Annotated in this window: 46 protein-coding genes (1 of these 46 cut by a window edge); 7 read left to right on the top strand and 39 right to left on the bottom strand. The window is 59.0% G+C overall.

Annotated features, from left to right (window positions below; translation table 11 throughout):
• Positions 1-165 precede the first annotated feature (165 nt).
• The 3 genes from FFS45_RS23190 (at position 166) to FFS45_RS23180 (ending at position 4,229) form a co-directional block, all read left to right on the top strand.
• The gene (locus FFS45_RS23190; protein WP_137956963.1) at positions 166-1,152 is read left to right on the top strand and encodes a hypothetical protein; all 987 of its coding nucleotides are present in this window, start codon (positions 166-168) and stop codon (positions 1,150-1,152) included.
• Positions 1,153-1,155: 3 nt separating this feature from the next.
• The gene (locus tag FFS45_RS23185; RefSeq protein WP_137956962.1) at positions 1,156-2,562 is read left to right on the top strand and encodes an MBOAT family O-acyltransferase; all 1,407 of its coding nucleotides are present in this window, start codon (positions 1,156-1,158) and stop codon (positions 2,560-2,562) included.
• A gap of 167 nt (positions 2,563-2,729) precedes the next feature.
• A complete protein-coding gene (locus FFS45_RS23180; protein WP_137956961.1) occupies positions 2,730-4,229 on the top strand; it encodes a glycosyltransferase family 39 protein in 1,500 nt (499 codons plus the stop codon).
• Positions 4,230-4,592: 363 nt separating this feature from the next.
• On the opposite strand, the gene FFS45_RS23175 is transcribed toward FFS45_RS23180, so the two are convergent.
• From FFS45_RS23175 to FFS45_RS23100, 16 genes are all read right to left on the bottom strand, one after another.
• Positions 4,593-6,869 carry a YfhO family protein gene (locus FFS45_RS23175; RefSeq protein ID WP_137956960.1) on the bottom strand — a complete coding sequence of 759 codons (2,277 nt, stop codon included), beginning with the start codon at positions 6,867-6,869 and terminating at the stop codon, positions 4,593-4,595.
• Between the two features lie 18 nt (positions 6,870-6,887).
• Positions 6,888-7,268, bottom strand: a complete 381-nt coding sequence (locus FFS45_RS23170; RefSeq protein WP_137956959.1) for a GtrA family protein — start codon at positions 7,266-7,268, stop codon at positions 6,888-6,890.
• Positions 7,265-7,948 carry a class I SAM-dependent methyltransferase gene (locus FFS45_RS23165; RefSeq protein WP_137956958.1) on the bottom strand — a complete coding sequence of 228 codons (684 nt, stop codon included), beginning with the start codon at positions 7,946-7,948 and terminating at the stop codon, positions 7,265-7,267. Before FFS45_RS23165 ends, FFS45_RS23170 begins: the two co-directional genes overlap by 4 nt.
• On the bottom strand, positions 7,932-8,885 hold the full coding sequence (locus FFS45_RS23160) for a glycosyltransferase family 2 protein (RefSeq protein ID WP_137956957.1): 954 nt from the start codon (positions 8,883-8,885) through the stop codon (positions 7,932-7,934). Before FFS45_RS23160 ends, FFS45_RS23165 begins: the two co-directional genes overlap by 17 nt.
• Positions 8,872-9,741, bottom strand: coding sequence for an NAD(P)-dependent oxidoreductase (locus FFS45_RS23155; RefSeq protein ID WP_137956956.1), 870 nt, complete (start codon positions 9,739-9,741; stop codon positions 8,872-8,874). The genes FFS45_RS23160 and FFS45_RS23155 overlap by 14 nt, the downstream gene beginning before the upstream one ends.
• Entirely contained in the window at positions 9,741-10,454 is a 714-nt protein-coding gene (locus FFS45_RS23150; protein ID WP_212745754.1) for a sugar phosphate nucleotidyltransferase, read from the bottom strand. The genes FFS45_RS23155 and FFS45_RS23150 overlap by 1 nt, the downstream gene beginning before the upstream one ends.
• An 8-nt stretch (positions 10,455-10,462) precedes the next feature.
• A complete protein-coding gene (locus FFS45_RS23145) occupies positions 10,463-11,461 on the bottom strand; it encodes an NAD-dependent 4,6-dehydratase LegB (RefSeq protein ID WP_137956955.1) in 999 nt (332 codons plus the stop codon).
• Between the two features lie 153 nt (positions 11,462-11,614).
• Positions 11,615-13,117: a mannose-1-phosphate guanylyltransferase/mannose-6-phosphate isomerase gene (locus FFS45_RS23140; protein ID WP_137956954.1), complete on the bottom strand. Its 1,503-nt coding sequence runs from the start codon at positions 13,115-13,117 to the stop codon at positions 11,615-11,617.
• A 142-nt stretch (positions 13,118-13,259) separates the two neighbouring features.
• The gene (locus FFS45_RS23135) at positions 13,260-16,607 is read right to left on the bottom strand and encodes a methyltransferase domain-containing protein (protein ID WP_137956953.1); all 3,348 of its coding nucleotides are present in this window, start codon (positions 16,605-16,607) and stop codon (positions 13,260-13,262) included.
• On the bottom strand, positions 16,604-17,986 hold the full coding sequence (locus tag FFS45_RS23130; RefSeq protein WP_137956952.1) for an ABC transporter ATP-binding protein: 1,383 nt from the start codon (positions 17,984-17,986) through the stop codon (positions 16,604-16,606). The genes FFS45_RS23135 and FFS45_RS23130 overlap by 4 nt, the downstream gene beginning before the upstream one ends.
• Entirely contained in the window at positions 17,976-18,800 is an 825-nt protein-coding gene (locus FFS45_RS23125) for an ABC transporter permease (RefSeq protein WP_137956951.1), read from the bottom strand. The genes FFS45_RS23130 and FFS45_RS23125 overlap by 11 nt, the downstream gene beginning before the upstream one ends.
• A 30-nt stretch (positions 18,801-18,830) precedes the next feature.
• On the bottom strand, positions 18,831-19,724 hold the full coding sequence (gene rfbD, locus FFS45_RS23120) for a dTDP-4-dehydrorhamnose reductase (RefSeq protein ID WP_137956950.1): 894 nt from the start codon (positions 19,722-19,724) through the stop codon (positions 18,831-18,833).
• On the bottom strand, positions 19,721-20,272 hold the full coding sequence (gene rfbC, locus FFS45_RS23115) for a dTDP-4-dehydrorhamnose 3,5-epimerase (RefSeq protein ID WP_137956949.1): 552 nt from the start codon (positions 20,270-20,272) through the stop codon (positions 19,721-19,723). Before rfbC ends, rfbD begins: the two co-directional genes overlap by 4 nt.
• Entirely contained in the window at positions 20,257-21,150 is an 894-nt protein-coding gene (gene rfbA, locus FFS45_RS23110; RefSeq protein ID WP_137956948.1) for a glucose-1-phosphate thymidylyltransferase RfbA, read from the bottom strand. The genes rfbC and rfbA overlap by 16 nt, the downstream gene beginning before the upstream one ends.
• 10 nt (positions 21,151-21,160) lie before the next feature.
• Positions 21,161-22,222, bottom strand: a complete 1,062-nt coding sequence (gene rfbB, locus FFS45_RS23105) for a dTDP-glucose 4,6-dehydratase (protein WP_137956947.1) — start codon at positions 22,220-22,222, stop codon at positions 21,161-21,163.
• A gap of 277 nt (positions 22,223-22,499) precedes the next feature.
• Positions 22,500-23,429, bottom strand: coding sequence for a GDP-mannose 4,6-dehydratase (locus tag FFS45_RS23100; RefSeq protein WP_137956946.1), 930 nt, complete (start codon positions 23,427-23,429; stop codon positions 22,500-22,502).
• A 108-nt stretch (positions 23,430-23,537) separates the two neighbouring features.
• On the opposite strand from FFS45_RS23100, the gene FFS45_RS23095 reads away from it, so the two are divergent.
• Complete coding sequence (locus FFS45_RS23095) at positions 23,538-24,392, top strand: symmetrical bis(5'-nucleosyl)-tetraphosphatase (RefSeq protein WP_137956945.1); 855 nt, start codon at positions 23,538-23,540, stop codon at positions 24,390-24,392.
• Between the two features lie 19 nt (positions 24,393-24,411).
• Here the strand turns inward: FFS45_RS23095 and FFS45_RS23090 are convergent, their stop codons facing one another.
• The 8 genes from FFS45_RS23090 to FFS45_RS23055 all read right to left on the bottom strand — a co-directional run bounded on the left by FFS45_RS23090 (position 24,412) and on the right by FFS45_RS23055 (position 31,383).
• Positions 24,412-25,293 (bottom strand): lysophospholipid acyltransferase family protein, encoded by an 882-nt coding sequence (locus FFS45_RS23090; protein ID WP_137956944.1) that lies wholly within the window; start codon positions 25,291-25,293, stop codon positions 24,412-24,414.
• A 78-nt stretch (positions 25,294-25,371) separates the two neighbouring features.
• Complete coding sequence (locus FFS45_RS23085) at positions 25,372-26,649, bottom strand: dihydroorotase (protein ID WP_137956943.1); 1,278 nt, start codon at positions 26,647-26,649, stop codon at positions 25,372-25,374.
• Between the two features lie 27 nt (positions 26,650-26,676).
• On the bottom strand, positions 26,677-27,717 hold the full coding sequence (locus FFS45_RS23080; protein ID WP_137956942.1) for an aspartate carbamoyltransferase catalytic subunit: 1,041 nt from the start codon (positions 27,715-27,717) through the stop codon (positions 26,677-26,679).
• Positions 27,718-27,881: 164 nt separating this feature from the next.
• Positions 27,882-28,424, bottom strand: a complete 543-nt coding sequence (gene pyrR, locus FFS45_RS23075; protein ID WP_137956941.1) for a bifunctional pyr operon transcriptional regulator/uracil phosphoribosyltransferase PyrR — start codon at positions 28,422-28,424, stop codon at positions 27,882-27,884.
• Positions 28,411-28,851, bottom strand: coding sequence for a Holliday junction resolvase RuvX (ruvX, locus tag FFS45_RS23070; protein ID WP_137956940.1), 441 nt, complete (start codon positions 28,849-28,851; stop codon positions 28,411-28,413). The genes pyrR and ruvX overlap by 14 nt, the downstream gene beginning before the upstream one ends.
• A complete protein-coding gene (locus FFS45_RS23065; RefSeq protein WP_137956939.1) occupies positions 28,848-29,426 on the bottom strand; it encodes a YqgE/AlgH family protein in 579 nt (192 codons plus the stop codon). Before FFS45_RS23065 ends, ruvX begins: the two co-directional genes overlap by 4 nt.
• A gap of 201 nt (positions 29,427-29,627) precedes the next feature.
• On the bottom strand, positions 29,628-31,025 hold the full coding sequence (locus FFS45_RS23060; protein ID WP_137956938.1) for a hypothetical protein: 1,398 nt from the start codon (positions 31,023-31,025) through the stop codon (positions 29,628-29,630).
• A gap of 187 nt (positions 31,026-31,212) precedes the next feature.
• Positions 31,213-31,383 (bottom strand): rubredoxin, encoded by a 171-nt coding sequence (locus FFS45_RS23055; RefSeq protein WP_008342674.1) that lies wholly within the window; start codon positions 31,381-31,383, stop codon positions 31,213-31,215.
• Between the two features lie 294 nt (positions 31,384-31,677).
• On the opposite strand from FFS45_RS23055, the gene FFS45_RS23050 reads away from it, so the two are divergent.
• A complete protein-coding gene (locus tag FFS45_RS23050; protein ID WP_137956937.1) occupies positions 31,678-32,538 on the top strand; it encodes a hydroxymethylpyrimidine/phosphomethylpyrimidine kinase in 861 nt (286 codons plus the stop codon).
• Between the two features lie 664 nt (positions 32,539-33,202).
• Positions 33,203-33,769 carry an adenylyl-sulfate kinase gene (gene cysC, locus FFS45_RS23045; protein ID WP_283204771.1) on the top strand — a complete coding sequence of 189 codons (567 nt, stop codon included), beginning with the start codon at positions 33,203-33,205 and terminating at the stop codon, positions 33,767-33,769.
• A gap of 198 nt (positions 33,770-33,967) precedes the next feature.
• Here the strand turns inward: cysC and groL are convergent, their stop codons facing one another.
• From groL to FFS45_RS22990, 11 genes are all read right to left on the bottom strand, one after another.
• On the bottom strand, positions 33,968-35,608 hold the full coding sequence (gene groL, locus FFS45_RS23040) for a chaperonin GroEL (protein ID WP_137956935.1): 1,641 nt from the start codon (positions 35,606-35,608) through the stop codon (positions 33,968-33,970).
• Positions 35,609-35,662: 54 nt separating this feature from the next.
• Positions 35,663-35,953 carry a co-chaperone GroES gene (gene groES, locus FFS45_RS23035; RefSeq protein WP_025496518.1) on the bottom strand — a complete coding sequence of 97 codons (291 nt, stop codon included), beginning with the start codon at positions 35,951-35,953 and terminating at the stop codon, positions 35,663-35,665.
• A gap of 375 nt (positions 35,954-36,328) precedes the next feature.
• Complete coding sequence (locus FFS45_RS23030) at positions 36,329-36,682, bottom strand: RidA family protein (protein WP_137956934.1); 354 nt, start codon at positions 36,680-36,682, stop codon at positions 36,329-36,331.
• A gap of 30 nt (positions 36,683-36,712) precedes the next feature.
• Complete coding sequence (locus FFS45_RS23025) at positions 36,713-37,873, bottom strand: FAD-binding oxidoreductase (RefSeq protein WP_137956933.1); 1,161 nt, start codon at positions 37,871-37,873, stop codon at positions 36,713-36,715.
• On the bottom strand, positions 37,870-39,321 hold the full coding sequence (locus FFS45_RS23020) for an NAD(P)/FAD-dependent oxidoreductase (protein WP_137956932.1): 1,452 nt from the start codon (positions 39,319-39,321) through the stop codon (positions 37,870-37,872). Before FFS45_RS23020 ends, FFS45_RS23025 begins: the two co-directional genes overlap by 4 nt.
• The gene (locus FFS45_RS23015) at positions 39,311-39,670 is read right to left on the bottom strand and encodes a (2Fe-2S)-binding protein (protein WP_137956931.1); all 360 of its coding nucleotides are present in this window, start codon (positions 39,668-39,670) and stop codon (positions 39,311-39,313) included. The genes FFS45_RS23020 and FFS45_RS23015 overlap by 11 nt, the downstream gene beginning before the upstream one ends.
• Entirely contained in the window at positions 39,660-40,787 is a 1,128-nt protein-coding gene (locus FFS45_RS23010) for an FAD-dependent oxidoreductase (RefSeq protein WP_137956969.1), read from the bottom strand. The genes FFS45_RS23015 and FFS45_RS23010 overlap by 11 nt, the downstream gene beginning before the upstream one ends.
• Positions 40,788-40,795: 8 nt before the next feature.
• The gene (locus tag FFS45_RS23005; RefSeq protein WP_137956930.1) at positions 40,796-41,590 is read right to left on the bottom strand and encodes an ABC transporter permease; all 795 of its coding nucleotides are present in this window, start codon (positions 41,588-41,590) and stop codon (positions 40,796-40,798) included.
• 4 nt (positions 41,591-41,594) lie between these two features.
• Positions 41,595-42,524, bottom strand: coding sequence for an ABC transporter permease (locus tag FFS45_RS23000; RefSeq protein WP_137956929.1), 930 nt, complete (start codon positions 42,522-42,524; stop codon positions 41,595-41,597).
• A complete protein-coding gene (locus FFS45_RS22995) occupies positions 42,517-43,587 on the bottom strand; it encodes an ABC transporter ATP-binding protein (RefSeq protein WP_137956928.1) in 1,071 nt (356 codons plus the stop codon). Before FFS45_RS22995 ends, FFS45_RS23000 begins: the two co-directional genes overlap by 8 nt.
• 11 nt (positions 43,588-43,598) lie before the next feature.
• A complete protein-coding gene (locus FFS45_RS22990) occupies positions 43,599-44,639 on the bottom strand; it encodes an ABC transporter substrate-binding protein (protein ID WP_137956927.1) in 1,041 nt (346 codons plus the stop codon).
• 191 nt (positions 44,640-44,830) lie between these two features.
• On the opposite strand from FFS45_RS22990, the gene FFS45_RS22985 reads away from it, so the two are divergent.
• Positions 44,831-45,736: a LysR substrate-binding domain-containing protein gene (locus tag FFS45_RS22985; RefSeq protein WP_137956926.1), complete on the top strand. Its 906-nt coding sequence runs from the start codon at positions 44,831-44,833 to the stop codon at positions 45,734-45,736.
• A gap of 21 nt (positions 45,737-45,757) precedes the next feature.
• On the opposite strand, the gene FFS45_RS22980 is transcribed toward FFS45_RS22985, so the two are convergent.
• The 4 genes from FFS45_RS22980 to FFS45_RS22965 form a co-directional block, all read right to left on the bottom strand.
• Positions 45,758-47,095 (bottom strand): FAD-binding oxidoreductase, encoded by a 1,338-nt coding sequence (locus FFS45_RS22980; protein ID WP_137956925.1) that lies wholly within the window; start codon positions 47,093-47,095, stop codon positions 45,758-45,760.
• A 26-nt stretch (positions 47,096-47,121) separates the two neighbouring features.
• The gene (locus FFS45_RS22975; protein ID WP_249362897.1) at positions 47,122-47,928 is read right to left on the bottom strand and encodes an amino acid ABC transporter permease; all 807 of its coding nucleotides are present in this window, start codon (positions 47,926-47,928) and stop codon (positions 47,122-47,124) included.
• Positions 47,929-47,997: 69 nt separating this feature from the next.
• On the bottom strand, positions 47,998-48,816 hold the full coding sequence (locus FFS45_RS22970) for a transporter substrate-binding domain-containing protein (protein ID WP_171029723.1): 819 nt from the start codon (positions 48,814-48,816) through the stop codon (positions 47,998-48,000).
• A gap of 45 nt (positions 48,817-48,861) precedes the next feature.
• On the bottom strand, positions 48,862-49,878 hold the 3' portion of the coding sequence (locus FFS45_RS22965; protein WP_137956924.1) for an FAD-binding oxidoreductase. 306 nt of this gene lie beyond the right edge of the window; the window shows 1,017 of its 1,323 coding nt (coding positions 307-1,323); the start codon falls outside the window, past its right edge; the stop codon is at positions 48,862-48,864.

The following is a 49,878-nucleotide window of genomic DNA, read 5'->3' as shown; positions in this document are numbered from 1 at the left end:
GAAACTCCCAGAATCTTTATCAGATCGATATTCGTTCTGGGAGTTCTATTACCCGCCAACTAACCGCATCGCCAGGCTAGGCAGCGCCTTACGAACTTCTGCAAGGCAGACTCAATAATTTTCAAAGTTACTAATTATTACTACTGGGTCAAACCTGATTCGACAATGGGCTTGATAGTACAAACCCGCGATTCAGTTCTACATCAGCTGGTTGCCGGTAAAAAGAATATCATCGTGATGGGAGATTCCAGAGTCAGCGAAGGTTTCTCTGCAGCAGTTGCGAATAAAGTCAGCAATCGGACCGACATTAATTTTATTGAAGCGGGGATTCCCGGTACGTCTCCGCGCGTATGGTATTACTTCCTGAAAAACGTAGATCCAGATAGAAAACTATTTTCTGGCGTTGTACTTATGGTACACGATTACGATGATTACCACAACGATACGGATTTTTCGAATTTTTCTCTGGATTTGAAATATCTTCTTCCCATTACCGATTTTCGTGACACGTTTACAATCGCGAACAGCTTCTCTGGCTTTCACAACAAAATCGATGCGCTCGGTACGCTCATGACGCCAATCGTCACCGCGAGTGACGATTTATATGATTTTTTCGCCTCACCCGATAAACGCATATCCGACGCCCAAAGCTGGCATGAACACTTCTATCAATGGTCGTATAGCTATGCTGGCTCAACGTCGGCGGTACCGACTCTCGACGCAGCTCATTTTTACAATTTTGATTTCACGACTCAGAAATGGAATTCCGGCGAAATCTCTCAAATGCAACGCTATATCAGCTTCATGCTCGGCGAGATAAATCCAGTTGACCCTGAGCTCACAGCGCAATACCGTAATCAATGGTACGGCGGCATCGCCGCAGCTTATAGCGCCGCTAAAGTGCCCGTCATGATTTTTCAGATCCCGCGGGGACCATATGAGCAATATGATCAACGAACCTTTCGTACGGACGGTTCGCTTAGAGATCTGCAGGCGGCAGGAAGGCTCACCCTGTTGGATCAGCGGGCTTTTGAGCTGATAGAAAAGCCGGAAAATTTCCACGATGCCTTACATGTGAACCAACGCGGCCGGGAACTGCTCAGTGCAGCCGTCGCATCGGCAGTTACAACGCAAATTTCTTCAGGTAAGTGATTTATGCAGTTCAACTCATTTGAATACTGGATATTTTTCGCGATCGTATGCTGCGTGCTCGTTGCGAGTAAGCCGAACACTCGCCGCATCGCGATAGTTATATCCAGCTACGTGTTTTATTCATGCTGGGATCCGCGTTTTTCGATACTACTTGCAGCCTCTACCGTCGCAAACTATGCACTTGGCATATGCATTGAAGACGCTGCCGAACATAAACGCAAAGCATTCGTCAGCCTGGCGGTTGTGCTAAACCTCGTGGTGCTCGGATTCTTCAAGTATTTCAATTTTTTCGTTGGCTCATTCGCTGAAGCGCTACATCTGAGCGATCAGTCACTTAGTCTGCATATCATTCTCCCGGTCGGGATTAGCTTTTTCACCTTCGAAGGCATAGCTTACTGCGTTGACATATACCGCAAGGACATTCGAGCCGTTCGCAGCCTCACCGATTTCTCACTTTTCATTTCTTTCTTCCCCCACTTAGTTGCGGGGCCGATTATTCGACCTGAAAATTTTTTCCCACAGGTAGGGAAAAATTTCAGACCAACGATCGAGGATATCAGTTGGTCTGCATGTCAGATAATCAAAGGACTTATCAAGAAGATAATATTTGCAGATTTCTTTGCGGTAGTGGCCAATGATTATTTCAATGACCCGGCTACCAGCGCCGTAGCGCCAGCGATCGGAATTATCGCCTTTGCAATGCAGATTTATTTCGACTTCGCTGGTTATACAGACATAGCCCGCGGGTGCGCGGCGCTTCTCGGGTTCAAATTTCCCTCGAACTTTGAGCGTCCGTACCTGGCCACCAACATCGCTGATTTCTGGCGCCGTTGGCACATCTCGCTGTCTTCGTGGTTACGCGACTATCTGTACATCTCCCTTGGGGGGAATCGAGTTGGGCCATCCCGTACTTATCTAAACCTGATGATCGTTATGGGACTCGGTGGCCTTTGGCACGGCGCGAGCTGGAACTTCATGGTTTGGGGCTTGGCACACGGTGCTATGCTCTGCGTTCATCGTTGCTGGGGCCACCGAATCAAACCGCATATCGCTGTTGCACCCGCGATTCGCCCTGCGACGACACTGCTCGGTGGCATGTTGACCTTCGTTTGCGTCGCTATCGCGTGGATACCGTTTAGATCTGTCGACTTCGCCACGACTTCAGTCGTATTGAAGCAGTTGTTTTCGATAAAAGTGTTGAGTATTGCGGGATCGAACCAACACTATTGGCTGCTACTCGCGGTCAGTGCATTGTGGTGCATCGCCGATGGCAACCGGAGAATCCAACGCTGGCTGACCGAAAGCTTGCCGTATCCACTCATCGGGGTTCCGGTAGGCTTGGCACTTGTGTCCATGGAGCTGTTTGGACAATTCGATTTACACGTACCGTTTATCTACTTTAAGTTTTAACTGGTAGCGCTAACCTTAGCGATGCGCGTCCTTTGCCGGTCGGTGACTATCAAGGTGGATCACTCTCGTAGGCCGCGGCCGGGGCGCTCGTCTGCGATGGGTCCTTGGCGGGTTGCCTACCGGTTAGAATCTTGCCTTTCGCGAATCCATGTGGTCACGAGACTCCGATGAAACTTACAAAAAACGACGTAATAGGCATCTTCCTGCTGATGCTGATCTTTTGGCTAGGCGTGCTGCGCCAGGTCGAGCTGCCGGGACTCTATATGGATGCGGTAAACCCCGACTACCTGGCCGCGCAAACCCTAAATCCAGGTCTACAGAATCCAGCATGGGTAATACCTACCGCGGTGTTTCCGATCTTGGGCAGCCTGTATCACGGCGTCCAGAATTACTACGTTGACCTAATCACGTTTCGTCTCCTTGGAGTCAGCGTGACATCGGTGCGCATCTCACAGGCCCTGTTTGGAGCAGCGACCGTCGCGTTGCTATATCTGATTACGGTGCTCGCTACGCGTAACCGAATCGCTGCATTCATTGGTGCGGCTTTACTGGCGACGGACATCGCCTTTATTGCTTCCTTCCGAACGCAGTTCTACATAATCCTGGGTGGAGAAATGTGGCTTTTCGCCAGTCTCGCTGCTCTTTGGTACGGTAGCCGTATTGGCTTTTTTCTCTCAGGAATGTTTCTCGGACTAGCCACTTACGGATACTTCGTTCTTGGTTTCTTTGGCCCCGCGATGTTGATCCTGATGCTCAGCCGCCCCGACCGCAAACCTGCCGTGTGGATTTTAGGTTGCTTTGTAGGTGTACTCCCTTACGTCGCGGGCTATGCGTCGCTCGAAAGTGCTCTTGGCGGATTCCCCCAAGCTATCGAATGGCTACGTCATGCTACGCAAGATCTCGCTCCGCTATCGTCGAAGCTCTCGGCATGGGCAAGTCTCAAGTACACCTTAAGCGCCGCGTATCTCGCAATCACTAACGCCGGAAATGAATTCATGATCTTCGGACAAAGTGTCGGCGGCATATGGGGGACTATTAAAGCCGGGGGGTTCATCGCGGTATTTCTTGTGGCAATTGCACTGCTCAAACGCGAACGTCGCTTTCTGGTTTTTTTGCTGCCAATTTCATACCTCATCTTTGGAATCATTTTGGGCAGTCGTCTCTGGGCGCACCATTTCAGCGTGCTAGTCCCAGTCGCCTATTTATTGCTGGCTATGACACTCGCTGAAGTGATCAAGAGCCGATCGTCGATTTGGATTGCAACAGCGTGCGCTCTCGTCTTTTTCGCGGGGAATCTTCACCAGGGCGATAATTTTTACCGCAAACTCCGGTTGACTGGGGGCACCAATTTGACGACTGCAGCCACAACCACACTTGCAAATGACGCTCTGAGCGAGCCAAAGACGTTATATGTTTTCCCAGATTGGGGATTTTTCATGCCGTTCGTACTTTTGACCGAGAACCGCATACCTTATGTTCTCGAAACAGGGCAGATCGATAAATCGAAATGCCAATGTGACCGTGTACGGGTAGCCTTCTGGAAGGCTTCTGACGCGTCAAAGTACAACGCTGCTTTGACAGAGAAGGGGCTTCACGACGTTGAAACGAAGACATACAACCGAATTGATGGCGCGCCTGCTTTTTACGTCACGACCGGGGTCTACTAGAAGTCGGATGCGTGCCGGTGCGCGAAACTCTCGCGCGGCGGTGACGAGCGCAGGTTCGAAGCGGGGTACGCGGCCAGAGCACGAAGTTAGGCGGTGGAGGCCGCATCAACGCCTTCACATCGAAACTACGGCTTCCGATCCGGCTCATCCTCAAGTTGCGACAAAATCCGCCTTCCTGCGCCGCAGGGCCTCGCTTGAACCAACGTCGATCGACCTACAGTTGGAAGTGACGAGCTACCTTTAGCGGTAGCTCCTCCCTGATGAATGCCCTCTTGTCACTCCAATGAGCTGAAACGTAGAAGCGACTTTTTGAGGCAGCCGAACCTCATAGCCTCCATCAAATTCGTTAATAAAAATTCTTCGTTACGGTCGGCCGACACGCCGCCTACCAAAATAAAAAATGTAAATACAGGCAGTTAAAACTCCAACTAGCATCAACAACAATATCTTTTTGAAATAATCTGGAACGTATTTAAACTCAACAAAATGCGCACCGCCCGGCAAAGCCACTCCCAACTGGTTACCATTAACCTCGAAAACTTTCACGCGCTCGCCGTCCAGATACGCTGCCCACGACTTATCAAAAAACTCATTCAATACCAATACACTTTGCGCTGGACATGACGTTTCAAAGCGATCATAGGTGACGGTTCTCTCCTTCTCAACCAGATCACAATCTTGTCCCGTTACACCTCTCTGCGGCAGGGTCACTAGTGAATCATTTCCCAGAAACAAAACTCCACCCTCCGGATTAATGTTCGTAGTTTCCTTTTTAAATTGATCAATGGATTTAAAATACCCATCGATTGAAGTTTTCAAATAACCATGCGGCGACACAGCTTCTGCCTCATATATCGCGTAGCGGCCGACATCTTCAATACGCCTATACCCTCTCACAGCATCAGGGTTGCAAACATCGCAGATCATAAATTTCGCACCAAGCACAAAAAAATAATTATCCGCGCTTGGCCCTTGATAATACATCTCGCTGAACTGACGATATGGTGCAGGGTTAACGTATGCATTTAACGTTCGAATTCCCCGGTACGAGGCAAGCATGGAAGCCTGTTGTTTATCAATTTCTCCTTCAAATATCACCCTGTAATTCCGACCAGGATCCAATGCCGCGACGCGCGACAAGGCTCGATCGAGTTCGGAGGCATTCGTAATGAGATATTGACTTTCCTTCGGGACACTGAAAGGTATCCAATGTACTTCCATGGTCTGTAGTATCAAGGCGGTCACCGCCCAACTGCATGCCACAAACAACGCCCGAGATTCGGTCGGTGAAATATGAATGAGCAATGTCAAGGAAACCAACGCGCAGGTCAATAAAATAGTTAAAGCGGTCGGTACTCGCGCAATGATTTCCTGTCTACCGATTATTGCGGCGACAATTGCAATACCGATCAGAATTACAAATGGCGCAATCAAGACTTTAAGTCTTGATTTATCGATACGCAAGCAGATACGTGAGCGCAATTCATCGAGGCCTACAGAGGCTAAAGCAGCAACCGCAAACTGAAACAGAAACAGGAAGCGGCTCGGTTCACGTATCTTATTTAATATGGGCAAATAGTAATTAATGTACCCCAGCCCTAAATTAGTACCTGCTGCCGATAAAAATGAGTAGACAGCAGTAAACGCCATTACCTGCACAAACCACGATCGAGGTCGCCACGCCACAGCGACAGCCGCGAGCGAGAAAGGAATCAGGCCGACGAATTGCTGGCCCACTTTGAGACCTTCCATTTTAAACAAGGCACCACCAAGTTGTGTAACGGTCAGCTGATCCTCTGTAAACGCATTAAATGGGATGGGGGAGTTCCCGATCACCGCAGGGAAATTCCCAATCCATCTAATCATGTCATTCAAATTCAAAATCACCGGTGTAAGTACCGGTGAGACGATCAACAGGCTCAAGACTCCAATAATCACCACTCCGGCGGCTCGGCGCGTGATCTCGCGTATTCCTTGCCCGTTTATCCTATCACTCACAACCTTAACGACGAAAAATACCGCGGTCAAAAATAACGCATGTATCAAAGGCTGCGCCGGCGAAGCGAAAACAAGCATCACCATACCGCCGATAGCCATTAGCGGATATCGTCGCTGCTGTTTGCCGTTCAAAATTCCAACAAGGCCAGTGAGGTATAGTGGCAGCCAGGCATAGGGCGCAACGATGTTTATCCAGTAGGCGTAGATGAAACTGTTCGCACTAAAGGCAAATAGCGCAGCGCCGAGGACAGCCGATAAGCGAGATACCCCGACTTCGCGCAGTAAAATACACATGTTGATCTCTGCGATCAAGATGTGCATCAAAACGATCCAATGCATTGAATACATCGTATCGAATGGCGTTCGAAATAACGGGAGCCACGTGAAATAGAACGGGTAGAACGCCGACAGTTGAGGAAGATCGTAAAACGGAAGTCCACCGAGAAAGGTATCTGTTCTAAGCGGCCAAACTCCGTGACGCACAGCCGTCGACATCGTGGACAGGAGCGGTCCGAGAAAGTCTTCGTTATCCCTATAAAGTCCGAATGAACGATCGTGAGAAAATGCGTGTCTTAAAAACAGACCGAACACGGCTATCAAGGTCACCGCTAACAATAAATTCCGACGAAATATTTTTATCATTTTCCCCTCGTGCCTCGATCAGCTTGAAATCGGCGCTTTAAATACATAGTATTTATTCATAAAAAACGAAACGCCGACATATAAAACGCCCGCTAAAATTTGGCTCAACCCTTTATTGAAATTCACAATGTGAATTAGAAAAACCAAAAATGCGAAATTAGCGCTGTAGGCGATCGAAAAAACGACAAGGAATTTAAAAATCTCACCTGTGCGTTTTTTATTACTCTCAAACGTAAATTTTCGGTTTAAGACATACGACCCAGCAAGAGCAATCGCATAACCAAGAACGTTACTTATTTCAGGCGAAAATTTTATTGCATACATGAAAAAGAAAATTATGCAATAACCAAATCCCGTATTAAACAATCCAACCAAAAGGAAACGAACAAATTGCTTCATGTGTTATGCCTGGCTCGCACCCAATATTGCCCGCCAAGCGGTAACCAACCGAGTTTTGTTTCCAGGCCAGCCAGCATCGAAAAACGAGGCGGCACGAAGAGACAATATTCCGAGCGGCTAACCAGCAAATTCGCGGCGCGCAGAGTGTTTTTAAGCTCAGCCGGGTTCAACAGCACGGCATCTTCGTCATAAGGGCATGTATCGACGATTCGACGCGTCACCGGGTTATAAGGGTTGTGCTCGAAAACGAAAATATCTCCGGCTTGCGTCAGCCGATCTCGCAAAGTGCTCGCAGCCGATATCCGCTGATCGACGGGAATATGATGGAATACCCCAGCAACAAAAATGAGATCGAATTTTCCCATAGGAGTCGTGGCATCTTCCTCACAGATAAATTCAACGCCCGGATTTTCGCGCTCCGCCACATCAAGACTAGCTCTCGATATGTCTGATCCAACCACGGTCGCCTGATCGAAGGCTTGCTGCAGAAATGGAATGTTGCGACCAATTCCGCAGCCAAATTCGAGGACGCGTTTTACCGGAGTTTTGACCGCTTTCCGAACCAAATCAATCTTATAACGCGCAAAATATTCATCATTCGATGAGAAAAATTGCGTTTTCTCACCGAGCAATTCGTTATAGTTATCGGTATACTTATCAAAATCAACGCGCTTCGTCATGATAAATCTCCTCCTCTATTATATAACGAGGACGACGCTTGACTTCCTGATATATCCCACCGATATATGAACCAAGCACACCTATAACGATCAATTGCACACCGCTAAACAAAAGCAATAAAACCGCGATAGTGGTCCAGCCACTAGGTATGGAACGATCAATGAAATAACTTACTATGGCATATATTGAAAACAAAAACGCCAGGCAAGCAAATCCTACCCCCACAAATATCCCAATCTGTAAAGGCTTAGTGCTGAAAGATAAAATGCCGTCCGCGGCCAGCCGGATCATCCTGGACAATGAATATTTCGATTTCCCGGCAAACCTCGGTTCCGCAATATATTCGATTCCAACCTGATTGAATCCCATCCATGGAATAATGCCTCGAAGGAAGAGATTTTGCTCGCCAAAACCGTTAACCAAAACACTGGCTACTCGTTTCGATATGAGACGAAAATCCGCAGCATTTGCCGTTATCGGTACATTCGAAATCTTCGAAAGCAATTTATAAAATGTCTTACCCACGGCCTCCCTGATCAATCCCGCGCCCCCATTCTCCTGGCGCGTGGTATACACCACGTCAAAGCCTCGCTGGTATACAGAAAGCATTCTCGGGATCAACTCCGGTGGATGTTGCAAATCGCTATCCATCATGATGATCGCGTCAGCATCGAGTGATTTCTCGATACCCGCGAGCAGTGACATCTGATGGCCAAAGCGGGACGACAACGCGATCAGTTTGGATTTGGAATCACGCCGAACGATTTCCCGCAACACAGCTAGAGAGTTATCCGTGCAACGATCCAGAACAAACACGATCGTTGCCTCTATATTGGGTAGCGAGTCCAGGACAGCGCGAGTTCGGTCGTGAAAATGGCCTATAACCTCTTCCTCGTTGAATACAGGGGTAACGACAGAGATCTTAAGCTTTTCCACGCGCCCTCCAAGTTTCTAAAAGCATTGCAGTTCGCGCCACATTCGCGTAAATGACCGGGACATCATATCCGGTTCGATTTGATAACGCAGGAGCTTCGCGGACGATCTGCATATCGAGCCCATGCTCGGCCAGATTGCGCTCCAGTAACTCCCGCATCGTGAGTGGTCTACCACTTGCAACGTGATAGACGCACCCGGCTTCGCCGTGGGCCATGACCGCGGCGATTTGCTCCGCAGCATCGTCCAGCCTCAAATAGTCTCGTGTCGCGGATAAGGGACCCACGTCGATGGTAGATCGCCGACCCTGCACCACTTCCTCAATTTGCCGATATACGCGCCCGACAAATAGTCGTTCAGACAAGCCTCGGCCTTCGAGATTGAAAATCCGGGCGACGACAACGTCAACGCCTCGAGCCGCGTAAACGGTCGCCAGTTGCGTTTGCCACGCTTTGGTCAAGCCGTACACGGATACGGGATTTAACGCTCTCGTTTCTGAAACCGGGTTGTCAGAGGGCTCTACGGCGCCGTATTCGGCTGCCGACCCGGCCAAAATTACACGTGCCTTGGAATTCGAACGTTCTACCGCGTCGAGCAAATGTCGCGTGCTATCCACATTGACGGCATAGGCATCCGAAAACTCATTCCCGAAGGTAGCGGCGAGATGTATGACGACGTCTGGAGCAGTCCTCTCTAGTGTTGCGGAAAGTTGTGGAGTATCGCAAACGTTTAGTTGCACAGAAGACCCATCTCCCGATCGAGTACTAACGATCACTCGATAGTCACCGATCGCCTCCAGATATCCCGTCACGCTCCGCGCAAGCGCTCCATTTCCTCCTGTAACCAGGACGGTTTTCATCAAGAGATGCCCAGTTTCTCTGACAATTCAACGAAGTTTTCGTCCGCGTATTGATAATCGTCTGGCCGGCCGATGTCCAACCAATATCCCGAAAACGGACAGATGTCGATGCGACGAGAATTTTTAATTCCGTCAAGCATGAGATTATCAAAACCGTATACCGCTCCGCGTGGTAGCTCATTGATGACGGAGCGATTTATGCAATAAATTCCCATACTTACATCAACATCGATGATTGGCTTTTCTTCGAATCCGGTTAGCTGACGTGCCTCGTTATACCTGAGCACACCAAAATCGATCTTAACCTCGCGTTTGTACGCCGAAACTGAAATCTGACTTCCCGAATTAACATGTTGCTCAAAAAATTTCCGATAATCGAGATTGCAAAGAATATCTCCATTCATCACAAGGAAATTTTCGGGCAAATCATCAATGAGAGTTAACGGACCAATCGTACTTAGCTCGCCCTCCTCCAGTGAGTAGTCAATCTTCAAACCGAATCTCGATCCATCACCAAAGTAAGAAACAATAAGATGCGAGAGATGATTAACTGCCAGAGTAATATGAGTAACCCCGACCTTCGCCAGTTGCATGATAATAATTTCGAGAATGGAATATTTTCCACCCAACGGGACGAGAGGCTTTGGGATCAACGTTGTATACGGTCGAAGTCTGGTACCTTTACCGCCAGCAAGTATGATTGCGCGCATCATCGCCTCTGTCAGATATTGTATTGATTTGGTTTATAGCGCGACAAATTCCGCTCGTCCCGAAACCATTCAATCGTATCCCTCAGCCCCGCATATAAATCGAAGCGAGGACGCCATGACGTCAAATTCTTAATTAGAGTATTGTCACCAATCAACCGAAATACCTCAGACGCCTCTGGCCTAAGACGTTGCTCGTCAGTAAGAAGAGTTGCGGAAGGATTCAACTCTGAAATCAGGAAGGATGCAACATCACCGATCGAGTGTTCGATTCCGGTTGCGATATTAATTTCCTGCCCCACCGCTTCATCGGCTGAAGCCAACTCGATAAAGCCAGCTACCGTGTCAGCGACGTAGTTGAAATCGCGGGTGGGAGTGAGGCTCCCAACACGAAGCTGCGTCTGTCCCGCTAGCAGTTGCGTGATGAGGGTAGGTATCACCGCACGCGCCGACTGCCGAGGACCGTAGGTATTGAAGGGGCGCACAATCACCACGGGGGTATTGAATGAGCGATAAAACGATTCCGCTAGCCGGTCCGCGCCAATTTTCGTAGCGCTATAGGGGGACTGGCCTTGGAAGGGATGTTTTTCATCGATCGGCGCATATTGGGCAGTGCCGTAGACCTCCGATGTTGAAGTCACGATGACGCGCTGTGTACCAAGCTCGCGGGCGGCCTGCAGTACGTTCAATGTACCCTTGATGTTCGTGTCTACATACGAGTCCGGGGAATGGTATGAAAATGGGATAGCGATCAGTGCCGCCAGGTGAAAGACCACGTCACACCCAGTCATTGAAACGCGGACACCGTTCGGGTCACGAATGTCTCCCGAGAAAATTTCGACCTTTTCCAGTACTTCCTTCGGCAAAGTGTCCAACCAACCCAAGCTGTTGAAGGAATTGTAGAAAACGAAAGCTCGCACCCGGCATCCTCGCATCACGAGCGCCTCTACCAGGTGGCTGCCAATAAAGCCGTCAGCCCCTGTTACCAACACCGAAGCGTTTTGAATGTTCATCCTGATTGCACCGAGTTCTAAATAGTGAGGTGCGATCCCACGATACGCAGATACAGGGATCGACTGACAGACGAAGAGACTTAGGAGCCGAAAACAGCACGCAGGCACGCCGTGCGGTCAAGCTTACTAGCTTCCTATGTTCAAGGCGTGAAATTAACCGGTGACAGTGTCGCCCACCGCCGACGCATTCAACCGACCATAAACATCCTCGAAACGCACGATATCGTCTTCACCAAGATACTCGCCGCATTGGACTTCGATCAAGATCAGATCAACAACACCTGGGTTGGTCAGACGGTGCTTCCGTCCAGCAGGAATATACGTCGACTCGTTCGGCTGCAACTGCATCACTTGATCGTCACAAACAACATCCGCGCAACCCTGAACGACGATCCAATGCTCGCTGCGATGATGATGCATCTGTAGCGACAGCGACGCCCCTGGCTTCACGAAGATCCGCTTCATCTTGAAGCGTTCACCTTCTTCAAGAACCGTATAGGTACCCCACGGGCGATGCACCGTGCGATGAAGGACGCAACTCTCGTGTCCGTCGCGCTTCAGTTGTGCGACGATCTGCTTCACATCCTCCGCCCGCTCACGACTCGCAACAAGCAAGGCATCGGGCGTATCGACAATCACCAGATCGCGCACTCCAATTGCGCCGATGACTCGTCCTTGCCCGCGGATATAGCAGTCGTTCACCTCGTACAAAGCGGCAGCGCCTTCAACCCGATTGCCCTGGGCATCCGGCGGCGTCAATTCACTGACGGCCTTCCATGACCCGATATCGCTCCACCCAAGATCACAAGCCACCACCGACACGTTCTTCGAACGCTCCATGACCGCGTAGTCAATAGATACGTTCTCAACACGTTTAAATGACTCAATCCCCAACTCGACAACATAGCTGCCATTGGAGACACTGCGCGTGCCCTCGCCCACCGCGTTCGCGACGCAATCGGACATTCCCGGCACCCAGTTGTTCAGCTCTTCCAGCATCGTATCTGGCCGAAAACAGAACATCCCCGCATTCCAAAGATGGCGACCTCCGTCCAGGAAGCGCTTCGCCACGTCAAGGACGGGTTTTTCAACGAACTGCTTGACCGGTACGAGAGCCGTTGGCGCAGAAACACACTCATCTACTTCGATGTATCCATACCCTGTTTCTGGCCGCGTCGGCTGAATACCAAACACCACGATGCCTTTCGCAGATGCGGCCTGCGCAGCAAGCGTCGCCGCGGTCACGAAGGTATCCAATTTCTCAACCAACTGATCTGCTGGCATGACCAAAAGAACCGCGTCAGAGCCATGACGCTCGCGCGCTACGAGCGTAGCAGCTGTGATCGCCGCCGCAGTATTGCGGGGCACGGGTTCAAGCACGAATCCGAGCTCAACGCCGTCGACCTTCACTTCCGCGCAATCGTCCTTGACAAGAAAATAGGTGTCTCGATTCGTGACGATCATGACCTCGTCGACGCCCGGTAACGCACATGCGCGCAGATAGGCTTTTTGCAGCAGGCTTTGCCCATCCGAAAGCCGCATGAACGGCTTCGGAAATGCCTCGCGGGAGACGGGCCACAGCCTAGTGCCCGACCCACCGCAAATAATCACGGGAACCAGCTTCGTTACAGCGCCTGCGGACTCGATAACTTTCATGCTTCACCTCGCAATGGGGCAGCGTTCAACAGATGAGCGCACGAGATCGAAACCTGGCTGCCCGCTAAAAATTTGGGAGATGTTCGGCCTAACGCTGCAAAGCCAGTACACATCTCCTCGAATTTGGAAAGTCTAAACATTATCAGTACGCGTCCACAGGCGTGCCGGTATCAATATCCTGTGCCAAAGCACTTCGCATTGCTTCACGCGAGAAATGTGCTGCGACATATCCTCGACCGTCATGCGCGGCCTTGTGCCAGCGATCATCGTCGCGCATCAAAGCAACCACATCTTCCGCGAGTTGCTGTGCATCGTCCGTGACAGGAACAATCTCTTCCAAACCGGGAAGACCCTGCGCGCCAACCGGAGTGGTGACAAGCGGGACACCGAAATGCAGCGCTTCGACCACCTTGTTCTTCACCCCCGCGCCAAAACGCAATGGCACGATCACGACTCGCGCGAGATCGTATAACTCGGCGAGGCGCTCATCACTCACCCACCCGGTGACAGTCACGTTAGGCCCGGCGAGCGCCTTAACCTCGTCCGTCGGGTTTGAACCTACCAGCGTCAGGTGGACCTTCGGAAGTTCGACCAGTATGAGCGGCAGAATCGACGTCACAAGCCAGGTGGCTGCGTCGACGTTTGGTGGATGACCAAAGCCCGCGACAAATACGATATTGCTGCGCTCAAACAGTGCAATCTCCCCACTCGGATTCGGCCGTGCGTCGAAGAAATACCCGGGCAAGGTCCGCGCCGTCACACTCGGATCAAGCTGCTTTACCGTCTCAGTCTCAGTGGGTGACGGATAGTAAACGACGTCGACCTCTTTCCATATCTTCATCTCACGTACACGCTCTGCGTCGGACTGACGCTGTACCTTTTGATCGCCCGTAATCGCAAACTCACGTTGCAGGCGCTCGAAATGGATGTCATGCCCGTAATAGAGCAACTTTGCCCGAGGGGCGTGCTTGCGCAGCGGCGCGACTAAAGATTCACTTATGTGTGGCCGATTCAGGAACGCATAATCCAGCGAGCTGGCATTTTCCTTCGTCCATTCGTCGAACCCACCCACGAACTCCGCCCCGTAGAAAACCTCGACGCCCATTGCCTGCAAGGGCTTGACGTAGACTGGGTCGTACCAAAGATTCTCGGGCCAAAATTTGACGCTTAAGCCCATTTCCGTCAAAACGCGGATAACACACATCACTGATCGGGATCCAGCATCACGGTCCGGCTGCGGAACATAGTGATCCACGATGAGAATTGATTTTTTGCGGGCGCTTCGATCCCGTGCCACCGTTACGTGGGTGCCGTTCTCGAAGTGCTCCGTGTCCAGCACTTCGCGCCAGCGCTCACGCAGCTTCTGCTGGTTCACGACCTGGTATGCCTTAATACCGGTTCCGGTGTCAGTGCCGTGAGAAATACCCTCGTAGTGGATGATGACGGATTCGGGTTGGTAATAGACTTTCTTACCCGTCGTCCGCACTTTGAACGCGAGGTCCGCATCTTCGCAATAGGCTGGAACATAGTGCTCGTCGAAGCCACCCAACTCGGTGAACAGATCACGTCGAATCAGAAGAGAAGCGCCCGAGCAATAGTCCACTTCCTTGACGTAGTTGTAAGCGCTCTTGGACGGATCATCGAGTCGCCCGAAGTTCCACGCGGAGCCGTCCTTCCAGAAAATCCCGCCGGCCTCTTGAAGACGGCCGTCCGGATACACGAGCTTCGAACCGACCATGCCGCAATCCGCCCGGGTTTCGAACAGATCCACCATGGAGTCGATCCACCCCGGTGTGACTTCCGTATCGTTATTCAGAAAGTAAACAAACTCGCCTTGCGCATGTGAAGCCGCGTAATTGCACGACCGAACGAAACCGAGATTCTGAGGGTTCAGCACGAAGCGGATACCTGGAATCTGTTGCATCCGCAAGATGTCCGCATCGCCGGATGCATCCTCTGCGACGATGATCTCAATTGTCGCGACAGGCTGGTGCTCCGCAATCGAACGCACGCAAGCCAAGGTATGCGGGAGATTGCCGTAGGTAGGAATGATCACCGAAACACGCGGTGAGTCGACCTGCGTGAACTGCAAGCTGGAAAGCACGCTATCGATGTCGGCTGGCGCAATGGGACCTTTGCCCAGCACGCTGGGCACCGGTTGCCCCTGGCGTTTCCAAGCCTCGTAGTACACAACGCCCTCGAATAGCGGGCCCGCGACACGGAAGATCACATCCGCTGCCTTGGCCTTTTGGCGGGGAGTCAGCGGGAGAGCTTGATATACCGTACGAGCCCATTTTCTTGCATAGGGTCGCAGCGGTTGCAGCATTGGCGCAAACTCGCCTCGGGCAGCACGCCTCAATCCTCGGATCGGTCGCGTGACCTTCCACGAGGTGGAAGCGTACAGTTCATTAAGCTTCGCTTGCAGCTGGCCGACGCGCACTTGCAGCTCGTCACGCTCATTCCGCATTTTCTCGAATCCCACACCAGAAGCCAGCGACTCAAACGCTTCCCGAGCTTGCTGCGCGTCTCGTCTAGCAAGATCCGCTTCGAGCGTAGCTTCCTCAGCTTTTCGCTTTGCAGCCTCCAGGCCCTCCAGACCGCCGGCGGCGAGATACTGCGCTACCTGAGCATCAAGCTCCAACGCCCACTTCGTGCGATCATCGAATTCGGCTTGCAGCCGGTAAATCTCTTTGTCTCTCGCCGCAATTTCATCAACCTGGCGGTTTGCCCATTCGATTATCTCGCCTTGCCTCGCATATAGATCACTTCCCTCTTCGAAAAACACAGACGCCTGAAGTTTCGAAGGCACGGATCCGCTGTCCTTCGAGCAAACAGCCAGGAAGTACATGATCGAGTCGAGCTTCGGGGTGCGGGCATCCACCACGTCATCGCTGAGCGTGTGAGCCGAATAAGACGTATCGCGTTGATCTTCAGGAACGATGATCGAACTCGTCGCCAACCGTTGGCCGAAGTAGGCAACCTTGGCAAAGTGGCGCTTTACGAGGGCATCGAGTTCTTCGAAATACAGCTCTTTAACGTGAAACTCATTCTGATAATTTCGATCGTCGGAATATACCTTCTTATTCGGCGAAGACAGAAGAAGAAATCCACCCGGTCGAAGCACACGATGAATTTCCGAGAGCATCTCCTCCTGCTCCAACAAATGCTCGATCGTTTCAAAAGAGACAACTGCATCGAAGGAAGCATCTGGCAAGGGAAGGTCGCTGGCGCTGCCATTCAAAAAAGCAAGATTTCCGACAGTCGAATACTGCTCAGTCGCATGTGCAACCGCATCTGACGAAATATCGACGCCCGTGACAGTCTTCGCTGTTCTCGCGATGATCGCTGAACCGTAGCCCTCGCCACACGCCACATCGAGAACGTCTAGCCCCGCGAGGCTCTGCGACGCCCAAGCATAGCGATGCCAGTGCTCATAGCGGATGTCGCCCGCCTCGGTCGGAATGTACCGCTCGCCGGTAAACTCGATCATGCCACTGACCTCTCTTTTTCAACGCTAATACGCAACATAGGAATACCAATCAGGCCATGGCGCATCGTGCTGTCCACGGCGCGGAATTGCAACGCATCGTGTAGCCAATGCTGTTGTGTATGATCGAGTTGGGTCCCGGATGCGACCGCAGTGTCAATTGAATACGCGCCAACAGGCATAACGGGCATGCGAAACTGGAACGAAGCGCGAAACTGATCTTCCGCCGCACCCTCGATCAAATCCTCATAACTCAGGTGGGTGTTGTCGCCGAACAGGCGCTGTCCGAGACGATCCTTCACATAGAAACCGAAAATCAACCCCGAAAGCTGGGCATGAACGTCGACCCTGATTTCGAGCGTGACCAGTTCCCCGCCCTGCAGAATTTGTGTCGGGTTTCCGTCTTCGTCAAGTAACGCAACGTGAACGATCGACGCACCTCCAGCGCCGAACGCGCTCTTATCCGCGTCCGGATCGAATTCAAATACTTGAGTTACATTGCGTCCCTTCAATTCCTCAAGCCTGACATCCACGACATCCAGCGCCTCCATTTTGGCGCGCGCCCGCGCTTTCTTGACTGCGCTCACCGAGACGCCCTGTGCCTTCCGGTCGAGCACGTGTTGCTCTGCGAGATAGGCCTCGACTACTTCCTTTGCCGAACCGTCCATACGGACAGAACCATGGTCAAGCCAGACCGCGCGTGAGCATAAACTCGTGACCGCCCCGACGTCGTGACTGACGAACAGGAGTGTCCCGTTCTTCTGGAACTCCCGCAGGAATCGCATGCATTTCTGCGTAAATCGCACGTCGCCAACGGACAGCGCCTCGTCCACGACGAGCACATCGGCGTCGACGTGCGCAGCGATCGCAAATGCGAGGCGGACATACATACCGCTCGAGTACGTCTTCACCGGTTGCGAAACAAAATCACCGATCTCCGCGAACTCAATAATCGACTCATACCGCTCCTTCAACTGCTTCTCGCTCAACCCGTACAGCATACCGCTCAGGTAAACGTTCTCTTCGCCCGTGAACTCCGGGTTAAAACCCGCACCGAGCTCGAGCAGCGCGGCTACCCGGCCATTGCGCTGGACCTGCCCCTGTGTCGGAAACAAGGTGCCGCAAACCAGTTGCAGGAACGTCGACTTACCTGAACCGTTCTGGCCAATGATTGCAACGGTCTCGCCGCGGGCAATGGTCAGGTCAACGTTCTTCAGCGCCCAAAACTCGCGAAAGTACTCCTTGGGCTGTCGACCGGTCATTCGCGCGAGGCGCGGCAGGATCATCTGCTTCAGGCGGTCCTGTGGGGCACTGTAAATTTCATAACGCTTGCCGAGACCACGTACCTCGACAGCGGTTTCCTTCACGCTATCAGAGCACATCAGCAAATCCCTTTCGCGTTTTTTGAAACCACAACAATCCGAGCGATGCGATCACGTAGGCAACCACGGCATATATCGCCCACCCCATCCAATCGACCTGCCCGCCCCAGATTGCGACGGTGCGAATCTGATCAATGACGAACGTCAACGGATTCAGCATGATGACGGAACGCAAACGCGGCGGCACAGAAGTCAACGGGTAAAAGACCGGCGCCATGAACATCAGTAGCGACGACACGATACCCATCACCTGCCCCAGATCCCGCATGAATACCCCGAACGACGCGAGAAACCACACTAATCCAGCGATCAGCACTACGAAAGGCAAAAGGATCACGGGAACGAAAATCACCGTCCACGGAATATGTCCCTGCCAAAACAGGATGGCGACAAGAAGGATTACCGAAGCGACCAGCATGTGAAACAAGGCCGTCCCGATCGCGATCCAAGGTAAAGTCTGAAGGGGAAAGACAACTTTTTTGACGTAATTCGGGTTACCGACAACGAGCATCGGCGCGCGCGTCAAACACTCCGAAATGAGGTTGTGCGCAAGAATGCCAACGAACATCACAACAGCGAATTCAATATGGTCGTCAGATGCCGCGCGCCATCTGGACTTAAACACAAACCCAAACACAAACGTGTAAATGCTCAACATCAACAGCGGCGTAATGAACGACCAGAAGAGCCCGAGAAACGAACCCTTATAGCGGCCAGCGACCTCGCGCTTGACGAATTGCACAATCAGATGCCAATTCTCAGTGAGCGAGTACACGACTGCCAGCGGATGCAGCAGCCGATTTGGTGTTTCCATACCTGTTCCTGTTTGCAATGCGGGACGCGCTTACTGCCCCAGAAGATCGTCCAGCGCCAACGCGAGCCCTTCGCGCCAGTCGAGGCGACCGAGCCGGAAGCGTCGGTCGAACTTATCGTTATCGAGAATGGAATACTGTGGGCGGCGTGCCGGCGTCGGATAGGCATCCGAGGTAATCGGCTCGATCGTGGCCGCCTTGATGTCCAGTTTTCCGGACGCACGCGCAGCCTCGATAATTGCGCTGGCAAAGCCGTGCCACGTGGTCTGGCCCGCTGCGGTCATGTGAAACAGGCCGGACTCGAATTCGCCGGCGGCGCGCTCGCGCTGCGCCTGGGCGACAACGTGCGCCGTCAGGTCGGCAATCATGCGCGCGGAAGTCGGCGCTCCAGTCTGATCCGCCACCACTCGCAGGCTGTCACGCTCGCCCGCTACCCGTAGCATGGTGCGCAGGAAGTTTCGGCCTCGTGGGCCGTAGACCCACGTGGTGCGCAGGGTCAGCCAGTCTCCATCCACCGCTTCGATCGCGCGCTCGCCTTCCAGCTTGCTGGCGCCATACGCATTCAGCGGCGCCACCGGATCGGTCTCCACGTATGGCGTACGCGACGAGCCATCGAACACGTAGTCAGTCGAATAGTGAAGCATCAGCGCGTTCTGCTCACGCGCAGCCTCGGCGAGCACGCCGACCGCTTCAGCGTTGACCCGGTGAGCCAACGCCGTCTCCGTTTCTGCGTTATCAACCGCGGTATAGGCCGCAGCATTGACAATCACATGCGGCCGCACGGACGCAACCAGCCTGGCGAGCGTCTCGGGCTTCGCCAGATCGGCTTCCTGGCGGTCGAACGCAACCACGTCGCCGAGCGGCGCCAGGGCGCGTCGCAACTCCCACCCCACCTGTCCGTTGCGGCCCGTCAGCAAAATCCTCATGCGAACACCTCGGCTTCGCTCAGCACGCGTCCTGCTGCATCCTTCGCGGCAACCTGCGGCTCGCCGTCAAGCGGCCACTCAATCCCCAGCGCCGGGTCGTTCCACAGCAGGCTGCGCTCGAATTCCGGGTACCAATAGTCGGTGGTCTTATACAGAAACTCGGCGCTCTCGGAGGTGACGCAAAAACCGTGCGCGAAGCCCGGTGGCACCCACAGTTGCCGCTTGTTGTCCGCCGACAGCGACACACCGACCCACTTGCCGAAAGTCGGCGAGCTGCGCCGGATATCCACCACCACGTCGAAGACTTCGCCGGACACGACACGCACCAGCTTTCCTTGCGGGTGCTGAATCTGGTAATGCAGGCCGCGCAGCACGCCCTTCACCGAACGTGAATGGTTGTCCTGAACGAATTCGGCGTTCACACCCGTCTCGCGGGCGAATTCGCGTGCATTGAAGCTTTCGTAGAAGAAGCCTCGTGCATCGCCGAACACTTTAGGCTCGATGATCTTGACGTCCGGCAGCGCCGTCGCAATTACATTGATGGCCATGCCAAGGGGTCCGAAAGTAGATTTTGGAGGTAGCGCCCGTAGGCATTCTTCGACAGCGGTGCGGCCAGCTTTTCGAGTTGTTCGGCACTGATCCAGCGGCGCCGGAACGCAATCTCTTCGGGGCAAGCCACCACGAGGCCCTGGCGCTTTTGCAGCGTGGCAATGAAAGTCGCCGCGTCGATCAGCGAATCGTGCGTGCCGGTATCGAGCCAGGCGTAGCCACGCCCCATGATCTCGACATTCAGTTGCCCGGCGCCCAGGTAACGCGAATTGACGTCGGTGATTTCGAGTTCGCCGCGCGGCGAAGGCTTGATGTCAGCGGCGATATCGCAGACCTGCTTGTCGTAGAAGTACAGCCCCGTCACTGCGTAGTTGGAGCGCGGCTTGGCCGGCTTCTCTTCGATCGATAGCGCACGGAACTGCTTGTCGAACTCCACCACGCCGTAGCGCTCGGGATCGTGCACGTGATAAGCGAAGACGGTGGCGCCGTCTTCCTGCTGATTGGCACGCTCGAGCTGCTTGGCGAGATCGTGGCCATAGAAAATGTTGTCGCCGAGAATCAGCGCCGACGGATCGTTGCCGACGAATTCACGGCCAATCAGAAAGGCCTGGGCAAGCCCATCCGGCGACGGCTGCACCGCATACTGGATGTTCATGCCCCACTGGCTGCCGTCGCCGAGCATCGTCTCGAAGCGCGGCGTGTCTTGCGGCGTGGAGATAATCAGCACATCGCGAATCCCCGCCACCATCAGCGTGGACAGCGGGTAATAGATCATCGGCTTGTCGTACACCGGCAGCAGTTGCTTCGAGACGACGTGCGTGATCGGATACAGGCGTGTGCCCGAGCCGCCAGCGAGAATAATGCCTTTGCGCGCCATGACGTTACCTTTACGCGCGCTGCGCGTAGTTGGTCTCAACCCACTTGCGGTATTCGCCCGAAGCCACTTCGTCGACCCACTCCTGATTGTCGAGATACCAGCGAACCGTCTTTGCCATGCCGGTTTCGAAGGTTTCGGCCGGCTTCCAGCCCAGTTCGCGTTCCAGCTTGCGAGCATCGATTGCGTAACGGCGGTCGTGACCGGGACGGTCTGTCACATACGTGATCTGCTCGCGATACGAGCCGGTGGCCTTCGGACGCTGCTCATCGAGCAGATCGCACAGCGTGTGCACGACCTCGAGGTTCTTCTTCTCGTTCCAGCCGCCGACGTTGTACGTTTCGCCGGGTACGCCACGCTCAAGCACTTCGCGGATCGCGCTGCAGTGGTCGCCCACGTACAACCAGTCGCGCACATTCTGGCCGTCGCCATAGACCGGCAGCGGCTTGCCGGCCAGCGCGTTGGCGATGATCAGCGGAATCAGCTTTTCGGGAAACTGGTACGGGCCGTAGTTGTTCGAGCAGTTCGTCGTCAGTGTCGGCAAACCGTAGGTATGGTGATACGCGCGGACCAGGTGGTCCGAACCGGCCTTGGTTGCCGAATACGGGCTGTTCGGGGCGTACGGCGTGGTTTCCGAGAACTGCGGGTCGGTCGCGGAGAGCGAGCCGAACACCTCGTCGGTCGAAACGTGCAGAAAGCGGAAGGCTGCCTTGTCTGCGTCGCTCAGCGTGTTCCAGTACGAGCGGGTCGCTTCCAGCAGCGTGAAGGTGCCCACCACATTGGTCTGAACAAAATCGGCGGGACCGTGGATCGAACGGTCGACATGGCTTTCGGCTGCGAAGTGCAACACTGCGCGCGGCTTGTGCTCCGCCAAAAGCGCGTCGAGCGCTGCCCGGTCACAGATATCGGCTCGTACGAACACATGGCGCGGGTTGTCCTGCTGCGACTTGAGCGTGCGCAGGTTGCCTGCGTACGTCAGCTTGTCCACATTGAGGACTGACTCATCCGAGGCGTTCAACCAGTCAAGCACGAAATTGGCGCCGATAAAGCCGGCACCGCCCGTTACCAGGATCATGAAATTCCCTTCAAGATGTTCATAGCCGCCGCGACCCGACTTGTCGATCCGGTCACCCGCATTGTGGTCGTATGGGACGCTTATGATCGCCTTACGCCTGCGCCCTATATTAAAAATGGCGCCAGTGACCGCCATTTTATGAAGCCCCGATTATAAAGCGGCAGCGGGCAAAAACTAGACACCTAACAACTTGAAACAGCTTGACAAAATTCCCATAAGAATGGCATGAAAAAAACAAATATCTCCTCAACTCTGCCCAATTCCGCGCCATCTCCTTTCAAGCCGCCAACATCCACCCCAACGTCTCCCGAAACCCGATCGCCTCCACCCCCGGCACCAGCGCGCGCAGCCTGGCGGGCGAGCCCACCAGCACCTTCACGTCGGTCTGCCTCACAAATGCCGGATTGACGCGAACCTCCAGTTCATGCCCGCTGATTTCGCTGGCCATGGTCAGGATTTCCCTAAGGGTATAAGGCTGCCCTGTACAAATATTGACAATTTCCCCAGCAGTCTGACAATCCAGCAGCGCTTCATAGGCCCGCACCACATACCGCACGTCCGAAAAGTCCCGCGCCACGTCGATATTGCCCAGCGAGATCGCTGGCTCACGCCGCGCGAAATGCTCCACGATCTTCGGCACCAGAAAGTTCGAGGTCTGCCCCCGGCCGGTATAGTTAAACGGCCTGACAATCAGGATCGGCAGCCGGTCGAACCATGTGCGCACCATCGCTTCCATCGACGCCTTGCTCGCCGCATAGTGGTTCACCGGCGCCACCGGGAAGCTCTCGTCAATCGCGTCGCTGGTGACGTTGCCATAGACATTCGCACTGCTCGCAATCAGCACCTTGCGCGGCGTATGTCCCACATCCGCGCAGGCCTGCAGCAGGTTCAGCGTACCCAGCACGTTGACCCGGTAGAAATCGAGCGCGTCGTCGTGCCCCACAAAGCTGATTGCGGCGAGATGCACGATGTAATCGGGCCGCACCTCCTCGATCACGCGCCGGCACTGTTCAAGCGAGGTGATATCCAGCCGGCGCCGCGACGGCGTTTCCGGCGCACCCTCGCCGGCCACGGTCTGCGTGACCGCATGGCCGCTGGCAAGCAGATTGCTGATCAGCCAGGCGCCGGTAAAGCCGCTGGCTCCGGTAACGAGTGTTCGTGTCAGGCGTTCAGCGTGCTTCGCTGGCTTCGTCGTTGCGTCGTTCACCCACGTCCTCCGTTGCTTACTGCGTCGCAATACCGTCGCATCAAACGGGCTATTATGTCACGCTACCATGTAGCTCCTTCCGCCTGTGCGTACCTGATTCCGCCCCAGATGACCGTTTCCAGCCTCTCGTATTCCGCACCCCTTGCCTTCGGTGACCTGCAAGGTTGCCGCTCCCAGTTCCAGCAACTGCTCGCGAAGGCCGCGCCGTCGCCCGATACGCCGCTCTGGTTCGCCGGCGATCTCATTAATCGCGGCGACCAATCGCTCGCCACGCTGCGCGACATCATCGCGTTAGGCGAACGTGCCAAGCCGGTACTGGGTAATCACGATCTGCATCTGCTGTCGGTTTCGGCTGGTATCCGCAAATCAAAAAAGGGCGACACGATCGACGACATTCTCGCCGCGCCGGATGCGGAAGATCTGCTGCACTGGGTCCGTCACCGGCCGCTCGTGCACTTCGAGAACGGCATGCTGCTGGTGCATGCGGGCGTGCTGCCGCAATGGGACGTGGCGCTTACGCTGGAACTCGCCGACGAACTGCAGCGCGCGTTGCGGGCGCCGAACTGGAAGGAAACGCTGGCGGGTCTGTACGGCAATGAGCCGAATCGCTGGAAGCCTGGCCTGAAGGGCATCGACCGTCTGCGGCTGACCTGCACCGCCCTCACGCGCATGCGCTTTTGCAATCTGGACGGCGCGATGGACTTCACGACGAGCGGCGGCCTCAATTCGGCGCCGCTCGGTTACATGCCGTGGTTCGATGTGCCGTCGCGCAAGACGGCCGATATCACCGTGGTGTTCGGTCACTGGGCCGCGCTAGGCCTGATGATGCGCGACAACCTGATCGGTCTCGATTCAGGCTGTGTCTGGGGCGAAAAGCTGTCCGCGGTGCGGCTGGCGGCTGACCCGGCTGAACGCACGCTCACCCAGGTCGAATGTTCGGGCTGCCGCGCCTCGGCGGACTAGCAGACGCGCAAGCAGCGGACTACGCTGACTGCCCGCGCCGGTCGACGCCGTCGACCGGCGTCTTCGCCTGAGACGCTACAACACCTGCTGCATCCGCAGCGCTGCCGCTCCCGCTTTCGAGCGGAGGAGCGGAAGCGGGCGCCGCGGCCGACGCCAACGCTGGCGCATCACCCTGAAGACCACGCAAGGCCGCTCCGACGGCCTGCTCCGCCTGGGCCGCCAGCGTGCGCCGGTCGACGCCCGACGCCAGCGCCTCGCCCACATACACGTGCGCCGTCAGTGGCCCCCCGCGCAGCAGCGCGTCGAGCGACTGGCCAAGCGAGAGGTCGTCGATATACGCGGGCGCGGTCGATTGCCGGCCCTGCGCGTCTTCGTACATCAGGCAGATCGGCTGCACGGGGCTACCTGCCGAGACCGCCGCCTGAAACATATTGGCGTGGAACGGCAGCAACGTGAGCCCATTCGAGGTGGTGCCCTCGGGGAACACGCACATCAGTTCACCCGCACTGAGCCGGTCCGACAGCTCATGCATGATGCGTTTCGCATCACTACGCTTCTCGCGCTGGATGAACACCGTGCCCAGTTGCTGCGCGAGCCAGCCCACCACCGGCCATTTGCGGATTTCGGCCTTCGAAACGAACGGTGTCGGCCGCCAGGCGTTGATGACGTAGATATCGATCCACGAAATATGATTCGCCACCACCAGCGCACCGGCATCGAGCCGTGCGCTGTCGTTGTGGACCACGAGGCGCATGCCGCACAGCCGCAGCATCTTCAGCGACCACGCGCGGTTGAGCGCCTCGCGCTCGGCGGCGCTCGCGCGTGGAAAGCGCGTCGCCACTGTCCACATGCCGTGCAGCAGATGCACGATCAGTCGGGCCTTGCGAAGTGCGAGCTTCATGGTTGGAGCTTTCCGTGTCTGGGGCTTGGTCTATCGGTAACGGGCAGGTTGGCTGCGGGATCGGCAAGCGGCGCAGAATCAGCGCTGTTCGAACGCCACGTGTCCCGCAACGATCGTCGCCCGCACGCGGGCCGGCAGCTCGTAGCCGAGAAACGGCGTGTTGTGCCCCTGGCTCTTCAACGCACGCGGCTCGACGCGCCAGTGAGCGTTATGATCGAAGAGACACAGATCGGCCGTTGCGCCCAGCTCGACACGTCCTGCGTCCAGCTTCAGCACCCCAGCCGGCGCGGCGGTGATGCGCTTGAGCGCCTGGGCCAACGGCACGCCCGCTTCTTGCGCCCACTTCACCGTCAGCGACAGGAACAGCTCCAGCCCGGTCGCACCCGGCGTCGCTTCGGCGAACGGCAGCAGCTTTTCGTCGTCGTCGACGGGTGTGTGGTCCGAACAGATCGCGTCGATCGTGCCGTCCGTGAGGCCCGCGCGGATCGCTTCGCGATCGCGCTGCGAGCGCAGCGGCGGGTCCAGCCGGAACTGCGCGTCGAAGTAGCCGATATCCAGGTCGATCAGGTGCAGATGGTTCACGGTCACGTCGCACGTTACCGGCAGGCCTTCGGCCTTCGCTGCACGCACCAGCTCGACACCCGCCGCCGAGGACAGATGCGACAGGTGCACGCGCGCTCCGGTCACGCGGACCAGTTCGAGGATCGTATGCAGCGCGATGGTCTCAGCCGCAACCGGCACGCCCGAGAGCCCCAGCCGCGACGCCAGCGCGCCGCTTGCGGCAACGCCGCCCTTGCCGAGGTAGGCATCCACCGGGCGCAGCCATACGGTATAGCCGTACGTTTTGGCATATTGCAGCGCGCGCAGCAGCACCTGTGTGTCCACCACCGGCACATCGGCCTGTGAAAAGCCGACGCAGCCCGCTTCGGTCAGTGCGACCATCTCGGTGATGACTTGGCCTTTGAGGCCCACCGTGAGCGCGCCGAGCGGATATACGTGCGCCTGGTTCAGGTTGCGCGCGCGGAACTTGAGCATTTCGACGAGACCAGGTTCGTCGAGCACCGGATCCGTATCCGGCAGGCAGACGAGGCTCGTCACGCCGCCTGCGAGTGCGGCGGCCATTTCGGAGTTAAGCGTCGCCTTGTGTTCGTAGCCCGGCTCGCGCAGCCGCGCGGCGAGGTCCACCAGACCCGGCGCGACCGTCAGGCCGGTGGCGTCGAGCGTCTTCTCGGCCTGAAAATCCGCCGGCGCGGTGCCGAGCGCGACGATCTTGCCCGCCGCAATGAAAACGTCCTGCTGCTGTTCGGTGCCGGCCGCCGGATCGATCAGCGTGCCGCCTTGAATATGAATCTTCATGCGCTGCCTTTGTTGTACTCAGTCGTCTCAGTCGTTGTTGCCGGCTACGATGCCCATCACCGCCATCCGCACTGCAATGCCGAACGTCACCTGGTTCAGGATCACCGATTGCGGACCGTCCGCCACCTGCGAGTCGATCTCGACGCCGCGGTTCATCGGGCCCGGGTGCATCACGATTGCATCGGGCTTGGCCAGCGCGAGACGCTCGGGCGTCAGCCCCCAGCTCTTGAAGTACTCCTGCGCCGACGGCAGCAGCGCACCGCTCATCCGCTCGTTCTGCAGACGCAGCATGATGATCACGTCGACGTCCTTGAGGCCTTCGTCGAGGTTATGGAACACCCGCACGCCCATCTGCTCCAGGCCACCCGGCAGCAAGGTGCGCGGGCCGATCGCGCGGACTTCCGGCACGCCGAGCGTGGTCAGCGCATGAATGTCCGAGCGCGCCACCCGCGAATGAAGGATGTCGCCGACAATCGCCACCCGCAGATTGGTGAAGTCCTTCTTGTAGTGGCGGATCGTGTACATGTCGAGCAGACCCTGGGTCGGGTGTGCATGACGGCCGTCGCCGGCGTTGATCACGTGCACATGCGGCGCGCAATGCTCGGCGATCAGATACGGCGCACCACTCGATGCATGGCGCACGACGAACATGTCGGCATGCATCGCGGACAGGTTATTGATCGTATCCAGCAGCGACTCGCCCTTGCTGGTCGACGAGGCATTGATGTTCAGGTTGAGCACGTCGGCCGACAGGCGCGTTGCCGCGATCTCGAAGGTGGTGCGGGTGCGCGTCGAGTTCTCGAAGAACAGGTTGAACACCGACTTGCCGCGCAACAGCGGCACCTTCTTGACCTCGCGGTCCGTCACGCTGACGAACTGCTCGGCGGTATCGAGAATATGCGTGACGATCTTGCGCGGCAGGCCTTCGATGGTCAGCAGATGCTTGAGCTCGCCGTTCTTGGTGAGCTGCGGGTTGCCCTTCAGGAAGCCATAGCGAAAGCGGTCCGGCGAGGGGGTAGCGCCGGTGGTGTCCTGAGGAACCTGGGGAGCCTGAGTAGCGGTATTCATGGGGTACCTGATTCAAACGTGTACGAGTCGACGCGGATCGCGCGTGGACTGCCCGGCTGTGCCGCGTGATGTATCACATGAGCGGCGATCGGGCCGCCGCGGTGAGATGCAACATGATTGTTTTGGGTGCGTACGCCGTGGCAAGCGGAGCGCGCACCGCGCGCTCAATCGGCGCGTGCTTCGGTGCGAAACGTGAAACGCTCGGCGCCGCTCTCACTGCTCCCGCCGCTATCGTCGCGCGCGAGCACGAGCGTTGCGTCGGCCGGCACATTCACCACACCGCCGACAAAGCGCGCTGCCACCGGCAACTCGCGGCCGCCGCGATCGGCGAGCACGGCGAGTTCCACCGAGGCGGGCCGGCCGTAGTCGTACAGCTCGTTCAGCGCGGCGCGCACGGTGCGGCCGGTGTACAGCACGTCGTCCACCAGCACGATGCGGCGCTTGTCCACTTCGAACGGCAACGAAGTCGGGCTCGCCTGCGCGTGCAGGCCTTTCTTCGCATAGTCGTCGCGATGCAACGCCACATTGACCACGCCGAAGCTGCCGGCGTTCAGGTCGCGTGCCAGACGCTGCGCGAGCCACGCGCCGCCGCTATAAATGCCGGCCAGCACCGCGGCATCCGGGCCGCCGTTGAAGTGCTCGCCATACGCGGCACGAATCTGTTCGAGCAGGGCGCCATATAGCGCCTCGGCGTCAATGAAACTCATGATCGTCGGAAAGTCCGTCTAGATATTGCTGGAGGATGATGCAGGCGGCTTCGGCGTCCAGCATGTCGGCGCGGCCCTTGCCGGCGCGGATCTCGGCCTTCGCTTCGACTGACGAATAACGCTCGTCGACCCAGCTCACCGGCAGATTGAAGCGGCCGTTGAGCTGGTTGCCGAAGCGTTTCGCGAGTTGGGTCATTTCGTGAGGCGCGCCGTCGGGATGCATCGGCAAGCCGACCACCAGCGCGTCCGGCTTCCATTCGGCAATCAGCTTGCCGAGTTCCTCGAAGCGATACTCGCGGTTGCGGTTTTGCACCACCACGAGCGGCCGTGCGCTTCTGGTCAGCGAATTGCCGACCGCCACGCCAATGCGTTTTTCACCATAGTCGAACGCCAGCAGCGTTGCCGCCCGTCCGGCCGGACTGCTCATGCGTGACCTGCTTCGCCGGAGAGCATGGAGAGGGAAATGCCAAGCAGCGCGAGGGCCGCTTCGAGACGCTCTTCAGCCGGCACGTCGAACACGATCTTCGGATCGGCTTCCACGGTCAGCCAGCCGTTCTTCGAGATCTCTTCTTCGAGCTGGCCCGCGCCCCAGCCCGCGTGGCCGAGCGTGAGCAGGAAACGTTCCGGGCCATTGCCGCTCGCCACCGCCTCGAGCACGTCTTTGGAGGTGGTCATCTCCAGGCCGCCGGGCACCGACATCGACGAGGTATACGGGCTGCCGTCCTTCGGGTAATGCAGCACGAAACCGCGCTCGGTTTGCACCGGGCCGCCGAAGTACACCGGGACATGCAGCAAGGGCTCGATCTCCAGCTTGAGATCGATGCGACTGAAGAGCGCTTCCAGATCGATGTCGGTCGGCCGGTTGATCACGAGGCCGAGCGCACCGCGCTCACTGTGATCGCAAAGGTAGACCACCGTTCCTGAAAACGTGGGGTCCGCCATGCTCGGCATGGCGATCAGGAACTGGTTGGTCAGATTGATGCGATCGGTACTCTTGGACATAGTTCGGATTTTAGCAAAGACGATGCGGAATGGCGGGCTTTGAGCGTGGGCAGACATGGTTTGCCGCGATCCATGGACTGCGGATCATGTTGCCACTCTATCACGCGCTTACACGTTGCCAACGGTGCGTTTTCGGGTGCGCATCCGGGCATGCCACACGTTGGCGCCCAAGTACCGGTTCCGCAAGCGGGCACACGGCACTCAGCCTTGCTCGATTGCCCGCGTCAGCGCGGCTAGCGCCGGGCCCGCGGCCGGCGGCGCGACTCCCGCGGCAATCGTATGCAGCATGGCCCGTAAGGCTTCGGCGCCCTGCTCGAGCGCGCCCGCATCCGGCGCCACGCTGCCTGGCGTCGAAATTCCTGCGTAGGCGCGCCGCCGCCATGCCAGCCCGAGCGCGTCCGCGAGCAGCGCGACGTGGCCAAGGCCTAGCGCACAGGCCGCCGCGCCGAGCCGGTAAGCGGCGTCGCCCGCCTGCAGCGCCTCGCCCGGATCGGCCTTGTCAGGATGGCCGGTGCCCCGCGCATGCTCGGCAAGCGCAACGATCGCGGCATCGCCGGTCTGCAGGAAATCTTCATAGGCATGAGCGTTGACGGTCAACACGCCCAGCTCGCGCGTGCGCGCTTCGCGCAAACCGGCGCCGAAGCCCGGCTCCTGAGCGGCGCCCTCCTCCCACAACGCTTCCGATTCCTGCGAGCCGGCCACATGCCAGTCCACCGTCAAACCGTAGTCGCGCAGCAAGGCGACCGGTTCGGCGTCCTCGGCGGCTGCACCGAACAAGGCATAGTCGCGCCACAGCAGCGCCAGGGTCGCGCGCACCAGCGAGCGCGAGGCCAGCGGCAAGCCCCGCGCATGATCGGCCAGCGCGAGGTTGCAGCGCGCATGAAAGCGCCGTGCATCTGCGTCTCCGACCAGGTGACCGCTCACGCGCAGCGAGTTTGCGCACGCCGAAGCGAGACGCCAGAAATCATACGGATCGGGACCGGCGAGTTCGGCGAGGCAGGCATCCAGTTCATCCAGCGCGGCACGCGTCAGCGCCGCGACCGCGGCGCTGGACGCGCCATCGCTCGAATGAGCCCGCAGGACCGGCAGCAGAGCGCGCTCGTAGCGGGCCCGCAGGTGCGCCAGCCGCTGCCCTGGCTGCGTGCTGAACGAGACCGGCGGCAATGGCCTTGCAGCCAGCGCGAGATCTTCGAAAGTCACGCTGTAGCCGGGGGTGTGCTGGGCAATCAGCGCATTGAGCGCGTGGTAATGCGCAAACAGAGAGGGGGAGCAGGACAGTTCACGCAGGTTGTGCCGCCCGATCGCCGCGCGCAGATCGTTCAGGGCCGCGCTGAACAGACGCCGCGCGTCGGATTCGCCAGGCGGCTCAGCGGCCGTCAGCGGCGACACCAGCAGCAACGCGTCCGCGAGCCGCTGCGCGCCGAGCCAGCCCGCTTCGCGCAGCGCATGCACCGCGCGCAGCAGCGCCGCCGCCGGGTTGCTGCGCTGCTCGAGCGCCAGTTGCGCTTCGGCAAGCGCGAGTTCTGCGGGACGGACCGAGCCGCCACGCGGGTTCGGCAATGCGTCGAAAGAGCCGGGGGATGCGGATCGAGGGGTCATGGGCAAGCAGCATGAACACTGACAGGCCGGCGCACGGCCGTGCGCGCCAAGGAGCGCCCGAGCCCGCGACAGTACGATGACGAACTACCGTTGCGGCAATGCACGAACCGATTTGCTCCGCACTGCCGCGTCGCGCAGCCAACGACCGTGCTCACGCCGCCGTTCGGACGCGCGACGCTCCCGATGGTCAGATCTGGACCATCTCGAAGTCTTCCTTGCGGGCGCCGCATTCCGGGCAGGTCCAGTTAATGGGCACATCTTCCCAACGCGTGCCCGGCGCGATTCCTTCATCTGGCAAACCGGCTTCTTCGTCGTAAATCCAGCCGCAGATCAGGCACATCCAGCTTCTATATTCCATTCGTGTGTCGCGTCAAAAAGGGCGTTGAAACGAGAGCCATGATGGTACCGTGTTGCCGCCCCAATGCCTAGCAATCCAAAGTCGCCATGGTAACGCTTCCGCGGCGCGGCGCCCGCGACGCCGGACAAGGCGCCGGACCCGATACGGCGGCGTGCCCCGGTTCTGTGCGTAAAGCCCTTCGCGGATGCGAAAAAACGCCCCGGCCGCGCTTTAGGCCGCATAATTGAGCCGACTACGTGCCCAGTGCGCGCTTACATTCGCTCCTTATTGGCTTCTTTCCTGCCCACCATTTTCATGCCCAGCGACACTCCTCCGATCGTTCTCACCTTCGGCCTCTCCGATCCGACGGGCGGCTCCGGCCTGCAGGCCGACCTGATGACACTGGCCAGCATGGGCTGCCACGGCGTCAGCGTGCTGACCGGCTACACCGTGCGCGATTCGGCGAGCTGCGACGAAGTCACCGGGCTGGACCCGGAAGTCGTCGCCACCCAGGCGCGCATGCTGCTCGAAGACATGCCCATTGCCGCCTTCAAGGTGGGGGCTGCCACACGGGCGGAAGTGGTGAGCGCAATCGCCGAGGTCGTGGCCGACTACGACGATATCCCGCTGATCCTCGCCCCCGACTTCACGCTCGACGACGAGCACGTGCTCGCGGCGGACGAACTGCGCGAAGCCATCGCCGACCTGCTCGCGCCGCAAACCACCCTGCTGGTGGCCGATCACGCCACTCTGCTGGCACTCGCCCAGCCGGATGGCGACGCCGAAGCACCGAGCCTCGATGCAGCGATTTCGCATCTGCTGTCGCAAGGCTGCGAGTACATCCTGTCCACCGAAACCGGTACGCACCGCCTCGTCAATACGCTGTTCAGCGACGACGGCCAGTTGCGCCAGGACATGTGGGATCGCGGCGCTCACCGCATCATGGGCCTGACCGATACGCTCGGCGCGGCGATTGCCGCGCTGCTCGCGAACGGTCAGGAACCGGCCGAAGCGGTACGCGAGGCGCAGGAGTATCTGTATCAGGCCATGCGCAGCGCGTTTCGCCCCGGCATGGGCGCGTATCTGCCGGACCGCTTTTTCTGGGCGCGTAGCAGCGACGAAGAAACGCCGCTCGGCAGCGCGAAGGATGCGCCGCCGGGAGAAGCGCGGCATTGAATCGCGATGGGCGGTTCGGGCCAGCCGGCCCGGCCGCTCGACCCCGGCTTTCGGGTCCTTGCGTCTGCGGCCTCTGCCTTACATTGCACCTACGCTGCAACCCCCTTCTCTTCCCCCGTCGCACACTCCCAGTTCGCTCCCGGATCGGTTCAAATCGGACCTGAGGGTTTATGCATTTTTGAGCACGCGCAAACGTTTTCGTATCGCTATCATAGCGATCAGCCACGGGGTCGGGCCGCCTTGCCATGACCCCGCGGCCAATGTCAGGAATGCCTTACACCTGTTTCACCGATGTTTTACAAACGTAATTAACCGTTACAGCTCAAATGCTTATGATCCGGTAGAATTTACGAACTGTAATGTCGTGCGTTGCACTCATGTCCCCACGAACCCTATCGATTCACCCACCGGAATACGTTCCAGTAGGCGCTCTCGGTTCGGACGGTGGCGCGACTGAGATAGAGCGCATCGGTCCCCCCAACCGGCATCGGCCTCAGCGGAACGCGTTAAATTGAATAATCCGCACGTATCCTCGCCCACGCTTTGCGACGCCAGCCCGGACTATCCGGACTCCACTTACGGCGCCAGCCTCCTTCCGCAAACAGGCCGAGCCAAAGCGGCCAGCGGATCCTCGAAAGCGTTCCTGCAACGAGCAAACGGCGCAATCAACGGGCAGGATCGCGCCCGGATGTTCCGGCAGAAGGCCGTAACGGTCTGGCTCACCGGTTTGTCCGGAGCAGGCAAATCCACGATTGCGTATGAACTGGAACACCGCTTGATGGCGCTCGGCCATGCCTGCTACGTGCTCGACGGCGACAACGTCCGGCACGGCCTCACCAGCGACCTCGGTTTTACGCTGGAAGACCGGCGCGAGAATATCCGCCGGGTCGCCCACGTCGCCCAGTTGATGAACGACGCAGGGCTGATTGTGATTACCGCGCTGATTTCGCCGATGGACGAAGACCGGGCCATGGCGCGCGAGATCATCGGGCACGACAGGTTTGTCGAAACCTATCTGACGGCTTCGGTGGACGACTGCGCACGGCGCGATCCGAAGGGTCTTTACGCCAAGGCACGCTCGGGTGCGATCGCCGCGTTCACCGGCGTATCGGCGCCGTACGAGCCGCCCGCCCACCCGGACCTGTATGTGGATACCGCTAATCAAAGCAAGGAAGCGAGCGTGGCGAGCGTCTTCGACTACCTGCACGAGACGGTTCTGCTGACAGCCTGAGCGCCGGGCTTGAGTGCCGCGCGCCTGGCCGCTGGTTATCGCGCCAGCTATCGCACGGGTTATAGCGCCAAGCTTCGCGCCGGCGCCTAAATGCAAAAAACCCGCATCGCTGCGGGTTTTCTGTTTTGGGAAGCACGCCTTGCAGCACGCTTCCCCATGCGTTTCGCCTGAAGCCTCGCGAGCGAGGCTTCCACGAAATTACATGTCCATGCCCATGCCGCCCATGCCGCCGGGCATGCCGCCAGGCATCGGAGCATCTTCCTTCGGCAGTTCGCAAACCGCTGCGTCGGTCGTCAGCAGGAGACCTGCCACCGATGCTGCGTTTTGCAGTGCCGTGCGCGTGACCTTCGTCGGGTCCACGACACCCGCGTCAACCAGGTCGACGTACTCGCCGGTTGCTGCGTTGTAGCCGTAGTTGCCCTTGCCTGCGGACACTGCTGCCACCACGACGCTGGCTTCTTCGCCGCCGTTCGTGACGATCTGGCGCAGCGGTTCTTCCATTGCGCGCAGAACGATCTTGATACCTGCGTCCTGATCGGCGTTAGCGCCCTTCAGGCCGGCGATTGCCGTGCGAGCGCGAATCAGTGCAACACCGCCGCCGGCCACGATGCCTTCTTCCACAGCTGCGCGCGTTGCGTGCAGTGCGTCTTCGACACGTGCCTTCTTTTCCTTCATTTCGACTTCGGTCGCAGCGCCAACCTTGATCACTGCAACGCCGCCGGCCAGCTTGGCCACGCGCTCTTGCAGCTTTTCACGGTCGTAGTCCGACGTTGCTTCTTCGATTTGCGTGCGAACCTGCTTCACACGTGCTTCGATGTTGGCAGCTTCGCCAGCGCCGTCGATGATCGTGGTGTTTTCCTTGCCCACTTCGATGCGCTTCGCTTGACCCAGTTCGGCCAGCGTTGCCTTTTCGAGCGTCAGGCCGGTTTCTTCAGCGATAACTTGACCGCCGGTCAGGATCGCGATGTCTTCCAGCATGGCCTTACGACGATCGCCGAAGCCCGGAGCCTTGACAGCAACGGTCTTCAGGATGCCGCGGATGTTGTTCACAACCAGCGTAGCCAGCGCTTCGCCTTCGACGTCTTCTGCGATGATCAGCAGCGGACGGCCAGCCTTGGCGACCTGTTCGAGGACCGGGAGGAGGTCGCGAATGTTCGACACCTTCTTGTCGTGCAGCAGCACGAACGGGTTGTCGAGCACAGCAACTTGCTTGTCCTGGTTGTTGATGAAGTACGGCGACAGGTAGCCGCGGTCGAACTGCATGCCTTCAACCACATCCAGCTCGTCTTGCAGCGACTTGCCGTCTTCAACGGTAATGACGCCTTCCTTGCCGACCTTGTCCATCGCTTCAGCGATACGGTCGCCGATCGACGAATCGCTGTTCGCCGAGATCGCGCCGACTTGAGCGATTTCCTTGTTGGTCGTGCAGGGCTTGCTGATCTTGCGCAGTTCTTCGATAGCTGCGGCAACAGCCTTGTCGATACCGCGCTTCAGGTCCATCGGGTTCATGCCCGATGCGACGTACTTCATGCCTTCGCGGACGATGGACTGAGCCAGAACCGTTGCGGTCGTGGTGCCGTCACCTGCGTTGTCGCTGGTCTTGGAAGCCACTTCCTTGACCATTTGTGCGCCCATATTCTGGAGCTTGTCTTTCAGTTCGATCTCTTTTGCGACCGACACACCGTCCTTGGTGACCGTCGGGCCGCCGAAGCTGCGTTCCAGCACAACGTTGCGGCCCTTCGGACCCAGCGTGACCTTCACAGCGTTCGCGAGAATGTTCACGCCTTCGACCATCTTGGCACGGGCGGAATCACCGAATACGACGTCTTTAGCTGCCATCTTCTAACTCCTTGAATTCTCTGGGATATGACCGGGAAAGTAGCGATTTTTCGCTTACTTCTGCACCACGGCCATGATGTCTTCTTCGCGCATCACGAGCAGTTCGCTGCCGTCGACCTTGACGGTCTGGCCAGCATACTTGCCGAACAGGACGCGGTCGCCGACCTTCACGTCGAGGGCGATTTGTGCGCCCTTGTCGTCACGCTTGCCCGGGCCGACTGCCAGAATTTCGCCTTGATCCGGCTTTTCTGCTGCGGCTTCGGGGATCACGATGCCCGACGCGGTCTTGGTTTCTTGATCCAGACGTTTGACGATCACGCGATCATGCAAAGGACGAAGGTTCATACATACTCCTCTCTTGATTGAGACTGAAGAACGCTGAGAAAACCCAGCTGGCCAAGCCAACCGGCGATGTTGTTAGCACTCTCGTGCAGCGAGTGCTAATTATATGGACGGGTGGTGACAAATTCAAGAAGGACGGGGGTGGGAAATTTCTGAGGGGGTGTTGCACCAGGGTAATCCCTTGGTGCGCAGGGGGGGCGAGAATGCGCTTCCGGCACAACGCGAATGTACCAAAAGGATCTCAGTGACAGATCAGACCCGGACCATCAGGTTCTGGTTCAACTTCTCGCAGATATACTGCGACACCGGCGGCCCGGCCTCGCCGGACGCGCCGTTCAACCACGCCGCCTGTTCGGCTGCAGCGCGCCTACAGCGCGCCTACAGCGCGGCCGTCACGATCACTTCAACGCGAATTTCCGGCGCAGCCAACGCCGCTTCGCAAGTCGCACGCGCCGGCGTCGCATCGCGAGGCACCCAGGCTTCCCATGCCTCATTCATCGGACCGAAGTCGCGGGTCATATCAGCCACCCAGATCTGCACCGACAACAAGCGGGTCTTATCCGTGCCTGCTGTTTTCAGATGCCCGTCCAGTTTGCTCAGGATCTCCTCGGTTTGCGCCTTCGCGTCACCCTCGCGCGAAGTCGCCGTCAGGCCGGCAAGATACACGGTGCCGTTGTGAATCACGATGCGCGAGAGGCGCGGATTGGTTTCGAAACGCTGAATATCGCTCATTCTGGTGTCTTTAAGGTGGGTGAATAAACTCTAAGGAGTCCGCTGTATTCCGGTCTGGCCCCGCACCGCCGCGAAGCGCCCAATCCGGAATGCGTCTATGTCGTGCGTGCTGCGTCCATCGCACACCAGCTCGGCCACCACGCCGCCGACAACCGGCCCAAGCTCGAACCCATGCGCGGAGAAGCCAAACGCGTGCACGAGGCCGTCATGCGTGCCGCTGCGGGAAATCACCGGAATGCCGTCCGCCATGAAACCTTCGATACCGGCCCATGCCCGATTGACCACGACATGCTGCAAATGGGGGAACAGATCGGTGACTGTCCGGGCGCTTTTGCCCAACTGCGGAAAATCGAGCGCGCACTGCCTTGCTGTCATATCAGCGGTGCATTCAAGCGCGCCGCCGATCACGACCGTGCCATTGCTGAACTGTTTAAACGACAGCGGACGCCCGGTTGCACCGAGCACGGGTTTGACGAACGGCGCCACAACCTGCGTCACCATCAACATCAAGCCGCGTGGCTCGACCTGCACCGGTTCGCCCGCCTGCCGTGCGAATTCGCCAGCCCACGCACCTGCTGCGTTAACGACGTGCGGCGCGCGCCATCGTCCGCTTGTTGCTTCGATATCCCATTGCCCGTCGCGGCGTGCGATGCTGCGCACCGCACACTGCTCATGAATCTCGGCACCCGCCTGCTGCGCCGCGAGCCGGAAAGCCGTGACCGCGCGAAACGGCAACGCGTGACCATCGTGCTCGACCCATACGCCGCCCACGACGTGCCGTGCAAGACTCGGCACGAGGTCCCGTACGGTGGCGGCATCGACCATCACTTCATGTGTGAACCCAAGCGCTTGCAGGCGCTCAACCCGTGCACGGCACGTCGCAAGTTCCGCCTCGCTCTCGGCCACTTTCAACTGACCGGATGGGACGAAACCCGCATCGTCGCCAACCAGTTCAGGTAAGCGGAACCACAGGTCGCGCGATGCCAGCGACAGGGCGATTTCCGCGTCGTGACGTCCGAGCGTGCGCACGCCGCCCGCGTTCACGCCCGATGCATGGCGCCCGCACACGTCGCGTTCCAGCACAACCACACGGGCGCCGCGCCGCGCGAGATGCAGCGCGCTCGACAAACCATGCAGGCCGCCGCCAATCACCACAACGTCGGCACCTGTCGCTCCGGTCGGGCTGCTCATGGCGCGGCGCTGTCGTGGGCTTCGGCAGACGTCTCCGTCGGCTGCTGAGTCACGCCCTGCCGCATCGCCTCATGCGCGGCCGCGAGTTCGGCGAGCGTGACCGGCTTGATCGGCGGACGCACCCGGTAATAACCGACTTCGGCGGGCGACACGCCCCGCGCATCTGCGATGACCTCAGTCACGGTCAGTCCACAAAGACGGCCCTGACACGGCCCCATGCCGCAGCGCCCGAACGACTTTGCCTGATTCGGACCCAGGCAGCCGAGCTTCACGAAGCCACGCAGTTGCCCTGCAGTCACCTCTTCGCAACGGCAAATAGTGACCTCGTCTGCCGGGATACGATTGGCGTCTTTCGGCCGATAGAGCGCATCGAGGAACGGGCGGATCTGCAGCGCCTCACGCAACGCTCGCATAACGGGTGCGGCCAGCGCGTCACGCGCCGCGCGGTCGATGCGGCCGCTCCGGTGCACGATCTCCAGTGCCGCGAGCCGCCCCTGCTCGGCCGCCGCCTGCGCACCACCGATGCCGCGGCCGTCGCCCGCGACGTAAATGCCGGGCACGTCGAGCTCGCCCCATGCGTCGGTGACGGGCACCCAGCACAGTTGTGCTTCGTCCCACTTATGTTGCGCGCGCAACGACCAGCTAATCTGCGTATTCGGTACGACGCCGTGGTGCAGCAGCACGACCTCGGCGGGAATGCGCTGTGCGTTGCCGTCGACAGTAAAGCGGATTGCGGCGAGCGCGTCCGTGCCTTCGAGCGCGAGATTTTCCGCGCCCTGATGAAACGGCACGCCGGCGCGTTTTAACGCGCGCATCAGCTTCAGTCCTTTTGCAAGCTGACGCCACCCCTTCAGTGCACTGCCCATATGCCCGAGCGCACGGCGATAGTCGGCACCCGAAGTCGTATCGACAATGCCTCTGATCGGCACACCGGCACGCAGATACTGCCAACCCAGCAGATACAGCAGCGGCCCGCAACCCGCCAGCACGACCGGCTGCGACGGCACCACTTCGGCGCTCTTCAGCAGAATCTGCGCAGCCCCGGCAGTCAGCACACCGGGCAGCGTCCAGCCCGGAATCGGAAACGGCCGCTCCATCGCGCCGCTGCACAGGATGATCGAACCGGCCTGCAGCGACTTGACCACACCGTCCTGCACGTAATCGACGCTGCGTTCCGCGCTCACCTGCCACACCGCTGCGCCACGTTCGTGTTTCGCCCCGCTCGCGGCGAAGGCGCGCGCCAGCTCACCGCCCGCGGCATAATCCGGGCCGAGAATGTCCAGACGCCGCGCATTGGTCTGCGTGATCGCGCGATAGATCTGTCCACCGGGCCCCGCCTGTTCGTCGAGCACGGTCACGCTCAAGCCGCGTTGCGACGCAACGGTTGCGGCGGCCATGCCGGCCGGTCCCGCGCCGACGATCACCAGGTCCACGTAATCAGTCTTCATCGCGCACGCCTCCCGTCAACGCCACGGAAGCGTTCAATTCGCGCATGCCGAATTGCGAACGAACCGTCATGCCTTCGGCAACCGGCACAAGGCAGCTCTGCCGGTTCGCCACGCCGTCAATTTCGACGAGGCATTCGAAGCACACACCCATCATGCAATACGGCGCACGTGCCGCGCCGCTTAGCGGCGTGGTGCGAAAGCGTTCGACCCCGGCTGCGAGCAAGGCCGCGGCAACGCTCACGCCCTGCGGTACGCGCAGTGCCTTTCCGTCGAACGAGATAGCGACGCTGCCGGTCGTGCCGTCTTTGGCCTCGCGGGGCAACACCTTGAAAAGACTGTCAATGGCCATGTGTGAATACCTTGTCGGTCTGCAGGAAACGCTCGCCGGAAAAATGCTCGATGCCGTCGGGCGCAATGTCGTGCGCAATCCACGGTGCGACGCGCAACGCATGCGCAGCCGCGAGCGTGACGCCGCTATGGCAGGTCACGACGTAAGCGCCGGGGAAAGTTGACGACTGTTGATAGATCGGAAAGCCATCGGGACTCAGCACGCGCAAGGCTCCCCATGCGCGCACCAGCTTCACTTCGCCCAGCGCGGGGAAACTGCGCACACCGCGCCACGCGATGTGGCTCACGACATCGGCGGTCACGCCATCGTTGAAGCCGACGTCTTCCATCGAATCGCCGATCTGCACGGTTCCTTCATCGGTCTGCCGCACATAGGTGGTGGGGAAATCGAGGAAATGCGCAACCCGCTCGGCGATCAGCACCTGCCCACGGTTCGGCGCGACCGGCGCGTGAATGCCCACCTGCTGAGCCAGCGTCCGGTTGCCGAGTCCCGCGGCCAGCACCACCCGCCCCGCATGAAAGCGCTGCCCGCCCGCGTCGACGGCGAAACCGCCGCCCTCGCGCTCGATACGCTGCACCCGTACACCCGAAGTCATCTGCACGCCGCGCCTCGCGCATGCGGTATGAAGGGCGCGCAACAATTTGAGCGGATTGACGTGACCATCCATCGGCGAATAGCTCGCGCCGATCACCTGCGGGCCGATGGCCGGCAAACGGCGTTTCAATTCGGCGTGACCGATCATCTCGAACGGATAGTCGCCGTCCAGATCGTCGCGGATCGCTTGCAAACGCGCCGCGCGTTGCTGCCACTCCGTATCGCTGAAGCAGAAATGGAAACCGCCGGGCTGCTGCAGTTGCACGTCGATATCGGTTTCATTGAGCAGGGCCTCGCGCAGGATCGGCCAGCGCGTCGCCGAGCCGCGCGTCCATGTCGCGTACGGCGACATGCCATAGCCCTTGCCCTGCACCCATACGAGGCCGAAGTTGCCGCGCGAAGCACGGAACGCATCGTCGCCTTCGTCGAGCACACCGACCTGCAGCCCCTCACGGGCAAGTCCATAGGCGACGGCCGTACCCACCAGGCCGCCGCCGATCACCAGTACATCGGTAGAGTTCATCATCTGTTTCAGTTTTTGCCGATCAGCACGCGATCGAGGCCGACAATGCGGTCCATCACGATCATCAGAATCGCCGTGCCCGCGATCAGCACCGTCGACACCGAGGCGACGAGCGGATCGATCGTCTGCGCAATCTGGTTGTACATGGCCACCGGTAAGGTTGTGGTGCCGGGCGTCGCCACGAACACTGTCATCGTCAGTTCGTCGAAGCTCTGGATAAAAGCCAGCATCCAGCCGGCCGCGACGCCGGGGAGGATCATCGGCAGGATCACGCGGCGAAAGGTGGTGAAGCGTTTCGCGCCGAGCGACAGTGCCGCACGCTCCGCGTCACAATCGAGACCGGTAGCCGCAGCCAGCGTGAGACGCAGTGCGTACGGGAAAATCACCGTCACGTGCGTGAGCGTCAGCCAGAAGAACGAGCCGGACATGCCCACCGTGGTGAAGAAGCGCAGGAACGCCACGCCGAGCACCACGTTCGGAATCATCAGCGGCGAAAGGAAAAACGCCGACAACGCCCCCCGGCCGGGGAAACGATAGCGTGTCAATGCCAGCGCACTCGGCACGGCGAACAGCACGGCAACGGTTGCTGAGGCGAGGCCGAGACGCAGCGATAGCCAGAAGGCGTCGATGATATCCGGCGCATCGGCGATCGCGCGAAACCAGCGCAGCGATAGCCCCGTGGTGGGCATCGAAATATAACCCTTGCCGGTGAACGACACGGCGATCACCACGAGCAGCGGCGCGACGATAAAGAGCACAAAGAGCGTGTGATAACACAGCGCAAGCCAGTTGTTTTTGCGCATCGCATCAGCCCTCGAAGACCGCCCGGAAGCGCCGCTCGATCCAGCGGTTGCAGCCGAGAATAATGACGATATTCGCAATCAGCAACAGCACCGCGATGGTGGCGCCGAGGGGCCAGTTCAGCGTATTGAGAAACTCGTCATAGGCCGCGGTGGCGGCAACTTTCAGACGACGGCCGCCGAGAAGCGCAGGTGTAGCGAACGCGGACGCCGCCAGCGCGAACACGATGATCGAACCGGACAGCACACCCGGCAGCAACTGCGGCAACACGACCCGGCGAAACACCGCGAACGGTTGCGCACCCAACGACCGCGCGGCGTTCTCGACCTGCAGGTCGAGCTTTTGCAGCGCGGCCCACACAGCGATCACCATGAACGGCACCAGCACGTGGGTGAGACCGATGATCACGCCGGTCATCGTGAACACCAGCTTGACCGGTTCGCTGGTAATGCCGAGCGCCTGCAGCGCCTGGTTGAGCAGGCCGTTATTGCCGAGCAGGATCGCCCAGCCGAGCGTGCGTACCACCACAGAGATTAGCAACGGCCCCAGGATCACAATCAGGAAAATCGAACGCCAGGGGCTTCTCATCCGAGCGAGAATAAGCGTCTCCGGCACGCCGAGCACCACGCACAGCAGCGTCACCGCGAGTGCCATGCCGCCCGTGCGCAGAAAAATCTCGTGGTAGTAACTGTCACTCAGTACTTCCGCGTAGTTCGACAGTGTGAAAGTCGGCAAGACGCCCTGAGTACCGTCGAATGCGTGGAAGGACAGCACGGCCGTCAGCAGCAAAGGCACGAGCAGCAGTCCGCAGAACAGCAGCAATGCGGGACCGGCGAGCAGCCACGGTGCAGCGTTGCCCCGCTCGGCGTGCGGGCGCGGCGCGGCCTGAACCGGCGCGGGGAGCGGGGAATGTGGGGAATGCGAGGAATCAGCCATGCGCGGCCTCCGCCAGGATACGCACGGCGTCGTCGGACCAATGCACACCGACTGTTTCGCCTTCGCGCGGCGGTACGGTGCCGAGATTCGGCAGGCTCGCGCGCACCGTGCCGAGCGGCGTCTCGATCTGCAGCATCCAGTGGTTGCCGAGAAACAGACAGGTCGTCACGCGCCCTTGCAGCGTTGCCTCGCCGGTGGATGAATCGGTGAGCGCCACGCGTTCAGGCCGCACATAAAGCTGCACGTCGCCTTCGAAACGGCGGCCGCCATGCGGCACCTTCATCACGCTGGCACCTACGCGCACCACCGCACAACGCTCGTTCAACTGCTCGACCGTGCCGCGCAATGCATTCGTCTTGCCGAGAAAACCTGAAGCGAACACCGATTCCGGCTTCTCATACGCATCGAACGGCGAGCCGGTCTGCACGATACGGCCACCATGCATCACCGCGATGCGGTCGCTCATCGTCATCGCTTCGACCTGATCGTGCGTGACGAGGATCGTCGTAATGCCAAGCTTCTTCTGGATCGCCCGCAGTTCCACATGCATGTCTTCGCGCAGCTTTGCATCGAGGTTCGACATCGGCTCGTCGAGCAACAGCACCTGCGGCCGGATCGCCAGCGCGCGGGCAATCGCGACGCGCTGGCGCTGCCCGCCCGACAGCTCGCGCGGATAGCGCTTGTCGAGGCCGGTGAGCCGTACCATCTCCAGCACTTCGGCAATGCGCGTGGCACGTTCACCGCGCGTCACGTTGCGCATGTCCAGACCGAAGCCGACGTTGTTGCCGACCGTCATATGCGGAAACAGCGCGTAGCTCTGGAACACGATCCCCATGCCGCGCTTTTCCGGGCGCTCACGCGTGATATCGGCGCCGTTCAGCAAAATGCGGCCACGAGTAGGGTCGACAAAACCCGCGACCATCTGCAGCGTCGTCGTCTTGCCGCAACCCGACGGCCCGAGCAGCGAGACGAACTCACCGCGTTCGATCGACAGATTGATACTGTCCACCGCATTGAAGTCGCCATAGGCCTTGCCGAGGCCGTCCAGAGTGAGAAAGCTCATGGTGTCATGCCTTACCGTTCAACGGTGCGATTCCAGCGGTTGGTCCAGTCAGAGCGCTTCTCGTTGACGTAAGTCCAGTCTGTTTTCACCAGCTTGTCGACCTGCTCCGGCGTGTACGGCACGGTCGCGGCAACCTGCGGCGTGAGCTTGGTGTTCTTGTTGACCGGACCCCAACCCTGCCCTTCGGCGAGCCATGCCTGCACCTGAGGCGTCAGCAGGAACTGAACGAACTGCTGCGAGAGCGCGGCAACGTCGCTATGGATGACTGGACATGCCGCGATAAACATCGCGGGAGCCCCTTCTTTCGGATAGACGAATTCCACCGGAAAGCCCGTGGCCTTGAGCGCCGCGACGCGGCCGCTACCCCATACGGCGAGGGTAATGTCGCCGTCCTGGAACATCTCCGTCATCTTGCCCGGTGACGGTTCCCATGCCAGCACGTTAGGGCCGACTTCCTTCACGAGCGCCGTCATACCCGGATCGATGTCGTGATCGCTGCCTTTGCGCAAGCGCGCGTAGGTCAGCAGCGTTTGCAGGCCATAGGTGTTGTTGATCGGCGGAATTGCGATTTTCTGGCGCAGGCGTTTGTCGGTCAGCACTTCCCACGAGTCGGGCTTCGGCAGGCCAGCCTTCCTGAACGCCTCCGTGTTGTAGACGAGGCCGGTCGCCACTACGCCCACCGAGGTCGCATTGGCGTTCACCTTGGCGATGTCGTAGAGGTCCTTGTAGACCGGTGCATCCTGCAGCTTGTCGCAGAAGCCGAATTGCGTGGCCTGATACATCGGGCCGTCGTCCAGCAGCACGACGTCGAGTTCTTCCTTGGACTTCTGCGCCTGCAGCTTGGCGAGCGTATCGGTCGAGTTGCCGGGTACGTAGACGATCTTGACGTCGTGACTGGCTTCGAATGCCGGGATGATCTTTTTCTGAAACAGATCCTGCGTGGAACCGCCGTACGAGCCGAGATACAGCGTCGGCGTCGCCAGCGCGGGCAACGCACAAGCGGCGACCAGAGCACCGGCTGCGCCCAGCGCCCACCTCAAACGTGTAGCCATCTATTTCTCCTCAACAGCGCCCGTAGCGCAGCAACCTAATCAGGGAAAACACCCGGTTATCGTCGTGCGGTGCCGCGAATACGCTAGCCATCCCGCAGTGAAGCCAGCTTATGGAGAAAAAAAAGGAGCGGGAAATCGAATTTTTTCTGTGTCGTATAACATTCACTTATACATTTTGAGCGACCGTCCTCATGAAGATCCGGCAGTTGGAAGCGTTCAATGCAGTCATGGTGTGCCGTACCGTCACGCGTGCCGCACAGATGCTGCATGTGTCGCAACCCGCCGTGACACGGCTCATCAGCGACCTGGAAGAAAGCACCGGGTTTGTGCTGTTCGACCGCGCGCACGGCCGTTTGCAGCCGACGCCGGAAGCGTTCGCCTTGCATGAAGAGGTACAGCGTTCGCTGGTCGGCGTGGAGCGGATCGAGCGCGCCGCGCTGGAGATTCGTGCGTCGCAGCGCGGTACGCTGCAGATCGCGGGTGCGCCGGCGCTCGCGCTATCGTTTCTGCCGCGCGCCATTGCCGAGTTCAGCCGCTTGCATACAGGGGTGGAAATTTCGCTCGCTGCGCATCCGTCGCACGTCGTACTCGACATGGTGATCGAACATCGCTGCGACGTCGGCTTTGTGATTCTTGCCTTGAGCACGCCAGCCGCGCATGGAGAGCTATTGATGTCGACCCGCATGGTCTGCGCACTGCCGGCCACCCATCGGCTCACCGCGAAAGCCACATTGGTTCCGGAGGATTTGCGCAACGAGCCGTTCGTGTCGCATTGGCGCGGTCTGCAAGCGCGCTATGAGATCGACGCGCTGTTCGCCTCGCATGGCATCGAGCGCAAGCTGATCGTGGAGACGCAAACGGCCGTGGCCATCTGCTCCTTTGTCTCAGCGGGAATGGGCGTCGCGATTATCGATCCGGTCACGGCGCTTGAGTATCGCGGCACGGATATCGTGTTCCGCCGCTTCCGGCCGGATATCGTGACGGACTTCTCCGTACTGTTGCCGTCGCAACGGCCACCTTCGTTGTTGGTGAAGAAGTTTGTGACGCACGTGCGCGCGTTTGCGCACGCGCAGTTGCCGCAAGATGCATTGATTTAACGCCTCACAGGAGGCGCCGCCTCAAAATCCCGCGTCGATCACAATCTTCGTCCCGTCGCTGAAGCGGCTCAAACGAAACGCATGCGGATCGACAAGCGGCGTGTCGTTCGTCACCAGATCCGCCATCAGCTTCCCAGCCGCCGGGCCGATACCGAATCCGTGCCCGGAAAAGCCGGTGCCGATAAAGAACCCCGGCACCTTATCAACACCGGAGATCACCGGAATGGCGTCCGGCGTCACATCCATGTAGCCCGCCCAGCGCTGCGCAATTCGCGCGTGCGACAAATGCGGGAAGACCTTGATGAATTCGCGCAGGCCGGCGTCGGTGTACTCGGTGATCGGTTCGGGATCGAGCGTACGGACCTGCTCAAACGCGGTGGGCCGGTCGAGCGCCCAGTGGCGCGGACGGCGCAACTCATCGAAGAAGCGTGCGCCGATACCGACACGCAGGGAGCCCAACTGGCTCTTCAGCGCTTCGATGTACTTGAAGAAAAGGCGGAATGAGTCCGGTGTGAGATCGCTATAAGTGCGAAACCCGAACGCAACCGTGTAGCCGCCGTCGGCACGCTTGCGAAACGCGAACTTCTTGTTGCTCGCGCTAACGGTCGGGCCGCCGCCGAGCGGTTCGGTGCGCAGCACGGAGGCTTTGACCAGCAGTTGCGGCACGTCGATATCGAGGTTGCCGCAAAAGAGCCGCGACCAGGCGCCGCCCGCCACGACCACGCTATTGCAGCGTATTGTCCCGTGCTCGGTGACGACCGCGCTGACCCGCCCGGCGCTCGTTTCAATGCCACGTGCGGCACAGGGCGTCAGAATCTTGACCCCACGTTTGCGCAGCGCATTCGCGATCGCCGGTGCGGCTCTTTGCGGTTCGGCACGGCCGTCGCCCGGTGTGTAGAGTCCGCCCTTGAACGCCTTCGTCGCGCCGGGCAGCAGCTCGGCAACGGATCTGCCGTCTATCTCGCGCGTGTCGAATGCATCGCCCGCCAGGTTGCGCGCCTTGTCGAGCCACACGCGATGATTGTCCATCATGCTGTCTTCGGCGGTCATGTAAAGGATGCCGCACTGATTGAAGCCGGTGTCGATGCCCAACGCCGCATCCATCTTCCGCCATAGCTTCAGGCTTTCGATACTCAATTGAAACTCGCGCATGTCGCGGTGCGTGACACGTACCCAGCCCCAGTTGCGGCTCGACTGCTCGCCCGCAATATGGCCTTTCTCGCAAAGCGCGACCTGCAGGCCCTTCTCGCTCAGATAAAGGGCCGTGCTCACGCCGATAATGCCCCCGCCGATAACGACGACATCAACTTGCGCAGGCAACGTGGTGTCGTCGGCAACCGTCTCTACTTTAGGTCCCATTGTGTCTCGCGCTTTGCTTGTGAAGACTAGTTATGTTGATCGGCGATACCGGTCCTGACCGAGGCGACGGAATTGGCCGAGACCTGAGCCCTGCGCTGCCGGCGCGCCCAGCCCGCGCTGGAATCTCCCCGCGTCGGATTCGCATGACGGTTGGTCCAGCGGTCGATATGGTTGATCGCATGCGTGAGCGGCACGGTCAGGAGCAGATATACCACGCCCGCCGCCACCAGCGGCGACAGGTTGGCCGTATTGACCGAGGTGTTCTGGCCGATCGTGAACAGATCGCGTTGCGACGTCAGCAGGCCGAGAAAATAGACCAGGCTCGAATCCTTGACGATCGAAATGAACTGGTTGGCGAGCGCCGGCAGGATCCGCCGCACGCCTTGCGGCACGATCACATGGCGCATGCTGCTCCAGTACGTCATGCCGAGCGCCTGACACGCGGACAGTTGCCCGCGTCCCACGCTTTGAATGCCGGAGCGGAAAATCTCCGCGATATAGGCGGACGAGATCAGCCCGAGAGCAACGATTGCGAGCGGGTAGGGATTGGGCCCGAAGACGGCCAGCCCCACGGGAGCGAGCCCCTGGCCGACGAGCAGGATCACAAGCGCTGCCGGCAGGCCGCGAAACACATCGACGAACACCCGTGCGGGCAGCATCAGCCAACGCGTGTGCGACACCGCCATCAAGGCCAGCACCATGCCCGCGGCGATCCCCAGCACGGTCGAGAACACCGACAGCACCAGCGTGTTGACGAGGCCGGTGCACAAGAGCGACGGCATCGAGGAGATCAACAACGGCCAGTCGAGAAAGTTCTGCAAGAATGCATCCATGGTGCGCTCCCTGGTTGAGCGTCAGCAGCGTGTTCGGTCAGCCGCCCGTCGGCGGCCGGCCGGACTCATTCAACTGCCCGACTTCATCGCATAAGGCGGCAGATCCGCGGGCTTAGGATAGCCCGGGTGGAACTGCAGGTACAGCTTGAGCCAGGTGCCGTCCGCAACCAGTTCGCCGATGCTCTTGTTCAGCGCCGCCTCGAGCTTCGCGTTGCCCTTGTGCACCGGGAAGCCGGCGGGCAGATTGACGGCGGAGATGTCGAGCCTGTCTGCGATGTTCAGTTGCGGATACTTGCCCTGCAAGCCTTCCACGAGCGTTTTATCCACGAAGTAGCCATCGACGTATTTCGAGCGCAGCGACAGGAAGCCCGCATTCAGGTTCGGAAAGCGCACGATCTGGGCGCCCGGCAGGTAGCTGTCCGAATACGTGTCCTCGATCGTGCCCTGCACGACGCCGATCCGCTTGCCCTTCACCGACGACACATCGCTGGTGATCGCGCTGTCCGGCAGCGTTGCGACGCTCAACAGGCCGGTCAGATAGCCCTCCGAAAAATCGACCATCTTCAGCCGCTCCTTCGTGATCGAAATCGACCCGGCGGCCAGATCGATCTGCTGGTTCGCCACGCTAGGCAGCAGTCCGCTGAAATCCTGGGCGCGGAACTCGGCGCTCAAGCCGAGTTTTGCCGCGATGGCTCGCAGCAGTTCCACGTCGAAGCCCGTCATCTTGCCGTTGTCGATATACGAGTACGGCTTGTTGTTCGCATCCACGCCGGCAACCAGCTTGCCGGGCGTCAGCGTGCCGACGTCATCGGCACGCGCGTTGCCGGCCAACGCGAGCGATAAGGGAACGACAACCGCAAAGAGGCTGAGAAGATGGCGAAAACGCATGATGTTTGCTCCGTCGAAAATACGAAAGAACCCGCGATGAAAACGTCAGGACAGCGCGGCGCGCACGCGGCCGCTCCAGAGATCGTCGAACGTATAGAGCGCCGTGCCGAGCGGCACGCTCAGGCGGCTCGCCATGCCGGCCACGCTGAGCGGAAACGCGCCCTCGCCGAATGCGCCGGGCACGGCGTCTAGTCCCAGCAGGTGTTTTGCGACTCGCGCGCCCAGATAGCTCATCAGCGCCACGCCGTTGCCGTTGCAACCCAGTGCGTAATGAACGCCTTCGTGCTCGCCGATATGCGCGAGCCTGTCGCCGGTCATCGCGACATAGCCCTTCCATGCATGCGTGATGCGCACGTCGCGCAGGGCCGGCCATAAGCCGATCATCTTGGCGTGCAGCATGCGCGCCGCTTCACGCTCGCTCACTTCGCGGATCGCCGGGCGCGCGCCGAACAGCATGCGCGTGCCGTCGGGCGACGGTCTCGTGTAGAACAGATTGCGCTTCGAATCGCTGATCATCCGTCGCCCCGGATTCAGCACGGCCATGAGTCCTGGCGGCAGCGGCTCCGTCGCGATCTGATAGCTCGCTACGGGCAGCACGCGCCGCGAGAAGAACGGCAGCAGCCGCCCGGTATAACCGTTGGTGGCGACCAGCACCTGCTTCGCCTCGATCGCTCCCCGCGTTGCGTGCACCCTGAAGCCCGCGCCGTTGCGCTCGATCCGTTGCACGCCCGCATGCGAATGCAAGGTCGCGCCGCGCCGCCAGGCGAGATCGCGCAGCGCGCGGTGATATTTGGCCGTATGCAGACCGCCGTATTCATCGACGAGAATCCCGCCGTAGTAGTAATCGGAGCCGATCAGCGCGTGTTGATCCGCACGCGGCACGACATGCACCGTTACGCCGGTCTTGTCGCGCAGCAGATCGCCCTGGCGCCGCAAACGGTCGAAGTGGCGCGGGGTGAATGCGCCAAAGAAGCGGCCGGTGATCTGCAGATCGGCGTCGAGCGATTCCTCGGCGACGAGGCGCTTCAGATAGTCGAAGCTCGCCATCGATTCGCGCATCAG

The sequence above is a fragment of the Burkholderia sp. 4M9327F10 genome (assembly GCF_005503145.1).
Taxonomy (GTDB): domain Bacteria; phylum Pseudomonadota; class Gammaproteobacteria; order Burkholderiales; family Burkholderiaceae; genus Paraburkholderia.
The sequence above is the reverse complement of the archived record's forward strand: the minus strand, read 5'-3'. Positions and strand labels throughout refer to the sequence as shown.

What these genes read in the sequence shown, in the direction of transcription:
- pyrR (WP_137956941.1), bottom strand. Translation starts at nt 28,424, where the DNA reads ATGAGTTTCATTGACGCCGAGGCGCTATATGGCGCCCTGCTCGAACAG.
- FFS45_RS23080 (WP_137956942.1), bottom strand. Translation starts at nt 27,717, where the DNA reads ATGAATACCGCTACTCAGGCTCCCCAGGTTCCTCAGGACACCACCGGC.
- FFS45_RS23165 (WP_137956958.1), bottom strand. Translation starts at nt 7,948, where the DNA reads ATGACGAAGCGCGTTGATTTTGATAAGTATACCGATAACTATAACGAA.
- FFS45_RS22995 (WP_137956928.1), bottom strand. Translation starts at nt 43,587, where the DNA reads ATGAGCTTTCTCACTCTGGACGGCCTCGGCAAGGCCTATGGCGACTTC.
- FFS45_RS23055 (WP_008342674.1), bottom strand. Translation starts at nt 31,383, where the DNA reads ATGGAATATAGAAGCTGGATGTGCCTGATCTGCGGCTGGATTTACGAC.
- FFS45_RS23090 (WP_137956944.1), bottom strand. Translation starts at nt 25,293, where the DNA reads ATGAAGCTCGCACTTCGCAAGGCCCGACTGATCGTGCATCTGCTGCAC.
- groL (WP_137956935.1), bottom strand. Translation starts at nt 35,608, where the DNA reads ATGGCAGCTAAAGACGTCGTATTCGGTGATTCCGCCCGTGCCAAGATG.
- FFS45_RS23185 (WP_137956962.1), top strand. Translation starts at nt 1,156, where the DNA reads ATGCAGTTCAACTCATTTGAATACTGGATATTTTTCGCGATCGTATGC.
- FFS45_RS23065 (WP_137956939.1), bottom strand. Translation starts at nt 29,426, where the DNA reads ATGTCCAAGAGTACCGATCGCATCAATCTGACCAACCAGTTCCTGATC.
- FFS45_RS23060 (WP_137956938.1), bottom strand. Translation starts at nt 31,025, where the DNA reads ATGACCCCTCGATCCGCATCCCCCGGCTCTTTCGACGCATTGCCGAAC.
- FFS45_RS23135 (WP_137956953.1), bottom strand. Translation starts at nt 16,607, where the DNA reads ATGATCGAGTTTACCGGCGAGCGGTACATTCCGACCGAGGCGGGCGAC.
- FFS45_RS23020 (WP_137956932.1), bottom strand. Translation starts at nt 39,321, where the DNA reads ATGAAGACTGATTACGTGGACCTGGTGATCGTCGGCGCGGGACCGGCC.
- FFS45_RS23030 (WP_137956934.1), bottom strand. Translation starts at nt 36,682, where the DNA reads ATGAGCGATATTCAGCGTTTCGAAACCAATCCGCGCCTCTCGCGCATC.
- FFS45_RS23140 (WP_137956954.1), bottom strand. Translation starts at nt 13,117, where the DNA reads ATGAAAGTTATCGAGTCCGCAGGCGCTGTAACGAAGCTGGTTCCCGTG.
- groES (WP_025496518.1), bottom strand. Translation starts at nt 35,953, where the DNA reads ATGAACCTTCGTCCTTTGCATGATCGCGTGATCGTCAAACGTCTGGAT.
- FFS45_RS23000 (WP_137956929.1), bottom strand. Translation starts at nt 42,524, where the DNA reads ATGGCTGATTCCTCGCATTCCCCACATTCCCCGCTCCCCGCGCCGGTT.
- FFS45_RS23085 (WP_137956943.1), bottom strand. Translation starts at nt 26,649, where the DNA reads ATGAAGATTCATATTCAAGGCGGCACGCTGATCGATCCGGCGGCCGGC.
- FFS45_RS22970 (WP_171029723.1), bottom strand. Translation starts at nt 48,816, where the DNA reads ATGCGTTTTCGCCATCTTCTCAGCCTCTTTGCGGTTGTCGTTCCCTTA.
- FFS45_RS22985 (WP_137956926.1), top strand. Translation starts at nt 44,831, where the DNA reads ATGAAGATCCGGCAGTTGGAAGCGTTCAATGCAGTCATGGTGTGCCGT.
- FFS45_RS23130 (WP_137956952.1), bottom strand. Translation starts at nt 17,986, where the DNA reads ATGTGCTCTGATAGCGTGAAGGAAACCGCTGTCGAGGTACGTGGTCTC.
- FFS45_RS23190 (WP_137956963.1), top strand. Translation starts at nt 166, where the DNA reads ATGGGCTTGATAGTACAAACCCGCGATTCAGTTCTACATCAGCTGGTT.
- FFS45_RS22975 (WP_249362897.1), bottom strand. Translation starts at nt 47,928, where the DNA reads ATGGATGCATTCTTGCAGAACTTTCTCGACTGGCCGTTGTTGATCTCC.
- FFS45_RS23150 (WP_212745754.1), bottom strand. Translation starts at nt 10,454, where the DNA reads ATGATGCGCGCAATCATACTTGCTGGCGGTAAAGGTACCAGACTTCGA.
- FFS45_RS22980 (WP_137956925.1), bottom strand. Translation starts at nt 47,095, where the DNA reads ATGGGACCTAAAGTAGAGACGGTTGCCGACGACACCACGTTGCCTGCG.
- FFS45_RS23170 (WP_137956959.1), bottom strand. Translation starts at nt 7,268, where the DNA reads ATGAAGCAATTTGTTCGTTTCCTTTTGGTTGGATTGTTTAATACGGGA.
- FFS45_RS23005 (WP_137956930.1), bottom strand. Translation starts at nt 41,590, where the DNA reads ATGCGCAAAAACAACTGGCTTGCGCTGTGTTATCACACGCTCTTTGTG.
- FFS45_RS23050 (WP_137956937.1), top strand. Translation starts at nt 31,678, where the DNA reads ATGCCCAGCGACACTCCTCCGATCGTTCTCACCTTCGGCCTCTCCGAT.
- FFS45_RS23095 (WP_137956945.1), top strand. Translation starts at nt 23,538, where the DNA reads ATGACCGTTTCCAGCCTCTCGTATTCCGCACCCCTTGCCTTCGGTGAC.
- rfbB (WP_137956947.1), bottom strand. Translation starts at nt 22,222, where the DNA reads ATGATCCTGGTAACGGGCGGTGCCGGCTTTATCGGCGCCAATTTCGTG.
- FFS45_RS23175 (WP_137956960.1), bottom strand. Translation starts at nt 6,869, where the DNA reads ATGATAAAAATATTTCGTCGGAATTTATTGTTAGCGGTGACCTTGATA.
- FFS45_RS23155 (WP_137956956.1), bottom strand. Translation starts at nt 9,741, where the DNA reads ATGAAAACCGTCCTGGTTACAGGAGGAAATGGAGCGCTTGCGCGGAGC.
- rfbD (WP_137956950.1), bottom strand. Translation starts at nt 19,724, where the DNA reads ATGAGGATTTTGCTGACGGGCCGCAACGGACAGGTGGGGTGGGAGTTG.
- FFS45_RS23145 (WP_137956955.1), bottom strand. Translation starts at nt 11,461, where the DNA reads ATGAACATTCAAAACGCTTCGGTGTTGGTAACAGGGGCTGACGGCTTT.
- FFS45_RS23180 (WP_137956961.1), top strand. Translation starts at nt 2,730, where the DNA reads ATGAAACTTACAAAAAACGACGTAATAGGCATCTTCCTGCTGATGCTG.
- FFS45_RS22990 (WP_137956927.1), bottom strand. Translation starts at nt 44,639, where the DNA reads ATGGCTACACGTTTGAGGTGGGCGCTGGGCGCAGCCGGTGCTCTGGTC.
- rfbA (WP_137956948.1), bottom strand. Translation starts at nt 21,150, where the DNA reads ATGGCGCGCAAAGGCATTATTCTCGCTGGCGGCTCGGGCACACGCCTG.
- rfbC (WP_137956949.1), bottom strand. Translation starts at nt 20,272, where the DNA reads ATGGCCATCAATGTAATTGCGACGGCGCTGCCGGACGTCAAGATCATC.
- FFS45_RS23125 (WP_137956951.1), bottom strand. Translation starts at nt 18,800, where the DNA reads ATGGAAACACCAAATCGGCTGCTGCATCCGCTGGCAGTCGTGTACTCG.
- ruvX (WP_137956940.1), bottom strand. Translation starts at nt 28,851, where the DNA reads ATGAGCAGTCCGGCCGGACGGGCGGCAACGCTGCTGGCGTTCGACTAT.
- FFS45_RS23025 (WP_137956933.1), bottom strand. Translation starts at nt 37,873, where the DNA reads ATGAGCAGCCCGACCGGAGCGACAGGTGCCGACGTTGTGGTGATTGGC.
- FFS45_RS23010 (WP_137956969.1), bottom strand. Translation starts at nt 40,787, where the DNA reads ATGAACTCTACCGATGTACTGGTGATCGGCGGCGGCCTGGTGGGTACG.
- FFS45_RS23015 (WP_137956931.1), bottom strand. Translation starts at nt 39,670, where the DNA reads ATGGCCATTGACAGTCTTTTCAAGGTGTTGCCCCGCGAGGCCAAAGAC.